This window comes from Plantactinospora sp. KLBMP9567 (assembly GCF_033446045.1).
Taxonomy (GTDB): Bacteria; Actinomycetota; Actinomycetes; order Mycobacteriales; family Micromonosporaceae; genus Plantactinospora.
The window spans coordinates 286,677-342,843 of record NZ_JAWQRR010000009.1 but is presented as its reverse complement, the minus strand read 5'-3'; the positions used below and the strand labels follow the sequence as shown (position 1 = coordinate 342,843).

At 72.3% G+C, this 56,167-nt stretch carries 54 protein-coding genes, 1 pseudogene and 1 riboswitch; of the genes and pseudogenes, 23 read left to right on the top strand and 32 right to left on the bottom strand.

Annotation, left to right across the window (positions count from 1 at the left end; translation table 11 throughout):
• The first annotated feature begins 191 nt into the window (after positions 1-191).
• The 4 genes from R6Y94_RS07420 (at position 192) to R6Y94_RS07405 (ending at position 5,201) form a co-directional block, all read left to right on the top strand.
• Positions 192-1,829 carry a S8 family peptidase gene (locus R6Y94_RS07420; RefSeq protein ID WP_318395016.1) on the top strand — a complete coding sequence of 546 codons (1,638 nt, stop codon included), beginning with the start codon at positions 192-194 and terminating at the stop codon, positions 1,827-1,829.
• Positions 1,830-1,856: 27 nt separating this feature from the next.
• Positions 1,857-3,161, top strand: a complete 1,305-nt coding sequence (locus R6Y94_RS07415; protein WP_318395015.1) for a hypothetical protein — start codon at positions 1,857-1,859, stop codon at positions 3,159-3,161.
• A 196-nt stretch (positions 3,162-3,357) separates the two neighbouring features.
• Complete coding sequence (locus R6Y94_RS07410) at positions 3,358-3,840, top strand: ATP-binding protein (protein WP_318395014.1); 483 nt, start codon at positions 3,358-3,360, stop codon at positions 3,838-3,840.
• Between the two features lie 107 nt (positions 3,841-3,947).
• Entirely contained in the window at positions 3,948-5,201 is a 1,254-nt protein-coding gene (locus R6Y94_RS07405) for a phosphodiester glycosidase family protein (protein ID WP_318395013.1), read from the top strand.
• A 116-nt stretch (positions 5,202-5,317) separates the two neighbouring features.
• Here R6Y94_RS07405 and R6Y94_RS07400 read toward each other — a convergent pair whose 3' ends face one another.
• From R6Y94_RS07400 to R6Y94_RS07360, 9 genes are all read right to left on the bottom strand, one after another.
• Positions 5,318-6,178 (bottom strand): phosphatidylinositol-specific phospholipase C/glycerophosphodiester phosphodiesterase family protein, encoded by an 861-nt coding sequence (locus tag R6Y94_RS07400; RefSeq protein ID WP_318395081.1) that lies wholly within the window; start codon positions 6,176-6,178, stop codon positions 5,318-5,320.
• A 323-nt stretch (positions 6,179-6,501) separates the two neighbouring features.
• Positions 6,502-8,598 carry an elongation factor G gene (gene fusA / locus R6Y94_RS07395; protein ID WP_318395012.1) on the bottom strand — a complete coding sequence of 699 codons (2,097 nt, stop codon included), beginning with the start codon at positions 8,596-8,598 and terminating at the stop codon, positions 6,502-6,504.
• 530 nt (positions 8,599-9,128) lie between these two features.
• Complete coding sequence (locus R6Y94_RS07390) at positions 9,129-9,971, bottom strand: carbohydrate ABC transporter permease (RefSeq protein ID WP_318395011.1); 843 nt, start codon at positions 9,969-9,971, stop codon at positions 9,129-9,131.
• Positions 9,961-10,914, bottom strand: a complete 954-nt coding sequence (locus R6Y94_RS07385; RefSeq protein WP_318395010.1) for a sugar ABC transporter permease — start codon at positions 10,912-10,914, stop codon at positions 9,961-9,963. Before R6Y94_RS07385 ends, R6Y94_RS07390 begins: the two co-directional genes overlap by 11 nt.
• Positions 10,907-12,214, bottom strand: a complete 1,308-nt coding sequence (locus tag R6Y94_RS07380; RefSeq protein ID WP_318395009.1) for a sugar ABC transporter substrate-binding protein — start codon at positions 12,212-12,214, stop codon at positions 10,907-10,909. Before R6Y94_RS07380 ends, R6Y94_RS07385 begins: the two co-directional genes overlap by 8 nt.
• 252 nt (positions 12,215-12,466) lie before the next feature.
• The gene (locus R6Y94_RS07375; protein ID WP_318395008.1) at positions 12,467-13,420 is read right to left on the bottom strand and encodes a superoxide dismutase; all 954 of its coding nucleotides are present in this window, start codon (positions 13,418-13,420) and stop codon (positions 12,467-12,469) included.
• A gap of 89 nt (positions 13,421-13,509) precedes the next feature.
• Complete coding sequence (locus R6Y94_RS07370) at positions 13,510-14,184, bottom strand: hypothetical protein (protein WP_318395007.1); 675 nt, start codon at positions 14,182-14,184, stop codon at positions 13,510-13,512.
• A 41-nt stretch (positions 14,185-14,225) separates the two neighbouring features.
• Positions 14,226-14,987: a response regulator transcription factor gene (locus R6Y94_RS07365; RefSeq protein ID WP_318395006.1), complete on the bottom strand. Its 762-nt coding sequence runs from the start codon at positions 14,985-14,987 to the stop codon at positions 14,226-14,228.
• Positions 14,984-16,333, bottom strand: coding sequence for a sensor histidine kinase (locus R6Y94_RS07360; RefSeq protein WP_318395005.1), 1,350 nt, complete (start codon positions 16,331-16,333; stop codon positions 14,984-14,986). The genes R6Y94_RS07365 and R6Y94_RS07360 overlap by 4 nt, the downstream gene beginning before the upstream one ends.
• A gap of 128 nt (positions 16,334-16,461) precedes the next feature.
• On the opposite strand from R6Y94_RS07360, the gene R6Y94_RS07355 reads away from it, so the two are divergent.
• From R6Y94_RS07355 to R6Y94_RS07345, 3 genes are read left to right on the top strand one after another with little or no spacing between them, the layout of a single operon-like run.
• A complete protein-coding gene (locus R6Y94_RS07355; protein ID WP_318395004.1) occupies positions 16,462-17,136 on the top strand; it encodes a PH domain-containing protein in 675 nt (224 codons plus the stop codon).
• Complete coding sequence (locus R6Y94_RS07350; protein WP_318395003.1) at positions 17,133-18,755, top strand: PH domain-containing protein; 1,623 nt, start codon at positions 17,133-17,135, stop codon at positions 18,753-18,755. The genes R6Y94_RS07355 and R6Y94_RS07350 overlap by 4 nt, the downstream gene beginning before the upstream one ends.
• 5 nt (positions 18,756-18,760) lie before the next feature.
• Complete coding sequence (locus R6Y94_RS07345) at positions 18,761-19,582, top strand: DUF998 domain-containing protein (RefSeq protein ID WP_318395080.1); 822 nt, start codon at positions 18,761-18,763, stop codon at positions 19,580-19,582.
• Between the two features lie 86 nt (positions 19,583-19,668).
• On the opposite strand, the gene R6Y94_RS07340 is transcribed toward R6Y94_RS07345, so the two are convergent.
• Positions 19,669-20,097: a MerR family transcriptional regulator gene (locus R6Y94_RS07340; RefSeq protein WP_318395002.1), complete on the bottom strand. Its 429-nt coding sequence runs from the start codon at positions 20,095-20,097 to the stop codon at positions 19,669-19,671.
• A gap of 18 nt (positions 20,098-20,115) precedes the next feature.
• On the opposite strand from R6Y94_RS07340, the gene R6Y94_RS07335 reads away from it, so the two are divergent.
• Entirely contained in the window at positions 20,116-20,415 is a 300-nt protein-coding gene (locus R6Y94_RS07335; protein ID WP_318395001.1) for a hypothetical protein, read from the top strand.
• Between the two features lie 111 nt (positions 20,416-20,526).
• On the opposite strand, the gene R6Y94_RS07330 is transcribed toward R6Y94_RS07335, so the two are convergent.
• The 4 genes and pseudogenes from R6Y94_RS07330 to R6Y94_RS45050 form a co-directional block, all read right to left on the bottom strand.
• Positions 20,527-21,762: a low temperature requirement protein A gene (locus tag R6Y94_RS07330; RefSeq protein WP_318395000.1), complete on the bottom strand. Its 1,236-nt coding sequence runs from the start codon at positions 21,760-21,762 to the stop codon at positions 20,527-20,529.
• A gap of 70 nt (positions 21,763-21,832) precedes the next feature.
• A complete protein-coding gene (locus R6Y94_RS07325; RefSeq protein ID WP_318394999.1) occupies positions 21,833-22,639 on the bottom strand; it encodes an NAD(P)-dependent oxidoreductase in 807 nt (268 codons plus the stop codon).
• Positions 22,640-23,155: 516 nt separating this feature from the next.
• Positions 23,156-23,407: a UTRA domain-containing protein gene (locus R6Y94_RS07320; RefSeq protein WP_318394998.1), complete on the bottom strand. Its 252-nt coding sequence runs from the start codon at positions 23,405-23,407 to the stop codon at positions 23,156-23,158.
• Positions 23,408-23,447: 40 nt separating this feature from the next.
• Positions 23,448-23,762 (bottom strand): annotated as a pseudogene (locus R6Y94_RS45050) (GntR family transcriptional regulator); the annotation flags it as partial.
• A gap of 280 nt (positions 23,763-24,042) precedes the next feature.
• On the opposite strand from R6Y94_RS45050, the gene R6Y94_RS07310 reads away from it, so the two are divergent.
• Positions 24,043-24,414, top strand: a complete 372-nt coding sequence (locus tag R6Y94_RS07310; protein WP_318394996.1) for a VOC family protein — start codon at positions 24,043-24,045, stop codon at positions 24,412-24,414.
• Between the two features lie 67 nt (positions 24,415-24,481).
• Here R6Y94_RS07310 and R6Y94_RS07305 read toward each other — a convergent pair whose 3' ends face one another.
• A complete protein-coding gene (locus R6Y94_RS07305; RefSeq protein WP_318394995.1) occupies positions 24,482-26,734 on the bottom strand; it encodes a glycoside hydrolase family 127 protein in 2,253 nt (750 codons plus the stop codon).
• A gap of 454 nt (positions 26,735-27,188) precedes the next feature.
• Positions 27,189-27,962, bottom strand: coding sequence for an IclR family transcriptional regulator (locus R6Y94_RS07300; RefSeq protein ID WP_318394994.1), 774 nt, complete (start codon positions 27,960-27,962; stop codon positions 27,189-27,191).
• Positions 27,963-28,062: 100 nt separating this feature from the next.
• Here R6Y94_RS07300 and R6Y94_RS07295 point away from each other — a divergent pair, with 100 nt between their 5' ends.
• Positions 28,063-28,335, top strand: a complete 273-nt coding sequence (locus R6Y94_RS07295; protein ID WP_318394993.1) for a hypothetical protein — start codon at positions 28,063-28,065, stop codon at positions 28,333-28,335.
• A gap of 371 nt (positions 28,336-28,706) precedes the next feature.
• Here the strand turns inward: R6Y94_RS07295 and R6Y94_RS07290 are convergent, their stop codons facing one another.
• Positions 28,707-29,180 carry a GNAT family N-acetyltransferase gene (locus R6Y94_RS07290; protein WP_318394992.1) on the bottom strand — a complete coding sequence of 158 codons (474 nt, stop codon included), beginning with the start codon at positions 29,178-29,180 and terminating at the stop codon, positions 28,707-28,709.
• Between the two features lie 228 nt (positions 29,181-29,408).
• On the opposite strand from R6Y94_RS07290, the gene R6Y94_RS07285 reads away from it, so the two are divergent.
• From R6Y94_RS07285 to R6Y94_RS07275, 3 genes are all read left to right on the top strand, one after another.
• A complete protein-coding gene (locus tag R6Y94_RS07285) occupies positions 29,409-30,476 on the top strand; it encodes a M20/M25/M40 family metallo-hydrolase (protein WP_318394991.1) in 1,068 nt (355 codons plus the stop codon).
• A 307-nt stretch (positions 30,477-30,783) separates the two neighbouring features.
• Positions 30,784-31,491, top strand: coding sequence for a hypothetical protein (locus R6Y94_RS07280; RefSeq protein ID WP_318394990.1), 708 nt, complete (start codon positions 30,784-30,786; stop codon positions 31,489-31,491).
• Positions 31,484-32,536 (top strand): TrmH family RNA methyltransferase, encoded by a 1,053-nt coding sequence (locus R6Y94_RS07275; protein WP_318394989.1) that lies wholly within the window; start codon positions 31,484-31,486, stop codon positions 32,534-32,536. The genes R6Y94_RS07280 and R6Y94_RS07275 overlap by 8 nt, the downstream gene beginning before the upstream one ends.
• A 160-nt stretch (positions 32,537-32,696) precedes the next feature.
• Here the strand turns inward: R6Y94_RS07275 and R6Y94_RS07270 are convergent, their stop codons facing one another.
• From R6Y94_RS07270 to R6Y94_RS07255, 4 genes are all read right to left on the bottom strand, one after another.
• Complete coding sequence (locus R6Y94_RS07270; protein ID WP_318394988.1) at positions 32,697-33,302, bottom strand: hypothetical protein; 606 nt, start codon at positions 33,300-33,302, stop codon at positions 32,697-32,699.
• The gene (locus tag R6Y94_RS07265; protein ID WP_318394987.1) at positions 33,292-33,726 is read right to left on the bottom strand and encodes a MarR family winged helix-turn-helix transcriptional regulator; all 435 of its coding nucleotides are present in this window, start codon (positions 33,724-33,726) and stop codon (positions 33,292-33,294) included. Before R6Y94_RS07265 ends, R6Y94_RS07270 begins: the two co-directional genes overlap by 11 nt.
• Before the next feature lie 227 nt (positions 33,727-33,953).
• The gene (locus R6Y94_RS07260; protein WP_318394986.1) at positions 33,954-34,976 is read right to left on the bottom strand and encodes a hypothetical protein; all 1,023 of its coding nucleotides are present in this window, start codon (positions 34,974-34,976) and stop codon (positions 33,954-33,956) included.
• Between the two features lie 3 nt (positions 34,977-34,979).
• A riboswitch (cyclic di-AMP (ydaO/yuaA leader) is annotated at positions 34,980-35,113 on the bottom strand.
• A 253-nt stretch (positions 35,114-35,366) separates the two neighbouring features.
• Positions 35,367-36,395, bottom strand: coding sequence for an SDR family oxidoreductase (locus R6Y94_RS07255; protein ID WP_318394985.1), 1,029 nt, complete (start codon positions 36,393-36,395; stop codon positions 35,367-35,369).
• Between the two features lie 208 nt (positions 36,396-36,603).
• On the opposite strand from R6Y94_RS07255, the gene R6Y94_RS07250 reads away from it, so the two are divergent.
• Complete coding sequence (locus R6Y94_RS07250) at positions 36,604-37,314, top strand: polysaccharide deacetylase family protein (protein ID WP_318394984.1); 711 nt, start codon at positions 36,604-36,606, stop codon at positions 37,312-37,314.
• Between the two features lie 114 nt (positions 37,315-37,428).
• Here R6Y94_RS07250 and R6Y94_RS07245 read toward each other — a convergent pair whose 3' ends face one another.
• Together R6Y94_RS07245 and R6Y94_RS07240 are read right to left on the bottom strand one after the other, a co-directional pair.
• On the bottom strand, positions 37,429-38,550 hold the full coding sequence (locus R6Y94_RS07245; RefSeq protein WP_318394983.1) for a glycosyltransferase family 2 protein: 1,122 nt from the start codon (positions 38,548-38,550) through the stop codon (positions 37,429-37,431).
• Positions 38,551-38,724: 174 nt separating this feature from the next.
• Positions 38,725-39,270 (bottom strand): hypothetical protein, encoded by a 546-nt coding sequence (locus R6Y94_RS07240; RefSeq protein WP_318394982.1) that lies wholly within the window; start codon positions 39,268-39,270, stop codon positions 38,725-38,727.
• Between the two features lie 286 nt (positions 39,271-39,556).
• On the opposite strand from R6Y94_RS07240, the gene R6Y94_RS07235 reads away from it, so the two are divergent.
• Positions 39,557-39,868: a hypothetical protein gene (locus tag R6Y94_RS07235; RefSeq protein WP_318394981.1), complete on the top strand. Its 312-nt coding sequence runs from the start codon at positions 39,557-39,559 to the stop codon at positions 39,866-39,868.
• Between the two features lie 40 nt (positions 39,869-39,908).
• Here the strand turns inward: R6Y94_RS07235 and R6Y94_RS07230 are convergent, their stop codons facing one another.
• From R6Y94_RS07230 to R6Y94_RS07220, 3 genes are all read right to left on the bottom strand, one after another.
• Complete coding sequence (locus R6Y94_RS07230; RefSeq protein WP_318394980.1) at positions 39,909-40,382, bottom strand: ribose-5-phosphate isomerase; 474 nt, start codon at positions 40,380-40,382, stop codon at positions 39,909-39,911.
• A 164-nt stretch (positions 40,383-40,546) separates the two neighbouring features.
• A complete protein-coding gene (locus R6Y94_RS07225; RefSeq protein WP_318394979.1) occupies positions 40,547-41,821 on the bottom strand; it encodes a DUF1015 family protein in 1,275 nt (424 codons plus the stop codon).
• A 111-nt stretch (positions 41,822-41,932) separates the two neighbouring features.
• Positions 41,933-42,562 (bottom strand): DsbA family protein, encoded by a 630-nt coding sequence (locus R6Y94_RS07220; protein ID WP_318394978.1) that lies wholly within the window; start codon positions 42,560-42,562, stop codon positions 41,933-41,935.
• Positions 42,563-42,782: 220 nt separating this feature from the next.
• On the opposite strand from R6Y94_RS07220, the gene pepN reads away from it, so the two are divergent.
• A complete protein-coding gene (gene pepN / locus R6Y94_RS07215; protein WP_318395079.1) occupies positions 42,783-45,335 on the top strand; it encodes an aminopeptidase N in 2,553 nt (850 codons plus the stop codon).
• A 152-nt stretch (positions 45,336-45,487) separates the two neighbouring features.
• On the top strand, positions 45,488-45,706 hold the full coding sequence (locus R6Y94_RS07210; RefSeq protein WP_318394977.1) for a hypothetical protein: 219 nt from the start codon (positions 45,488-45,490) through the stop codon (positions 45,704-45,706).
• Between the two features lie 51 nt (positions 45,707-45,757).
• On the opposite strand, the gene R6Y94_RS07205 is transcribed toward R6Y94_RS07210, so the two are convergent.
• The 4 genes from R6Y94_RS07205 to R6Y94_RS07190 form a co-directional block, all read right to left on the bottom strand.
• Positions 45,758-46,183: a DUF5130 family protein gene (locus R6Y94_RS07205; protein WP_412102706.1), complete on the bottom strand. Its 426-nt coding sequence runs from the start codon at positions 46,181-46,183 to the stop codon at positions 45,758-45,760.
• Positions 46,184-46,187: 4 nt separating this feature from the next.
• Positions 46,188-46,466 carry a hypothetical protein gene (locus tag R6Y94_RS07200; RefSeq protein WP_318395077.1) on the bottom strand — a complete coding sequence of 93 codons (279 nt, stop codon included), beginning with the start codon at positions 46,464-46,466 and terminating at the stop codon, positions 46,188-46,190.
• A 205-nt stretch (positions 46,467-46,671) separates the two neighbouring features.
• Complete coding sequence (gene kynU / locus R6Y94_RS07195) at positions 46,672-47,952, bottom strand: kynureninase (RefSeq protein WP_318394976.1); 1,281 nt, start codon at positions 47,950-47,952, stop codon at positions 46,672-46,674.
• Positions 47,953-48,046: 94 nt separating this feature from the next.
• Entirely contained in the window at positions 48,047-48,949 is a 903-nt protein-coding gene (locus R6Y94_RS07190; RefSeq protein WP_318395076.1) for a tryptophan 2,3-dioxygenase, read from the bottom strand.
• Between the two features lie 180 nt (positions 48,950-49,129).
• On the opposite strand from R6Y94_RS07190, the gene R6Y94_RS07185 reads away from it, so the two are divergent.
• The 3 genes from R6Y94_RS07185 (at position 49,130) to R6Y94_RS07175 (ending at position 51,098) form a co-directional block, all read left to right on the top strand.
• Complete coding sequence (locus R6Y94_RS07185; protein ID WP_318394975.1) at positions 49,130-49,582, top strand: Lrp/AsnC family transcriptional regulator; 453 nt, start codon at positions 49,130-49,132, stop codon at positions 49,580-49,582.
• A 152-nt stretch (positions 49,583-49,734) separates the two neighbouring features.
• The gene (locus R6Y94_RS07180) at positions 49,735-50,256 is read left to right on the top strand and encodes a hypothetical protein (protein ID WP_318394974.1); all 522 of its coding nucleotides are present in this window, start codon (positions 49,735-49,737) and stop codon (positions 50,254-50,256) included.
• Positions 50,257-50,270: 14 nt separating this feature from the next.
• Positions 50,271-51,098 (top strand): class F sortase, encoded by an 828-nt coding sequence (locus tag R6Y94_RS07175; RefSeq protein ID WP_318394973.1) that lies wholly within the window; start codon positions 50,271-50,273, stop codon positions 51,096-51,098.
• Between the two features lie 90 nt (positions 51,099-51,188).
• Here R6Y94_RS07175 and R6Y94_RS07170 read toward each other — a convergent pair whose 3' ends face one another.
• Positions 51,189-51,722, bottom strand: a complete 534-nt coding sequence (locus tag R6Y94_RS07170; protein WP_318394972.1) for an HNH endonuclease — start codon at positions 51,720-51,722, stop codon at positions 51,189-51,191.
• A 379-nt stretch (positions 51,723-52,101) separates the two neighbouring features.
• Here R6Y94_RS07170 and R6Y94_RS07165 point away from each other — a divergent pair, with 379 nt between their 5' ends.
• The 3 genes from R6Y94_RS07165 to R6Y94_RS07155 all read left to right on the top strand — a co-directional run bounded on the left by R6Y94_RS07165 (position 52,102) and on the right by R6Y94_RS07155 (position 55,398).
• Positions 52,102-53,121, top strand: coding sequence for a mechanosensitive ion channel family protein (locus R6Y94_RS07165; RefSeq protein WP_318395075.1), 1,020 nt, complete (start codon positions 52,102-52,104; stop codon positions 53,119-53,121).
• Between the two features lie 376 nt (positions 53,122-53,497).
• On the top strand, positions 53,498-54,874 hold the full coding sequence (locus R6Y94_RS07160; protein WP_318394971.1) for an MFS transporter: 1,377 nt from the start codon (positions 53,498-53,500) through the stop codon (positions 54,872-54,874).
• A gap of 92 nt (positions 54,875-54,966) precedes the next feature.
• Entirely contained in the window at positions 54,967-55,398 is a 432-nt protein-coding gene (locus tag R6Y94_RS07155) for a globin (RefSeq protein ID WP_318394970.1), read from the top strand.
• A 25-nt stretch (positions 55,399-55,423) separates the two neighbouring features.
• On the opposite strand, the gene R6Y94_RS07150 is transcribed toward R6Y94_RS07155, so the two are convergent.
• Positions 55,424-56,047 carry a YbjN domain-containing protein gene (locus R6Y94_RS07150; protein ID WP_318394969.1) on the bottom strand — a complete coding sequence of 208 codons (624 nt, stop codon included), beginning with the start codon at positions 56,045-56,047 and terminating at the stop codon, positions 55,424-55,426.
• Positions 56,048-56,167: the final 120 nt, after the last annotated feature.

Genomic DNA, 56,167 nt, shown 5'->3' with positions numbered 1-56,167 from the left:
CCGGCGGTGACCGTCCGGGCGCGCCGGAGGGCCCCACCCGACCCATCGGGCCGTATGATTACCCGGCTCCCCGACCGGTCGTCGCCGACCCGTCCCGAGCACGGTCGACGACGACTGTCAGATCCACGTCCGCCCCTTTTCCTCCGGCCGCCCGTGCGGAAACGATGGTCCGGACGTCATGGGAGGAATCAATGGACTCCGACAGCGCCGACCCGGGCCGCCCGGCGGAACCACTGCCCGCCGAGTTCGGCTCGGCCGAGCAGAACGCCGACGGCGGCGACCGGGCCAGCCCGCTGTCGCCGGTGCCCACCTCCCCCAGCCTGGTCACCGACTCGGTCATCGCCCGGCCGTTGCAGGAGCGGATGCGGTCCTCCGGCGACGAGCCGATCGGCGTGGTGATCGAGCTGCGTACCCGCTATCTGGGCGGGGTGCGCCGGGCACAGGCCCGGGTCCGGGAGCTGATCCGGCAGGTCGCCGACGCCGAGACGCCGGTCTGGCCGATCGGCTCGTACGTCAGCAGCGCCCTCACCGCCGCGCAGATCCGCGCCATAGTGGCCGCCGACACCGAGGAGGCCGAGGAGGTCGCCCAGGAGCAGGCGGAACTGGAGGCCGGGCTGGCGGAGCAGGCGGCCCGCTCCGGCCCGGCCACCGAGGAGCCGTCGACGTCGACGGTCGGCGCCGGTCCCGCCCCGCGCTCGGCAATCCACCGGATCTGGCCCAACTTCGAGGTCCAGCCGCTCATCCACCGCTCCGTGGTGACCACCAAGTGCCAGGCGGCGCACCGCGCCTTCAACGCGTACGGCCAGGACATTGTCTGGGCGGTGCTCGACTCCGGCATCGACGAGGGGCATGCGCACTTCCAACGGCACGCCAATCTGGCGCTGACCCCGCCGCTGGCGCACCGCTCCTTCGTCGGCGACAGCGACACCGACGCGACGAAGGACCTGGCCGGACACGGCACGCACGTGGCCGGGATCCTGGCCGGCGAGCAGATCGTCGGAGACGACGAGAACCCGCTGACCGCCGCCACCTTCTACCAGCCGGACGCGGGCGACGTGCGTACCGAGCGGCTGCACCTGCGGTCGATCAGCGGAATGGCGCCGCGCTGCCGGCTGCTCTCCTGCAAGATCCTCCGAGACGACGGCTCCGGTGACATGGCGGCGGTGCTGGCCGCACTGGAATACATCCAGGAACTCAACGACTACGGCCGGGAACTGCTGGTGCACGGGGTCAACCTCTCGGTCGGCTATCCGTTCGACCCGACCTGGTTCGCCACCGGGCTCAGCCCGATCTGCCGGGAGGTCGACCGGCTGGTGCAGTCCGGCGTGGTCGTGGTGGCGGCGGCCGGCAACACCGGGTACGGCTACGTCATCGACGCGGGTGGCCGGCGGATGCGCACGGCGTTCGACCTGACCATCAACGACCCGGGCAACGCCGAACTGGCCATCACGGTCGGTGCCACCTCGTGCCGGCCGCACGCCTCCGGCGTCTCCTACTTCTCCTCCAAGGGCCCCACCGGGGACGGCCGGGCCAAGCCGGACCTGCTGGCGCCGGGCGAGCGGGTGATCAGCGCCGGCACCGGCCGGCTGCTGGAGCAGGCGCTCACCAGCGTGCCCGGCGCGACCTACGTGGAGAACTCCGGCACCTCGATGGCGGCACCGCACGTCTCCGGCGTGGCGGCGGCGTTCATGTCGGTGCACCAGGAGTTCATCGGCCGCCCGCACCGGGTCAAGCGGGCGCTGCTCGACTCTGCCACCGACCTCGGTCGGGACCGTTCGTTCCAGGGTCGTGGGCTCGTCGACGCGATGCGAGCCCTTCAGTCGGTCTGACCCGTCGCCTTCCGGTGAGGTGTGGAGATGCAGTTCCCGTACGCGGAGGTGGAGATCCGGTCCACCGGCGCGATCCACGACGACGCCCAGCGGCGGGCCGCGGTGGAGCTGGTCGCCTCCTCGGGCGCCACCGACGTACTCGTGCTCTGCCACGGCTGGAACAACGACATCCCGCAGGCCCGCCGCCTCTACCAGCGGCTCACCGACAGCCTGGCGGCGGTGCGCCCGGCGGTGCCCGGGGCAGCGTCCCGGACCCTGGCCGTGGTCGGCGCGCTCTGGCCGTCGATCCGCTGGTCGGACGAGGACGAGGTGGCCGGCGGCGGGGTCGCGGTCGGCGACGAGGCCGCCGCACTGATCGGGGCGATCACGACCCGGGTCGAGGATCCGGGCCGGGCGGCGTTGCTGACCCGGCTGGTGCCGAGGCTGACGGATTCGGCCGAGGCCCGGCAGCAGTTCCTCGACGCGCTGCGGGAGCAGATCCCGGCCCAGCCGTCCCCGGGCGTCGCGGAGGTGGACGAGGATCCGCCGCCGGCAGCGCTGCTGCACGGCGACGCGGAGACGGTCTTCCAGGCAGTGGGTGGTCCCGAGATCGACTTCGGGTTGCCCGAGCGGGTCGGCGGAGCCGCCGACAGCACGGCCGGCGGAGCCGCCGACAGCACGGCCGGCAGGGCGGCCGGGTTCGGCTTCGACCTCGACAGCGTGCTGGCCAAGGCGCGCGGGGTGTTGAACGTGACCACCTACTACACGATGAAGGACCGGGCCGGGAAGGTCGGCTCCGGTGGCATCGCCGCGCTGCTGCCCGAGCTGGCCGGGGCGTCGGCATCGGGCGTACGACTGCATCTGGCCGGCCACTCGTTCGGCGCCCGGGCACTGGCCGCCGCCGCCGTACGGCAACCCCGGCTGCACTCCTACACGCTGATGCAGGGTGCGTTCAGCCACCACGCGTTCGCGGTGGACTTCAACGGCCGGGGCGAGAACGGGCTGTTCCGGGCGTTGCTGGCCGATCGGCGGTTGATCGGGCCGATGCTGGTCACGCACACCGTCAACGACCGGGCGGTCGGCCTGGCGTACGCGGCGGCGTCCCGGCTCGCCCGGCAGGCCGGTGCCGGGCTGGGCGACGCCGACGACCCGTACGGCGGAATCGGCCGCAACGGGGCGCTGAAGACGCCCGAGGTGGTCCAGCCCGGCGTCGAGCTGCTGGAGGTGGGCGGCGGCTACCAGTTCCAGCCGGGTCGGGTGTTCAACCTGAAAGCGGACAGGTTCATCAGCTCGCACGGCGACGTCAGCGGCCAACAGGTCGCCTACGCTCTGTACTGTGCCATCAACAGTTAATGGTGACAGGTGCGTGAGCCTCTCGGAGCGACGGTGTCACGCCCGGTCGGGGCCCGAAATCCCGGTCGTCTTTGATTGACTCGGCCACCGGTGGGTACGGTCCGCGCTGTACCCTGACGGGTCCGGTGACCTTGGAGGCGCCATGACGGACGGTCCGTTGCACGATCAACGGACGGAGACACAGCATGGACCCCTGTTGCTCCAAGCCGACTTCGACGCGGAGCAGGTCGCCGACGTGCGGCGGACGCTCACCGAGTGCCTCCTCGCGGCCGGTCTGGCCGGGGAGCGGCTGGACGACTTCGTGACCGCGGTCAACGAGGCGATGACCAACGCGGTCCGGCACGGCGGCGGGCGAGGCGAGCTGCGGATCTGGCACCGGCGGCACCTGGTCTGTGAGATCCGGGACCACGGGAGGGGCTTCGCCGCCCCGCTACCGACCATCCCGACCCGCCGTCCCCGGCCGTCCGCGAACGGCGGGATGGGGCTGTGGCTGGCCCAGGAACTCGCCGACTCGATCGAGGTGCAGAGCGGCACCAACGGCGTCCGGGTACGGCTGAGCATGGCCGTCACCGACCCGGCCGAGGCACCGCCGTCCCCCGGGCTGGACGGCGTGGCCGGCTCCGGCGGCCCGGGCCAGGCCTCCAGCTCGACCGGGCGGGGTAACCGGTCGTCCAGTTGATGTTCGTTTGACCTCGATCACCTCGGCCGGAAGTCTGGCTGGTGTTTCCCCGTCACGATTCGGAGGCACCGGCGTTGCTCTCAGCCGACCGTTCCCACTCACCGGCGTTGCTCCGGCCATACCGTTCCCGCCATCCTCGTAAGCTGCTGGCCGCGTCGGCCCTCGGCCTCGCGCTGGCCCTGGTCAGCGGCGCCACCACGGCCGTCGCCGGTCCGGCCGCCGGCACCCTGCCGGCAATCTCGACGGCGCCCGGCACCCTCGCGCCCGGGGTGACCTACCGGGAGTTCACCCGGCCCACTACCGGAGTCGACGTGCCGCTGCATCTCGTCGAGGTGGACCTGCGCAATCCCCTGGTCACGGTGGATCTGATCACGGCAGGTGCGGTCGCGGCCCGGGCTCCGATCTCCGCGCAGGCAGACAGCCGGCGGGCGATCGCCGCGGTCAACGGCGACTTCTTCAACATCAGCAACACCCAGCCCGGGGTCGAGGTGACCGGATCAGCGGTCGGCCCGGCGATCTCCGGCGGGGACGAGCTGAAGGCGGCCGTACCGAACGGGCAACGGTTCGGCCCGGGGCTGCCGCCGGGTACGGCCACCTCCGACGTCCTCGGGGTCGGGGTGGACCGGGTCGGCCGGCTCGCCCGGGTCAGCCTGAAGGGCACGGTCTCGGCCGGCCGGGAACGGTTCCCGGTCACCGGCTTCAACCAGTACGCCCTGCCGGTGGGTGGGGTCGGGGTGTTCGACAGCGACTGGGGCGGTGTCTCCCGCAAGCGGTCCACCTGCGGCACCGACACCGACCGCGCCGCGCCGTGCAGTACCGACACGTACGAACTGAGCGTCCGGCACGGCCGGGTGGTCCGGACCGGCACCGAGCCGGGTACCGGGGCGATCGCCCGGGACACCGTGGTGCTGGTCGGCCGGGAGCAGGGCGCCCAGGCGCTGCGCCGGTTCGAGGTCGGCGACCGGGTACGCGTCGACTACGACCTGGTGCCGGACACCCGGCTGCCGTTCCGGTTCGCGGTCGGCGGCTTCCCGATCCTCCGGAACGGCGAGCCGCTGGCCGGACTGGACGGGCGGACGGCCGCCATCCGTACCGCCGCCGGGGTCAGCGCCGACGGCCGCCGCCTCTACCTGCTGGCCGTGGACGGCGCCGGACCCGGCCTGACCATCCTCGACCTTGCCCTGACCCTGCGCGAACTGGGCGCGGCCGGCGCGGTCAACCTCGACGGCGGCGGGTCGACCACCCTGGTGACCCGGACCGTCGCCGAGCCCGCCGTCGAGGTCCGCAACCATCCGTCCGGCGGTGCGGAACGGCCGGTGCCCAACGGCATCGGGGTCTTCTCCCGGCTGGACCCGCGGTAGGCGACGGTCGTTCCCGGTCGTCACCCGCCCGCCCGTCCCGTGGCCATCTCCGGGTGACCGGGAGAGGGGCTGCGCCGCTGCTGCCGGTGCAGCCCCTCTCCCGTCGAATGCGGGGACTAGCGGAGGAAGTCGGCCAGGCCCGCGAGATCGTCGGTGTTGATGTGGTCGACGTCGGCGGCCCGGAGTTCCCGCCAGATCGCGTCCCGCTCCGGACCGGGCAGGTCCGGCGTGGCCCAGAACCGTACCCGCTGGCCGTCGCGGTGCGCGGTCCGGACGAACGAACGCAACCTGGTCCGTTCCCCCGCCGGCATCGCCCCGACACCCCGCCAGGTGAAGAGGTTGGTCCAGTTGTCACTGATCAGCGGGACGAACGAGGCCGGCGCCCCGGAGCCGAGGTCGGCGGCCCGGCCGTCGTAGCAGGCGTACCTGACCCGCTGGGCGGCCATCAGGTCGCGCGGCCGGTCCCCGCTGACCACCACGGTCACCGCGCCCTGTCGGACCCGTCCGGCGGAGTACGTGGTCAGCATCCGCTGGTAGCCCCGCAGCACCCGGTGCAGCTCGGTGTAGGTGTCCGCGCCGGTGTTCTTGATGTCGACCAGCAGTTGTAGCTGCTGGTGGCTGTGTGCGAAGACGCCGCCGTGGTTGGCCCGCACCCGCCGGGCCAGCGGTTCGAGGTAGAGGCTGCTCAGGGTACGACCCGGTACCACGTCCTCCGGGTCGTGGCCGACCAGCAGTTCGCCGTCGACCAGGTAGATGTCGGCCTCGACGCTGGTGAAGCCGTGGTCGAGCGCGTCGAACAACGGCCGCTCGTGCTCGTAGTCGTTGTGCGCGTGGGCCTGCGGCAGTGGACGGGCCCTCCCGCCGGGCCGTCCGCTTCGGACGGCGCCCGGGGCGTGGCCGTGGGCCGGGCCGGCCGCCTGGGCGGCCGGCGCGCCGAGGCCCACGACGGCGCCGGCCAGCACCAGGGAGCCCAGCATGCGACGCTTCATCGCGTTCGCCTCCTCTTTAGTCGATCATGGATCGATCCGCACCGTAACCGGGCCGGTCTGCGCCGCCACGGCCCCGTGGTGAACCCCGGATGAAGAGCCTCCGACACCGGACGGGACGGCGGCTGGTGGGACGGCGCCGGCCCCGCCCGTACTCCGGGCGGGGCCGGCGCCGGGCTCCACGGCCCGGCTGGACGAGGCAGCCGGCCCTGCCCGCCACCCCGGCAGCCCTGTCGAACCACCGGTGATCAGTCAGGTCCGGATCGAGCCACCGGCGATCCGATCAGGCCCGGTCGAGCCGCCGGCGGTCGGCGTCACCGGGGTGACGCAGCGCCGTGGATGCCGCTCGGCACCGGGTTGTAGCCGGCGGCCCGGGTGCTGAACGTGCCCCGGCCCTGGCTGCGGCTGCGCAACCGGGTCGCGTAGCCGAACAGTTCGGCGAGCGGCACGGTCGCGGTGACCACCACCGTGCCGGCCCGGGCGGTCGAGCCGACGACCCGGCCGCGCCGGGCGGCCAGGTCGCCCAGCACCGCACCGACCGCGTCGTCCGGCACGGTCACCGTCACCTCGACCACCGGTTCCAGCAGGACCAGCTCGCTGGCCTGAAGCGCCGCCCGCAGCCCGAGCCGGCCGGCCGTCCGGAAGGCCAGCTCGGAAGAGTCCTTCACGTGGGTGGCACCGTCGGTCAGGGTGACCCGCAGCCCGATCACCGGGTGGCCGCCGAGGGGCCCGTCGGCGAGCGCGTCCCGGCAGCCGGCCTCGACCGCCCGGACGTACTCCTTCGGGACCCGGCCGCCGACGACCGTCGAGGCGAACGCGAAGTCCGGTACGCCGCCGCCCGCCATCGGGTCACCGTCCAGCGGCGTCACGTCGAGGACGACGTGCGCCCACTGGCCCGCGCCACCGTCCTGCTTGACGTGCCGGTACACCAGTCCGGTCACGCCATGCACGACCGTCTCCCGGTACGCCACCTGCGGCCGGCCGACGCTGACCTCCAGCCCGACGTCCTGGCGGATCTTCTCCACCGCCACCTCCAGGTGCAGCTCTCCCATCCCGGAGAGCACGGTCTGGCCGGTCTCCGGATCGGTCCGGACGGCCAGCGACGGGTCCTCCTCGACCAGCCGGGCGAACGCCGAGGCCAACCGTCCGGTGTCGGTGCTCCGGCGCGCCTCGACGGCCACCGAGACCACCGGGTCCGCGGCGGTCGGCGGTTCGAGCAGCAGCGGCGCGTCCGGGGCGCAGAGCGTCGCACCGACCCGCGCCGACTTCAGCCCCACCACCGCGACGATGTCGCCGGCCACCGCCCGGTCCACCTCGGTGTGCCGGTCGGCCTGCACCCGCAGGATCCGGCTGATCCGCTCGGTACGCCCGGCGCCGGCGTCCAGCACCACGCCTCCCTTTCCGACGCTGCCCGCGTAGATCCGCAGGTAGCTGAGCCGGCCGGTGCCGGTCGAGTTGACCTTGAACACCAGCGCGGTGAACGGCGCCGCCGGGTCGGCGGGCCGCTCCCGCAGCTCGCCGCCGGAGGTGCTGCCGCGCACCGCCGGGACGTCCAGCGGCGACGGCAGGTAGCCGACGGCCGCGTCGAGCAGCGGCTCGATGCCCCGGTTCCGGTACGCCGAGCCGCAGAGCACCACCAGGCCGTCCCCGGTACGGGTCAGGTCCCGCAGCGCGTCCCGGAGCGTCTCGGCGGCCAGCGTCGACCGTTCGCAGTACTCCTCCAGCGCGGCCGGATGCCGCTCGGCGACCGTCTCCGCGAGTACCCGACGACGCTGCTCCGCCTCCTCCCGCAGGTCGTCCGGGACCGGGCCCTCGACGGGCGCCTCCCCGTCGGTCCAGACCAGCGAGCGCATCGTCACCAGGTCCACCACGCCGGTGAAGTTCTCCTCCCGACCGATCGGTAGCTGCACCACCAGCGGGGTGACCCGGAGCCGGTCGCGGATCGACCGGACCGCCGTGTCCAGGTCGGCGCCGGCCCGGTCCAGCTTGTTGACGAAGGCGATCCGGGGTACGCCGTGCCGGTCGGCCTGCCGCCACACCGACTCGCTCTGCGGCTCCACTCCGGCGACACCGTCGAAGACCGCGATCGCGCCGTCGAGCACCCGCAGGGCCCGCTCGACCTCGTCGGCGAAGTCGACGTGTCCGGGGGTGTCGATCAGGTTGATCCGGTGACCGGCCCAGTCGCAACTCACCGCGGCGGCGAAGATGGTGATGCCCCGGCTGCGCTCCTGGGCGTCGAAGTCGGTGACGGTCGTCCCGTCGTGCACCTCGCCGCGCTTGTAGGTGGCTCCGGTGGCGTAGAGGATCCGCTCGGTGGTGGTGGTCTTACCGGCGTCGACGTGGGCGAGGATGCCCAGGTTACGCAGCCGGGTCAGGGGGTGGGAAACGGGACGGTGCAGCTCGGTACGCACGGCCGACGGCCTCTCTGGGTGGTCTGTTCGTCTCGGACGGCGCGATTGCTCCGGACGCGCCCGGCAGGATGTGGCCAGGCGGGTACTCCCCGAGCCGGCAGCCTGGACCGACCGGTCGACGCGACCGCGCGGGACGGCGTCGCAGAACCGGATCGGGACGCGACGGGATGCCGGAAGCCGGTATCGACGTGCGCCAGGATCTGCCGGCCGACTCCGGCGACGGCCAGGGTCGCCGAACCGGCTCAGGGGTGCGTCACGGATCTCCGGTGCGGCCGCGCGGGCCGGCACCGGACGTCAGGAAGACGCCAGGATCACCCGGTGCAGCGACTGGGGAATGACGACAGCGGTGCGGTAGCGCACGGCCGGCTCCCCTCACTCGTCGTCGCACGCGTCCGGGCCGGGATAGGCCAAGATCGCGCTGGGCTGGTCACGAGTGTACTGAACGGACTCTCGGCGCACAGCCCGGTTTTCCGGGGTTTCTGATCACGATGGCGGGCGGACCGACCGGACGGAGCGGCCGGACGGCCGGGTCACTTCACCGCGCCGGCGGTCAGGCCCTGGACCAGGAAGCGTTGCAGCATCAGGAATCCGGCCGCGACCGGGACGCTGACCACCAGCGAGGCGGCCATCACCTGGTTCCAGTAGACGCCGGCCTGGGTGGAGTAGAGCTGTAGCCCGACCGGCAGGGTACGGCTCTGCTCGCTGGTCATGATCGAGGCGAAGAGCACCTCGCTCCACGCCGTCACGAAGGCGTAGATCGCGACCGCCACGATCCCCGGGGTGGCGACCGGCACCACCACCCGGAGCAGCGCGCCGACCGGCCCGGCACCGTCGACCAGGGCGGCCTCGTCGAGTTCTCGGGGGATCGAATTGAAATAGCCGACCAGCATCCAGATCGAGAACGGCAGCGAGAAGGTCAGGTAGGTGATGACCAGGCCGAGCCGGGAGCCGTACAGGGTGATGCCGGTGAACTGGTCGATGTTGACGTAGATCAGGAAGAGCGGCAGCAGGAAGAGGATGCCCGGGAACATCTGGGTGGAGAGCACGGTCACCGAGAAGAGGGCCCGGCCGGGAAACCGGAACCGGCTGATCGCGTACGCGGCGAAGACCGCGACCAGCACCGAGCAGACCGCGGCGGCGGTGGAGACCAGCACGCTGTTCACGAAGTACCGGCCGAGCGGGATGGTCCGCCAGATGTCGGCGAACGGGCGCAGCGTCAGCTCGGTCGGCCACCAGTGGAACTCGCCCTGTACGTCCCGCAGCGGCTTCGCCGCCGAGGTCGCCATCACATACAGCGGCAGCAGCACGATGGCGGCGAAGAAGGCCAGGCCCACCCAGCGGACCCAGCGGAACCAGCGGGGCTCAAACAGCACGGCGGCGCCTCCGGGCGGTCAGCAGCAGATATCCGGTGGTGAGCAGGAGCAGGAAGAGCAGCAGCAGCACGGACATCGCCGAGCCGAGCCCGAAGTTCCAGGTCACGAAGGAACTCTGGTAGATGTGCACCGAGATCAGGTCGGCCTGGTCCGGCGTCGCCGCGCCGAACAGCACGAACGGGGTGGTGAAGTCGTTGAAGGTCCAGAGGAACAGCACCAGGACCAGCACCAGGTTGACCGGTCGGAGCATCGGCAGGGTCACCCGGCGGATCTGCTGGCCCGGCCCGGCACCGTCGATCGCCGCCGCCTCGTAGAGGTCGGTCGGGATGTTCTGCATCCCGGCCATGATGATCAGGAAGGCGAACGGCCAGTGCCGCCACACCGAGACCAACACGACGGCGACGAAGCTGCGGTCGCCGAGCAGCCAGAACGCCCGGTCGTCGGTAAGGTGCAGGTTCTCCACCAGCAGATGGTTGAGCATCCCGTTGTCCCGCTGGAGCAGGAAGTTCCAGGCGATCACCGCCGCGTACGCGGGCAGCGCGTACGGGACGAGGAAGAGGGTGCGCAGCAGTCCCCGGCTGCGCATCGGGCGCTGGAGCAGCAGGGCGGCCACGAAGCCGAGTAGCCACGAGCCGGCGACCACCAGCAGGGCGTACGCCAGGGTGATCCAGAGCGAGCGCAGCAGCGAGGCGCCGATCGCGGAGTCGACGTCCAGCGCCACCCGGAAGTTGCGCAGCCCCGCCCAGGGTGCCGCCGCCCAGTTCCGGATGTAGAACTGGGTCAGCTCCCGGAAGCTCATCCAGACGCCGACGGCCATCGGCACCAGGTGGACCAGCAACTCCAGGGCGAGTGCGGGCAGCAGCAGCAGGTACGCCAGGCCGGGCCGGTGCCAACCGGCACCGGCCCGTCGCGCTGCCCCGGTCGCCCCGGGGCGGTCAGCCACCGGTACCCATCTCCTGCTGGGCCTTTTCCAGCGCCGCCGCGACCTCCGGCTCGCCGACCGGTTGCCCACTGGCGACCTTGGCGAACAGGTCCCGCATCCCACTGCCCACCGTGGTCTCGAACTTGCTCTCCTCGGGGACCTGTGGCAGCGGCCCGGCGGTGTTGGCGAGCACGTCCTGGAAGACCTTGATCAGCGGGGTCTGGAAAGCCGGGTCGGAGTAGGCGTCCTTGACCACGGGCAGCGACCCGAACGCCTTGTTCAGAATCTGCTGCTCCGCGCTGCTGGTCAGGAACTTCACCAGTTCCAGCGCGCCGGCCTTGTTGTCGGTGTTCTTGAAGATCGAGACGTTGATCCCGGCCACGTGACTGTTGACCCGCTTGCCGCCCGGCGGCAGTGGGTCGGCGATCGGGATCGGCGCGACGCCGTACTCGTCGGGCTTCATTCCGGCGGCGGCGAGCACGCTGACCGCGTTGCTCTGCCAGAGCAGCATCGCGGCCTTGCCCTTGGCGAAGTCGCCGATCGGCTGGGTCGGGGTGCTGTACTCGGCGTTGCCGGGGTTGACGATCTTGTCGGTTGCCATGAAGTCGATGTACTGCTTCACCGCCATCACGTGGTGATGCCCGGTGAACTGCGGCTTGCCGGCGCTGTCGAAGAATTCCGCGCCGTGCTGCTGGCCGAAGATGAAGGCGTGGTGCGCGTTCTCGGTGTAGCTCGCCCCCTCGACCGCCAGCCCCCACTGGTCGCCCTTGGTCAGCTTCTTGCCGGCGTCGACGAACTCGGTCCAGTTCTTCGGCGGGCTGGTGATGTCGGCCTCGGCGAAGAGCCGCTTGTGGTAGAAGAGCCCGTACGCCAGGCCGTAGAGCGGCACCGAGGTCGGCGGCTGACCGGCCGCGCCGGTCGCCGCGAAACTCGGCCCGAGGAACCGGGTCGGGCCGCCGAGCGGTTCCAACTCGGCCGACTCGAACGGCAGGAAGGCGCCGGTGGCCTGCAACGAGGCGGACCAGGTGTTGCCGATGTTGAGCACGTCGGGGCCCTGCCCGGAGGTGGTGGCGGCCAGGATCCGGTTGAGCAGGTCCGGCCAGCCGATCACCTCGAGTTCGACCTCGATGCCGGTCTGCTGGGTGAACTTGTCGAGTTCGGGTTGCAGGATCTTCCGATCTTCGTCCAGGCTGGGCCCCTGGTTACTGGCCCAGTAGGTGAGGGTCTTCCCGTCACCACCGCCGCCGTCGTCTCCGCAGGCCGCCAGCGGCAGCAGTAACAACACCGCCGCCGCGGTCGCGCCGACCTTCCGAAACCGCATGTCTACCCCCAGGACACCATCGACGAAGCGACCGGCGGGCGGGCCCGATCACCATCGATCAATAGAAATCCATCTAATGATGTCTGTCAAACCCCTCCGGATCGGGCCCCGGAACCGGCCGCGCCGCGGCGGCACATCGGCGGCGCCGCACGGGATGGCGGCGCCACCGGCGGGCACCGCACGAACGGCGGTGCCGCCGGCGAGCGGGTGCTCACCGGCGGCGCCGGCGATGAATCCGGGTAGGGCCGACCGCTACGGCTTCGGGATGGCCACCGCCGTGTAGGTGGTCTCCGGCGTCGGCGGGGTGCTGAACCGCGCGTTCGGCAGGTAGAGCCGGTTGCCGTACGAGGCGACCGTGGTCGGGATGTCGAACCGGGGATCGGTCAACCGCGCGACGACCCGCCCCGAGCGACCGTCGGAGGCCAGCCGCAGTACGGCCACCGTGTTGAGCCGGTTGAGCACGGCGTACAGGGTCCGGCCCTCCAGCAGCAGCCCGTCGCCGTTGGTGAGGAGTTCGCCGCCCAGGTCCACCTGCCGGGCCACCCCGGAGGACGGGTCCACCCGGAACAGCAGGCCGGTGTTGGACTGCACCACCAGCAGTGCCCGGCCGTCCGGCGTCCGGCAGATGCCGTTCGCGTTGTTGCCGGTGGTGTAGACGATGTCCCCGGTCAGCGGCAGCCCGCGTACGCCGCCGCGCCGGCCGGTCGGCACGACGTACAGCACCGGGTTCTGCGAGTCGGTGAAGTACGCCGACCGCGGGGTCAGCACCACGTCGTTGACGAAGCTGGTGCCGGTGGTGAAGGTGAGGTCGGCGAGCAGCCGGCCGCTCCAGGCGTCCACGATGCGCCCGGTGCCGGCCGTGCCGCCGGCGACGAAGAGCCGGCCCCGACCGTCCAGCTTCAGCCCGATCGACGGGAAGCCCGCCCCCGGCCCCCGGCTGAGCACCCGGCCCTCGCCGGTCGCCAGGTCGACCCGGTAGATCGAACCGTCGGCCCGGGAGCCGAAGTACGCGTACGGCAGCGCGCCGATCGCGATCCCCTCCGGCATCCAACCGTCGGGCAGGTCGAAGGTGTCGGGGAACCGCTTCCGGGGATGTCCGCCCGGTGACTGTGCGCTCGGGGAGTGTGCGCTCGCCTTCTCCGGAGTGCCGACCGCGGCGGCTATCCCCAGCGCGGCGAAGCCGGTCAGGACATTACGTCGGATCATGCGGGTGTCTCCATCCGTACTCCTGAGTCTGTCGCAGTGCCGGAGGGCACTGGTCGCGCGAGAAGACACGCACGGGCGGATCGACGGGTTCAGCTGTCGCCGAGATCGACCGACTGTCGGGACAAGGCTACGGCGGCGGAGAGCCGCCGGGCGGCCTCGGCGCGCTGCGCCGTCACCTCGGCGTCGGGCTTCGTGTCGTCGTCGCCCGAGCTGATCAGCGCGAAGAGAGCCGGGTGGTCGGAGACGTCGCGGCGGCGGCCGGCGTACCGGAGCAGGGTGTTCGCGGCGTGGTAGCGGACCAGGTAGTAGCGGTCCCGTACCGCCCGGGCCAGCGCCTCGACCAGTCGCGGGGTCGGGGCGAACCCGGCGAGCGCGATGGCCGCGTCGATCCGGTCCCCCCAGTGCGCCCCCGCTGCCAGCACCGACGCGACCGGCTCGGCCCACGCCTCGTCGCCGGTCAGCACCTGCAGGGCCTGGGCCAGCCGGACCTGGAACGTGCCGGAGGCGGCCGGCAGCGCGGCCCGGAGCAGCCCCTCGGCGCCGGACGGGGCCAGTCCGTCGCCGGCCAGCGCGGCGATCGACTCGGCCGCCAGCGGATCACGGGCGGCCATACCTGCGCCGAGCATCCGAGCCACGACCTCCGGCTCGTCCCGGGCGACGCTCAGCAGCCGGGCGAAGTCCGGACCGTCGTGCCAGACCAGGTACGGATCGCCGAAAACGTCACGCCGCCAGTCCGGCCACTTCTCGCCCCTGCCCACCGTCACCTGCCTGTCTCTCCGCGCGTCAGCACTCGGACGCGGGCCGCCTACTCGTCGCTTGCGTCGTGGGCAAGCAGCGCGAGCTGGATCCGGTTGTCCAGGTCGAGCTTGGCCAGCGCGCTGGAGACGTACGCCTTGACCGTGCCGACGGAGAGGAACAGCCGGTCGGCGATCTCGCCGTTCGACAGCCCCTCCGCCACCGCGACGGCGATCGCCCGTTCCCGTTCGGAGAGCAGCCCGAACCGTTCCCGGGCTTGCCGGCGGCGCTGGTCGGGGCGGCGGTGCGGGGCGACGCCCGCCACGTGGTCGATCAGGGTACGGGCGACGGTCGGGGAGAGCACCGGCTCACCGGCGGCGGCCCGGCGTACCGCGTCGACGATCTGCTCCGGCGGGGTGTGCTTGACCAGGAACCCGGCCGCGCCGTTGCGGAGCGCGTCGAGGATCGTCGCGTCGGCGTCGAAGGTGGTCAGCACGATCACCTCCGGACGCTGCCCGGACCGGGCGGTGATCGCCCGGGTGGCCGCGATGCCGTCCAGCAGCGGCATCCGGACGTCCATCAGCACCACGTCCGGGCGCAGTCGGGTCACCGCGTCGGCGACGTCGGCACCGTCCGCCGCCTCGCCGACGACCTCGACGTCGGGCGCCCCGCCGAGCATCAGCCGCAGCCCGGTCCGGACCAGCGCGTCGTCGTCGACGAGCAGGACCCGGATGGCCGGGTCGGCACCCGTCGCGGGCGGATCGACACCCTGCGCCGGAGGATCGGCACCCGTCGCGGCCGGCTGACGGCCCGGTGCGTCGCCCGGAGTCATGCCGGCCAGGGTAGCCGGGTGGAGAGCCGGAACGTCCCGCCGACCACGCCGTGCTCGATCGTCCCGCCGTCCAGGGCCAGCCGCTCGGCAAGCCCGGTGAGCCCGGCACCCGCCCCGGGCAGGTCGGCAGCCGATCGCGGGGAGGAATCGGCCAGCCGTCGCCGAGCATCCGCAGGCGGCACCGGATTGGTGATCGTGGCGACGACACCGGTGCCGGGGTCGACCTCCACCCGTACCGTCACCTCGGCCTGGCCGGCGTGTTTCCGGGCGTTGGTCAGGCCCTCCTGGACGGTGCGGTAGACCGTACGCTGCACCGCTGGGCGGAGTGACTCGGCCGCACCGGGGGCGCACACCATCTCGAACGCCACCCGCTGACCGGCCGCCTGTGCCTCCTGGACCAGTCGGAAGATGTCGGCCAGCCTCGGCTGCGGCGCCGACCGGTGCGGTGCCGACTGTTCGGCCGTACCGGTCTCCGGGTCCGGCCCGCCGTTGCGGTCGCCCCGCTCCGGTCGCAGTACGGCGAGTACGTCGCCCAGCTCGACGAGGGCCTGCCGGGCGTTGTCCCGGATCACCTCGATCGCCCCGCCGACCTCTCCGGGCTTGAGTGGGACACCCGCCCCTGCGTCGGCCTGGGTTGTCCGGTACGCCAGCGCGCCCGCGTGCACCGAGATCAGCGAGATCCGGTGCGCCAGTACGTCGTGCATCTCCCGGGCGATCCGCTCCCGCTCCGCCCGGCGGGCTCCGGCCAGCCGTTGCCGGTGTTCGTCGCGCGCCCGGTCGACCTCGCGACGCAGGTTGGCGATGAGTTCCCGCCGGGCCCGGACCGCGATCCCCCAGCCGAGCGGCGCCAGGTACATCAGCAGGATCAGCGTGAGGTATGCCCATCGGGTGACGCCGGGCGGCGGATTCTCGTATCCGAACAGCAGCGACGGCACCAGGTGCAGCACGGTGACCAGGGTCGCCGGCAGCCAGTTGCGGTGCACCGCGACGGTGAGCACCATGACCAGGGCCGCGCCGAGCCCGGTCGCCGCCAGCGCCAGCACCAGCACCATCGCGATGCCGAGCAGGATCGGGAAGCGCCGCCGCCACCACAGGGCGAGGCAGCCGAGGGCGCCGACCCAGGGGTCGATGGTGACCATCCAGCCGGGGATCGTGTCGACGTAGTGCAGCGGTGCGCTGCGCCAGGTCCACGCCCAGGCAAGCACCGCCAGGCCGAACAGCAGGACGTCCACCACCCAGTCCCGGACGGTGCGCCGCGTCTTGTCACCGGGGACGGCGTCGACGGTCCCGGATGGCGCGGCGGTCCGGCCTCGACCGGGCCACCGAAGGCGTCGGGCCAGCTCCATGCGCCGAGACTACAAACGGTCGGCCCGTCGCCGGTCTGGTCGACCGGCCAACAGCCCTGGCCAGCCGACCAGAACCGATGGCCGACCGGCAGCGGCGCCCGGCCGGGTCCGTACCGCAACGTCTAAGGATGGGACAGCAACAACCGCGTACCGACCGACCGCCGGCCGCCCCGGACCCGGACCCGGCAGACGACCCGGACGGCCCGACCACCGCCGGCCCGGCCGGTCCGACCGCACCGACCAGCCCGACCGCCTCGACCGCCGCACCGCCGTGTCCGGCGGAGCCCGCCGCACCGGCCCCGGGGGTGGTGGCCGGGTCGCTGGGGTTGCGCCCGCTGCGGCACCGGGTCGACCGCCGGGCGATCGGCTGGTGGAGCACCCGGGTGATCCTCGGCGTCGCGCCGCTGGTCGCGGTCCTCTCGATCGGGTACGCCGTACTGCCCGCCGTCCGGGGCTGGCTCGGCCCGATCCTGCTGGTTCTGGTACCGGCCTGGCTGGCGCACCTGGTCGTGGTGCCGTCCTGGCGGTACGCCGTACACGGTTGGGAGGTCACCCCGGACGCCGTGTACGCGGTGTCGGGGTGGTTCGTCCGGGAGTGGCGGGCCGCCCCGATCTCCCGGATCCAGACCGTCGACACTGTCCGGGGGCCACTGGAACAGCTCTTCGGACTGGCCACGGTGACCGTGACGACAGCCTCGGCGAGCGGCCCGGTCGTACTGGTCGGACTCGACGCGGACCTCGCCGCGCGGACCGCCGGACGGCTCACCGAGATCGTCCGACAGACGGCAGGAGACGCGACGTGACCCCGCCGCCCGAGAAGGCGCGTGACGCGATTCCGGCGACGGAGGTCCCGTGGCGGCGGCTCGACGCCCGGATCATCTGGATCGACGGGCTGTACGCGCTGCTGTCGCTCGTACCCGCCGGGTTGGCCCTGCTCGTCACCGACGAGCCGCACGCCTCGACGCTGATCCCGGTGCTCGCGGTGGCCGTGGGTGGGGTTGTCGGCGCGGCCCGGGACACGCTGCGCTGGGTGAAGACCCGGTACCGGATCACCGAGGAGCTGGTGGAGATCCGCACCGGCCTGCTGGTCCGGCGGGATCGGGCGCTGCGCCGCGAGCGGATCCGCACCGTCAGTACGACCGCGCGGCTGCGGCACCGGCTCGCCGGGCTGCGGGTGCTCACCGTCGGCGTCGGCCAGCCGGGTGCGGCCGGCTACGAGGCGTTGCAGCTCGACGCGGTCACCCGGACGGCCGCCGAGGAACTCCGCCGCGAGCTGCTGGCCGGTTCGCCGCAGGTGGCGGCTTTCGTTGGTACTGGTGCTGATGTCGCTGGTGGTGTCGGTGTCGAGGCGCCCGGTGAGCGGGTCTTTGCCCGGATCCGCTGGTCGTGGCTCTGCTACAACGTGTTCAGTGTGTGGGCGCTGGTCACGGCGGGCGGGCTGCTCTGGGGCGGCTACTGGCTGGCACAGTCGTTCGGGCTCGACGGGGCAGGATTCGTCACCGGGCTGCTCGACTGGCGGGCCCTCGGTCCGTGGCGTACCGGCGCGATCGCGTTCGTCGGCGTCGGCGCGCTCGGGGTGCTGGGCATGGCGGTCGCGTTCGTGGCCGAGAACTGGGCCTTCCGGCTGGTACGCGTCGACACCCCGACCGGCGCCGTGCTGCGTACGTCGCAGGGTTTGTTCCGGACCCGGGAGGTGAACCGGGACGTCGGTCGGCTGCGCGGGGTGGAAATCTCGGAGCCACTGCTCTGGCGCTGGATGGGGATGGCGGACACCAACGTCATCTCGACCGGGCTGACGATCTGGAGCATGACGCCGGCCACCACGATCCTGCCGCGCGGCCCGATCGGCGTGGCGCGGAGGGTGGCCGCCCGGGTGCTCGACCTCGACGCCGGGACCAGCCCGTTCGCCGTACCGCCGCGTCGGCATCCGCTGGCCGCGCTGCGCCGCCGGATCGGCTGGGCGACGCTGGTCACGCTCGCTGTCACCGGGCTGCTGGCGTGGCTGGGCGGGATGGTTGAGGCGCTGCCGTCCTGGAGCTGGCTGGTCGGGGTGGCGGTGTTGCCGCTGGCGCTGGGCGGGGCGGTGGTGGCGTGGCGAGCGCTCGGGCACGGAATCGTCGGTGGGTACCTGGTGGTCCGGTCCGGGCTGGTCAGCCGGAGCACGGCGGCGCTGGCCCGGCCGGCGGTGATCGGCTGGCGGCTGCGCCAGTCGGGGTGGCAACGACGTCTCGGCCTGGCCACCCTGACCGCGACCACCGCAGCCGGCCACGGCCAGTACGCGGCGGTGGACATGCCGGCGCGGACCGTGGCCGCCTTCGCCGAGCAGGTGGTACCCGGTCTGCTCGGCACGCTCGTCGCCGATCCTTCCGTCCACCCGTCGACCGCATCCATCCTGGGGGAAGAATGTCGCCGAGTCGGTTGACCCGAGTGTTGCTCGGCTGTGGAGCGGTCGGCCCGCCGCTGTTCATCCTGGTGTTCCTGGTCGACGGTGCCACCCGGACCGGCTACGACCCGATGTACCACCCGGTGAGCGCGCTGAGTCTCGGCCCGCGCGGCTGGATCCAGATCACCAATTTCGTGCTTACCGGGCTGCTGCTGCTCGGCTTCGCCGTCGGGCTGCGCCGGGTGCTGCGTCCGGGCCGCGCCGACCTATGGGGACCGCTGGCGGTCGGCGTGTTCGGGCTCGGGCTGCTGCTCTCCGGTGTGTTCGTGATGGATCCGGCCCACGGCTATCCGCCCGGTGCGCCGTTGGACGGTGTCATGACCAGTTGGCCGGGGGTACTGCACGACAACCTCGGCATCGTGGTGTTCGTGTCGGTACCGGTCGCCTGCTTCGTACTGGCCCGGCGGTCCGCCGGCCGCCCGACCGGTCGCGCCTGGGTCGGGTACGACCTCCTGACCGGACTGGCCGGCCTGGCCCTGTTCGTCACCTTCGGTACGGCGTGGGAGACCGACCATCCGCTGACCGGCCTGATTCAACGCCTGATGATCGCCGTCGACTGGGCCTGGATCACCGTCCTCGCCCTCCGGCTACTCGCCGAGACCCGTCGTCGGGCCGGCGAACCACCACAGGCCGGACCGACTCCGCGATCTATCAGGAGTTCCGGGTCGGGTAGACGTTCGTCGGCGCGGTGCCGTCCTCCCCGCACACCGCCACGATCAACCGGCCGCCCCTCCGGGTCCAACGCGACACCCCGTACCGCCGAGGACGCCGGAGTCCAACGCGCTCCCCGTACCCCCAGAAGTTGAACCAATGTCGCGGACCGGGCAGCCGTCGACGAGGTCGGCGCGGAGCCGGGCGGCCCACTCCCCGATGCTGATGCTGCGCGGTGCGGCTACCGGATCACCGCGCCGGATGCCGAGCGGTCTCGGACCCGGTCCCCTGCCCGCCTGTCGTCAGGGTCGATCAGGGCACAGCCGCTCGCCGGGTCCTCGCTGGACGCGATGACCGCGTCGAGCCGGTCCCGGGCGGCAACGAGTTCGGCGACGCGTCGCTCGATGCGGTCCCGTTCGGCCCGCAGTACGGCGCGGGACTCCGGCGTGTTGACCTTCGCGTCGACGCAGGGCAGCAGGTCGAGAATCGTCTTGCTGGACAGGCCGGCGGCGTAGAGCGTCTGGATCAGGTGTACCCGGTCGACCGCCTGCTCGGGATAGTGCCGCTGCCCACCGCCGGTACGGGTCGCGGGCAGCAGGTGCTGCTCCTCGTAGTAGCACAGGGCGCGTACCGAAACACCCGTTTTCGCAGCAAGTTCACCGATCCGCACGCATATCTCCCTTGCGCCGTGAGCTCCAACGCCTACGGTGCGGCGAAGGCCGCGGCCTGGAGCCTCACCAACGGTGTCCGGCTCGAACTCGCCGGCCAGGGCACCCTGGTCACCGGGCTGCACCTGGGCGTCGCCGACACCGACATGTCGGCCGACTACGTCGGCGACAAGGTCGACCCCACCGAGATCGCCCGGGTTGGACTCGACGGCATCGAGGCCGGCAGGCTGGAGGTTCTCGCCGACGAGTGGAGCCGCCACGTGAAGGCGTCCCTGGCCGCCGACCCGAGCGCCTTTTACACCTCCCTGGCCGGCCACTGACGGCTGGGCGCCGGGCGGTCGACGACGCCCGTCGGATACCTGAGCCCGCCCACAAGACACGGAAGTTGGTACAGCTTCGGGGGCGCCGGAGCGCTTCAGTAGCCCGCGCGATCACGCCTCGGGCCCGTGATCGCCAGACTTCTCCCGCCCGATCGGTGAGGCGGATTCCTCCAGCGGCCGCTGCCGACTTCGCAACGCGTCGAGCAGCGCGACAAGGGCCAGCGCTCCGGCCGCCACGCTCAGCCCGACCATCGGCGGCCAGTGCGCCAACGCCGCCGTGACCAGCAGCAGGACTACCAAGCCGATCATATGCGTCCGAGGGATCCGGCCGAAGATCTCGTACTCCAGCCGCACCCGAGCGACGAGGAAGAGCGCCGGACCACCCACCACGAACAGAAGCCACGTCGGCCGTACCTGCCCGTACGGGTGGGCGATCACCAGCTCGTAGGAGACCGCGGTGACGAGCACGCTGAGCACGAGCAACGCATGCGTCCGTTGCGACGCCGCACCCAACCGGCCGGGCGAACGTGACCGGTCCAACGCCTGCGTCAGCAACAGGCCGGCGCGGTAAAAGTAGATCCGCCACAGCAGCGCGCTGGTGGCGAAGGCGATCGCAAAGGCGGCGGCCCGCCCTGCGGAATAGCCCTCGCCACTGAAAATGATGCCGATGACCCAGATCGATTCACCGAGCGCGATGAGGAACATCTGCTGGTGACGTTCGGCCAGATGTTCCCCGGTGATCCGCCAACGACTCACCGTCGCAGCCCCTAACCACGGCAGCGGCCAGCCCAGAGCCCAGGCGAGGTAGTCCACGGCGAGCGCGGCAGCCCAGAGCGGCAGGCGGAGTTCGTCCGGGCCCAGCGCGCCGACCAGCCAGAGCGGCGCGGTCGCCGCCGCCCACGGGGCGAGCCGGAGCGACACCCGCCGGCGCGGATGGCCCCGCAGCGCGGCGGCGATCACCAGGGGCCGGACCACCATCACCACCAGGTACGCGACCGCGAACGGCAACGCCCGCTCCTCCATCGCGCGCGGCAGCGTCACCGCCATCACCAGGCTGGCGAACATGGTACCGACCACGACCGCCTGAATGATCGACCGCTCCGGCTCGTAGCGACTGGTGATCCAGGTGGTGTACGACCAGATCAACCAGAGCGCCAGGAACAGCAGCAGGGTACGAGCGAGCCCGGCGACGAGCGCCCAGCCGGCGTCGCCGCCAAGCTCGACGAACCGTTGCGAGACCCGGGTGAGGGCAAAAACGAACGCCAGGTCGAAGAAGAGTTCCAAGAACGAGGCACGCCCCGAACTCGTCGCAGAGCGCAGCAGCTCGGCACCGCGTCCCGCCACCATCGTCCGCCCTGTCCGCCCTGTCCGCCCCTGTGGCACCAACGAATCGGCCGCCGACAGGGTTGCGTGGGCGCTAGCCGGTGGTGCTCCAGGTCAGCGCCCCGGCCGGCGCGTCGACCATGATCTGGCGTACGACCTCCGGGCCGAGGCGCGTACGCAGTCGGGGCAGGAACCGGTCGGGCAGGTACGCCAGTCCCGGCATCCCGCCGTACCCGACGTACCGGCTGCGGCGGGCGACATCGCCGCCGAGTAGCAGGTGCCCGGCCATCCCCTCCGCGCACAACGCCGCGATCAACTCGATCAGCGCACTGTCCGGCCGCTCCCGGTGCCGGGCCATCCCGTCGTAGCCGAGGTACGCACCCCGCTGGGCCAGTTCCACCTGCAGCCCCGGGTCCGGGTTCCGATCCGCGTGCGCCAACACCACCCGCCTCGCATCGACACCGTCCGGCCCGCCGGCCGTCCGGACGGGATGCTTCGGAGTGTCGCCGCCGAGCACCGCCAGCAGGTCGACCACGGCGAGCGAGCCCATCCGGTCGATCGCCTCCACGGTCCGTGCCCCGATGTGCGGAGTCAGTACCACCCGGTCGGCCAAATCCTCGGCGAGCAGCGGCGAACCGGCACCGGTCGACTCCGTGTCGAGGGTGTCGGCGGCGTACCCGGCGATTCGGCCGGTGCGCAGCGCCTCGGCGAGGGCCGGCTCGTCGACCAGGTCGGCGCGGGCGGTGTTGACCGGAAGCAGCCCGTCCCCGGCCCCGGCCAGCCACTCGGCGTCGACCAGCGGCCGGCCGACACCGGGGGCGTGCAGCGAGATCGGAGATCGGAGATCGGCGGAGCATGCATGTCCTCGCGCGGGCCGCCGACCACGCCATAGCTCTGACACACACTGTCGAGCTGGGTGCACAAACGGGGCGGGACATTCCGGACAGCTACCGAGCGGAGAGCCCGATCGCCGGACGCCGGACCGGGACCGGGATCGGGACCGGGACCGGGACCGGTGGAGGTTGGCCGCCCCGGAACCGCGACCGCTGGATGGCGACCACCCCGGGACCGAGACCGGGCTGATGAGTGGTGACCACCCCGGGACCGGGTCGGGCGGGACCGGGAGTGGTTCGTGGGCGCACGGACGGGGCAGCTCGACAGGCGCGCGGACGGACACCCTCCGCTCGCCGCCACCCGTCCCTGCCCGCCCACAGCCCAGGTGTGCGACTGCCCGGAGTGGGCCGCGGCGGCGTGCGACACACTGGCAACCAAGATTCTTGGCAAGAAAGGGCGCGGAGCGAACCAGAATTCGCCAAGAATCTTGCGGTCCGCGCGTCCCGGGGGCCACGCGTTCCGAGGCCGGGGCGGGGGGGAGGTTGCGAGGGAGAGTCCCGGTCGTGGTGCGGGCGGGGATGTGTCAGGCTTTGACGAGTACGAGTGGGGTGCCGACCCTGCCACTCGCCGTGGCCCGGGTCAGCTCGACCTGGAACCGGCTGCGGTCCCTCCGGTGCAGCGCGAGGAAACTCTCCACCGGACGGCCGGACTCCCCGATGCTGATGCTGTGCAGCGCGAGCACGGGATCGCCGCGCCGGATGCCGAGCAGTCTCGCCTGGGCGGCGCTGGCCACCGCCGCCTCGACCGAGCACCCCCCGGACCAGTCGCACGCCATAGGACGATTCGAGCACCTGGTAGCGCGACCGGTCGGTGAGGTCCTCGTCGACGAGTCCCGGGGCGGGATTGGCCGGCAGGTGGGTTACGGTCCAGACCCACGGCTCGTCGTCGACGAAGCGCAGCCGTTCCAGGTGGATCACCGGCTCGCCCGGGGCGATCTCCAGGTCGGCGGCGACGGCGGCGTCCGCCGGCAGCACCTCGGCCGGGCGTACCTCGCTGCGCAGGTGGCCGCCCCGGGCGGCGACGTCCTCGAAGAGCCCGGTGAGGGACTGCACCAGCCCTCCAGCGGTCTTCGGATGCGCGACGAAGGTGCCCCGGCCCTTCACCCGCTCGATGACGCCCTCGTTCTCCAGGTCGGTCAGGGCCTGCCGGACGACCGTACGGGAGACGTCCTACTTGGCGCACAGCTCGTGGTCGCCGAGCAGGCGGTCGCCCGGTTGGCGGCGGCTCCGCTCGATGTCCCGAACAATCAGTTGCTTGAGTTGGTAATACATCGGCAGCGGCGAGCCGCGGTCGATCCGGTCACCTGCCTCCTGTCATGAGAGGACAACAGGCAACGGATTACGGCAATACCGCCCGGCCCCGACCACGAACGCGGACGGAGATGTCGCACCCGCGTCCTACGCTGGCCCGATGGACTGGAAGATCGAACTTATCCCCGTTCCGGTGACCGACGTCGACCGGGCCAAGGCCTTCTACGAGAAGGTGGGGTTCAACGCCGATCACGACCACAGGGTGCACGAGGGTCTGCGGTTCGTGCAGTTGACCCCGCCCGGCTCGGCCTGCTCGATCGTGATCGGTGACGGCATCACCGACAGGACGCCCGGCACGCAGGAGATCCAGGTCGTGGTGGCCAACGCCGAGGCGGCGCGTGGGCAGTTGCGTGAAGCGGGCGTCGAGGCGAGCGATGTCGACCCACAACCGTGGGGGACCTTCGTCTACTTCCGCGATCCGGACGGCAACCGCTGGTCGCTGCAGGCGATCGAGTCGCGCCCGAACGGTTAGGCCCTGACGCCACGCGGTTGGACCTGACGCCACACCGGGGGCGTGGCGCCAGGTCATCGGTACCGTCTCAGGACTTCAGTTCGTCCTCCGCGTTGCCGGCGGCGGTGATGATGTCCCAGCGCTCGTCCCGGGTGATCAAGCCGGCCTGCACCCACTCGGTCGAGGTCCGGGAGACCCTGGTCATGAACTGGCTGTGGTTCTTGAACGGTGCCACCGCCCAGACCTCGTCGAGGAAGGACGTACCGTCCGGCCGCTCCCGGTTGGGCACTCCGGAGTCATGCGAGCCGAAGACGATTGCCGGTTCGCTGCGCCGGAAATAGACGTGGTGCGCCTGCGTGTCGCCGATGTAGAGCGGCCGCAGCGTGTGCTCGTTGGTGGTGAAGGTGCCGTCGCCGGCCGGTACGACCGCCCGGGACAGGTCACCGGCCAGGGTGAAGTGCCGGTAGAGCGAGAACTCCTTGAAGCTGTTGCCGGTGCCCAGCGCCGGCAGCAGCACCGGACCGTTGAAGACCGCCTGGACGTCCGGGTCGTCCAACGCCTTCTCCAGCCGGAGTACGAACGGGATGGTCACCTCGATAGTGTCGCCGGGCTTCCAGTTCCGCTGGATGCTCAGGTAGCTGGCCGGGGTGACCTTGCCCTTCCGGGCCACCCCATTGATCTTGACCGAGAAGCCCTTCGCCCAGCCCGGCACCCGGAGCCGGATGTCCAGCCGGCCCCGGCCCTGCACCGTCAGCTTGGCCTGCTCGCTGCGCGGATAGTCGGTCTCCTGCCGGATGATGAACCCGTTCGCCTCCCAGGTCAGCACCGACGCGACGTAGAGGTTGACGTAGAGCGTCGAGTTGTCGGCGGACCGGAAGTAGACGGACTCCTGATATTTGGTGTGGTTCTCCAGGCCCGACCCGCCGCAGCAGGTGCCGGTGTTGCCGTAGCCCCGGGTGCTGCCCGGGGTCAGCGGCAGGAAGTAGGTGACGTTCGGGGTGGTGGCGCTCTCGGTGTCCCGCTTCGAGCCGAGGATGTGGTTGAGCAGGGTGCGCTCGTAGTACTCCATGTAGGTCGGGTCCGGGTCGTGGAAGAACAGGTTCCGGGCCACCTTGAGCAGGTTGTACGACGTACACGTCTCGGCGCCGTTCCCGGCGATCGAGTTGGCGATGTTTCCCCTCGGCTGGAACAGTTCGGCGTTGGTGTTCGCCGGCAGGTCCGGGGTCGCCGGCCAGGTGCCGCTGGTGCCGCCGTGCGCGTACATCCGGTGCGGCACCACCATGTGCCAGAAGTTTTCCGTCGCCGCGTGGTACGTCTCCTCGGCCCCCTGGTCGAAGACCCGCAGGTAGCCGACGAACTGCGGCACGTGGGTGTTCGCGTGCAGCCGGGTGATGATGTCCCGGTCCTCCACGCTGGCGTCGAAGAGCGACTGCCGGTTGTCGAAGCACTTCGCCGTGGCCAGGTACTTCGGGTCACCGGTGAGGGCGTGCAGGTCCGCCATCACCTCGTTCATCCCGCCGTACTCCCCGGCGATGTAGATGGCCCACATCCGGTTCAGGGTCTCCCGGGGCAGCACCGAGAGCCGGCCGTGCACCCAGTCGCCCATCGCGGTGACCACGGCGAGCGCCTGGGCGTTGCCGGCCAGCAGGTACGAGTCGAGCAAGCCCCGCATGATCTTGTGACAGGTGTAGTACGGCGCCCAGATCGTCGGGTACGTGGCGAAGGACTCCAGCCGGACGAACTGGTCCTCCGGATAGGCGGCCAGGAAGCCGGGGTGGCTGTACTTCCCGCTCGCCGCCATCGCTGCCTGGCAGGCAGCCAGTTCGGCGACGATGTAGTCCACCTTGTCTCCGAAGAGCGAGTCGCCGGTGGAGGCGTACGCCTGGGCGAAGGCGGTGATCAGGTGCCCGCTGTAGTGACCGCGCAGGTTGCCGGTGGCGTCGTCCCAACCGCCCGGCGGGCTCGACCCCTCCGGCAGCGGCAACCCGGCGGTGACCCGGAAGTTGTGCAGCACCCGGTCGGCCGGGTACGCCCGGAGCAGGTTCAGCACCCGGTCCCGCTTCTCGGCGAAGAGCGTACCGTCGAGCAACTCGACCTGGTCCAGCCCGAACGGCTTCACCGCCCAGCGCGGGTTGCGGTCGTAGAAGTCTCCCTGGGACAGCGTCGCGGCGGTCACCGCGGCCCCGTCCGGTACGGCGGCGACGCGGGCCGGCGCTGCTTCGGCGGGCGCGGCCGAAGCCGCTCCGACCGGCAGCTGGGTCGCGGCGACGGTGCCGGCGGTCACCGCGCCGACGGTCCGCAGGAAACGGCGACGGTCAAGTGCGTGCTGGTCTGCGACCACTGTCAACCTCCTCGGTGGTGGCTCTGGTGTCTCCGGCGCCCGTCCCGCCGATCGCGGCGCGGCAGGCACCGACGTGCTGGCTGACTTCCGATCCGTTGCGGCACCTGACGTCCCGGGGCGTTCGGTGACGCCTCGTCACCTCTCGGCAGGTCGGTGTCGATGTGATCGCTAACATTCAACCAGAGACATGGTCTGCCATGATTGCGACAGTTGTCGAATTTCTGGGCCCCGATCGACCACCGACAGTTCGGCGGCGATCAGTTCGACGGCACGCCGGGCCAGGGCGCCGGCCCGATCTCGGACAGGGCGTGGCGAACCAGGGCGGGGCCGGTGCGGTGCCGCTTCGGCTCGAAGAAGTTGTCGTACCGGGCGAGCCAGCACAGGTGTCGCCAGATCTTGACCGCGTCCTCGTCGTCCGGCAGTTGACCGGGTACCGGTCCGAAGATGCTCCCACTCAGCGGTAGAGGCTCTCGCCCAGCTCCTTCGCCGCCTCCCGGAGCGCCTCGACGGCCCGGTTCACCCCTTCCGGCCCCATCCGGGCGGTCGGGCCGGCGATGGTCAGCGAGGCGACCGGGATGCCGCTGCGATCCGGCAACGGTACGCCCACCGCCACCAGCCCCGGCTCGCTCTCCCCGTGGTTGACCGAGTAGCCCTGCGCCCTGGCCTCGGCCAACTCCTCGAACAGGGTGGCCCGGTCGGTGTTGGTCGCCTCGGTCACCTGCTCCAGCTTCTCGTGCGGATAGAGCCGCTGGACCGCCTCCAGCGACATGCCGGCGAGCAGCACCTTGCCGCCGGACGAGGCGTGTGCGGGCAAACTGACCCCGGCTCGGGAGGCGACCCGGACGGCGTTCGCCGACTCGACCGAATCCACGAACCGGACGTGGTTGCCCTCCAGGATCTGCAGGCTGGCGGTCTCGCCGGTCGTCGCCACCAGGCGCTCCAGGTACGGCCGGGCCTTGCGCCGGACGTCGAGCTTGGACAGCGCGCCCATCCCGACCTCGATCAGCACCGGCCCCGGGTGGTACGCCCGGGTAGTCGGGTTCTGCGCCGCGAAACCGCGGTAGACGAGCATGGCCAGCAGCCGGTGCGCGGTGGAGCGGGCGACGTTCAGCTCGTCGGCCGCCTCGGCGACCCGGATGCTCGGCTTGGACTTGAGCAGCAGCAGGAGCCGCAGGGCATGGTCGACCGAGGCGATGTGATACGGCGGAACGGCCGACTCATTCTTCATGGCGGAATAGTAGCCAGGGTCTTGCTACTGTGCAGACTCGCGACGTAGGTTTCTGCCGGAGAGCACCGGCCACCCGCGCTACCCACGACCCGGCGTCGCGATGCGTTCGAGCGCCAGCACCGGGCTGCTCCGCAACTCCGGCGCAGATTCCGTGCACATCGCGCCGTTGGTCAATGGGAGATTGTTCCATGTCACTGACCGGCTCGCGTTGCAAGACTCGGTGGTCGGCGGCACCGAGATCCCGGCCGCCGGGATCGCCCTGCTCACCCCTCCGGACGAGGTGCCGTACCTGGCCAGCTTCATCAACCACGGCCCGACCTCGCCGCCGGCCCGGCTGGTGGGCGCAGTCGGCGTCGGCTCGCAACCGGGGTGACCGCCGATCAGCCGACACCGCGCTGCCAGGACCGGCACCCGGTACCGCCGGGCGGGCGGCCCGGCTGACCAGGATGAGCGACCTGGGAACGGAGTAGTCGGTGCGCGGAGTGTCGAGCTGGGTGCATAGGCGGGGCACGGAAAGTCGGGGGTTGCCGAGACCGCGCATGCGATGCGGTTCGGGCCGACCGGCGGCGGGGCCCGGGCTCGGACAGCCCGGGAGGGTGGGCGTACAAGCGGGGCAGCTCGACAGTCTCCCCGGCAGATACGCCAGCCCCGTCCCACCTCGCACCCGACCCGACGTCAGGAGATCGCCAGCCCGAGAGGTACCGGACACAACGGGTTACCCGATCAACCGTCAAAGACGGCGCACTACTCCAGGCGCAGCAGGGTCTCCTCGATCTCGGCCTGCCGGGCGTTGGCGAAGGAGGTCTCGACTCCGACGATCTCGAACCCGGCCTTGCGGAGTACCCGAAGCGAGCCGGCGTTGTCGGTGGCGACCCGGGCGTGCAGCGGCCGGACGGTGACCAGGTCGAGCAGGAACGCCAGTGCCGCGCTCGCGATGCCGCGCCCCCAGGCCGTACGGTCGATCCAGTAGGTGATCTCGGTGTCGCCGTCGACGACGAAGCTGCCGATGCTGCCGACCAGCGCACCGTTCCAGGTGACCGCCCGCAGCACCACGTCGGCCGAGCCGCGCAGCCGGGCCAACCGCGCGTCGAAGGCCGGCCGGTCGTCCGGATCCTCGACCGTGAAGGCCGCCATCCGGACCGACGCCGGGTCACGCGACTGCGCGAAGAGCGCGTCGAGGTCCGCGTCCCGCACCGGCCGCAGCGCGACGATCCCCATGCCGGCCCCTCCGTCTCCCCGGTCGCCGTGGCGCGGCCCGCCGCGCCTCGCCGACGAGGCGACGAAGCGACGAAGCGACGCCGGCAACCTAACAGGGGCCACCGACACCGACCGGCGACCCGTTCCGCGCCGCCGAGCTGCGGTGCCGTGCCGGCACCGATCGCGGGTTGCGGCGGGCAGCCATGATCGCAGGGGACGGTACCGGCGACGTTGCCTACGGAGGCATTGATGGTCCTCACCGCCCAGCCACGACTGCGCTCCCTGCCACCCGTGATGGCCGAGCGGTTGGCCACGGTACGGGCCGGTGTCGATGAGGCGCGGCTGCGCCGGCACGTGGAGCGGCTGGACGCGCCACGCGGTCGGTACCATGCGGCACCGGCGATGACCAGGGCCGAGTCGTACGTGGCCGGGGAGCTGGAGCGGGCCGGCTGGCGAGTCGACCGGCGGGAGTTCACCGTGCCGGGCGACTCGGTCGCCGGGGTCAACCTGCTCGCCGAGCCACCGGGCGAGGAGGGCGCCGACTCGCGCCGGCCGACGGTGCTGATCGGCGCGCACCTGGACACCGTGCCGGGCAGTCCCGGCGCCGACGACAACGCCTCCGGGGTGGCCTGCCTGCTGGAACTCGCCCGGATACTGCCGGAACTCGGGCTGGCGCGGCACGTCCGGCTGGCCGTCTTCGACGAGGAGGAGACCGGGCTGCACGGATCGCGGGCGCTTGCCGGCGAGTTGGGTACGCTCGGCCGCCCCGCCGCGGTCGTGGTCTTCGAGTGCATCGGGTTCTACTCGGCCCTGCCCGGCAGCCAGGTACTGCCGTCCGGTGCCGGACTGGTCTATCCGGGACAGCGCCGCCGGATCCGGCAACGCGGCTGGCGCGGCGACTGGACGCTGGTGGCGTACCGGCAGTCGGCGGGGCGGCTGGCCCGGCTCTTCGCCGAGTGCCTGACCCAGCTTGCCGGCCCCGGTACGGCGCTACTGGCCCGGGACGCGCTCGACCTGCGCCTCGCCGGCCCGCTGCTGCGCCGGTACGTGCCGAGCACCGAACACTTCGCCCGCAGCGACCACCAGCCGTTCTGGGACATCGGCGTACCGGCGATCCAGATCACCGACACCGCCGACTTCCGCAACCCGTACTACCACCAGCCCGGCGACACCCCGGATACCCTCGACTACCGCCGGATCGCCGATATCGCCGCCGCCACCGCCGTGAGCCTGGCCGGCCTCGGCATCAACTGTCCGACCGGCGGTTCGTCGGTACGCGGTGGTCGGTCCGACCACGGATGCCAGCCCCGGCGGTAGAGCGTGGTGCGGGGGCTGACCGGCGCCGGTCGCGGCGGCCCGCCAGGCGCCAGGTTCGGTCGGTCACCGGTTCCAGCCACCACGTCACCGCGAATCGCCCCAGGAAGGCAACGATGCCGAGCGCCATCGCACACCGCCTCCGATCGGAGACCCGCATCCTATCGACCGCTGCCACCCCGGCGGCGCTGTCGGCCGGCCGTCGGGCGGTGCCTTGGACCGGCCCTCGGGCGGCGGCGAAATCGGGTGGAGCCGCCCGCCCGGCTCCTGGTACCAAAGAGCCGATGCCGACATCGAGATCCCGTACCGCGTGAGTCGTAGCCTGCACACCGACCCGTATCCGATCCGTGCCGCCCGCCGACTCGACGCGCCCCGGGGCCGGCGCGCGGCCGAGCCGAGGGTGCGGCGCCGCCGCGCCCGCCGGCCGGGGCCCGAGCCGGAGCCCGGGCTCCCGATCCCGTACTCCCCACCCCGGCTCCCGATCCGGGAGTCTCCGGCCCGGCCGGGCTTCCTGCATCCGGCGACCGTCGGCGACATCACCCGCCTGCTGGACTTCTTCGGCCCCGAGCTGCGATACGGGCTGCGCGCCGTCGAACTGCGGCACGCCGTCGGCGCCGACCGGCCCGGGCCGGTCCTCGCGACGCTGCTGGTGCCGGGCGTCGTGATCCTGCACGAGCAGCCGCGACCGCCGTGGACCGTCCCCGGCCGGCTGCTGCCGCGGTCCCGGGCCCGGCTGGTCCGGGCCGGTGCCCGGGTCGAGTCCGCCGCGACGCTGACCCGGATCGACTGGCCCGGTACGACACTGCGCGACCTCGTGCTCTTCGACGGCCTGCTGCACGAGATCGGCCACCACCTGGTGCAGCACGCCACCGGCAAGCGGACCGTCCGGGTACGCCGGACCGCCGACCACGAGCGGTACGCGGACGAGTTCGCGGCCCGCTGCCGGCGGCGCTGGGCGGCCGCCACCGCTTCCGGGGCGGCTAGGAATCCGACCGGTACGGCGGCGGCTCGTGGCTAGCCGCGCCCGACTGGTCGGCGACGGCCTGGAGAACCCGGCGAACGCGTACGCGCTGCGGGACGCCGCCGCCATGTTCGGGGTGCCGTGCCTGTTCCGGGACGGCCGGGGGCTGGCCGGGCGCTGGTCCGCCGAACGGGCCGGCGGGCCGCTGGACATGATCGGCAGCACGGAGCTGCTGGACCCGTCGACCCCGATCGTCGCGGTCGAGAACGCACCCGGCGCGACATCCGTGTTCGGTACCGCGCCACCCGCCGGACGGCCGTCGATCGTGGTCGGCAACGAACGTCTCGGCGTACGGCCGGACGTGCTGCGGTCGGCCGCGCGGTGCGTACAGATCCCGATGGCGGGACGCGGGGTGAACACCCTGAACGTCGCTTCGGCCGCCGCGGTGGCCCTGCACTACCTGGTGGCGGCGTCCGGCCGGCGTACCGTCCGGGGCGCCCGTCCCGAGTCGCGACGACCGGCCGTACTGCTGCTCGGGCCCGGTGACCACGTCGAGGCGGGCAGCACGCTGCGCTCGGCCGCCGCCTTCGGTTGGCAGACGGTGGGGCTGGACGATCGGGCGAAGGTGTGGTGGGGCACGCCCCGGCCGGTACGTACCGAGGCCCGGGCCGCCGCACGCAGCTCCCGCAATCCGCTCCGGGTGGTACCCGTGCCGGCGGAGCGACCGGTGCCGGCCCGGCGGGTGGTGGTCGCCGGCCTGCGGGTCGCCGGTCCGCCGCTGCACCGGGTGGACCTGACCGGCGGCCCGGAGACCCTGCTGGTGATCCCGGACGAGGAGGCGACCGGGCCGGCCGAGGACTGGCGCCGGCTCGGTCCACGAGTGGAGTTCGCCCGGCTGGAGGTGCCGGCCGCGGGCGTGCCGTACCGCTACCGGCTGGTGGCGGCGATCGTGCTGGCCGAGGTCGCCCGGCAGCTCGGTACCCGCGCCTCCGGGCGTACCGGCCCGGCACCCCGGCACCGCCCCCGCTATGACAGCAGCCTCACCCTGGTCGACTCCCCGGACGCCGAGCTGGTCATCCCGGCGGAACTGGAGGCGTACTGAGTCAGGAGGTGCCGAGGTCGCCCGCACCGCGGCGGCGAGCTAGTCCAGATAGAGCCGGGAGCTGACGTACGTCCCGTCCTCCATCGGCACGACGCCGTGCATGTTCCGCTGTTGCCTGACAGCACGTCGACTCCGGCCGGCCCCGCTCCAACCGGCCGCGTTACGCCGGCACCCGTCCCCCGTCCGGACCGGACGGTTGCCCGTGCTCGGCGTGCGGTCCGTGGTCGGAGACCTGGACGTCGAACCAGGCGTGCAGGGCACGCAACAGCCCCGGCTCGGTCGTCCGGTAGTCCAGTCGTGCCCCGGCGGGCAGCTCGGAATAGTCGATCCGGATCCGGCCGGCACCGGCCCGCAACTCCGCCAGCCCCGGCATCTCCGCCCCGTGGATCCGGGCCGGGTCGGTGAAGTCGCCCCGGCGGAACCGCTCGGCCTCCGCCCGCAGGTGTTCGCGGACGAGGTCCACCTGCCGCTGCTCCACCGGCCCGTCCGCAGTGACCGTCTGAAGGCCGCCGTCGGCGGTCGGGGTGAACCGGTGGGTGGTGCGTTCGAGGTCGAACGGCATGACCTCGCGACCGCGTTCGGCGACCTCGGCCTGCCGCCGGGCGTCGGCCCGAGCGCCCTCGTCCCGCCCCCGGTCGACGACGAAGAGTACGGCGGCGGCCACGGCGAGGGCGGCCAACCCGGCGGCGCAGCCCAGCAGGAGCCGGCGGCGGCCCGGCCGGTACGACGTGGGGTCGCTGCTGGTCATCGGCTTGTCACTGGTCATCGGCAGCCTCCGCGAGCCGTCGCACGGCGGCCAGGATCGCCGGCCGTTCGTCGGGTGGAATCCGGTCGAGTAGCGCGGCGAACCGGGCCTCCCGGGCCGCGGCGAGCCGATCGGCGGCCCGGCAGCCCTGCGCGGTGAGGGTGAGCCAGACTCCCCGGCCGTCGCCGGCCGCACCCGTCCGCTCCAGCCAGCCTCGGCCGACGAGCTGGCCGACCAGCCGGCTCACCGTGCTCTTCTCCAGGCGCAACCGGCGGGCCAGCTCGACCTGGCGCAGCCCGCCCTCCCGGTGGATCTCGGCGAGGGCGTGTGCCTCGGAGACGGACATCGCCTGCCCGCACGGGGTCTGCTCCGGCCTGTGCAGCCCGAACATCCGGACGAAGTGGCTGACCGCGTCCCGCATGGCACGCGCCTCGTCGGAACTCATGGTTGCACAGTACAACCAACTTGGTGCAGCATACAACCAGTTGATCACGATCCCTTTCGACCGCTATCCGCGCCGCCCGGTCGGCCAGAAAGCCATGGACCCCCGTGGCGATGGCCGGAGATGACGGCCATCCGCCGATGATGCCAGCCGGTACGCCACCTGTCCGCACAACGCGACCGCCCCGTCGCCTGGCGGGCAGGTGACGGGGCGGTCGGAGTTGGCTCGGGCTACAGCATGGAGACGTGCACGTGGTCGGTGTGGTCGCTCGGACCGCTGTAGGAACTCCAGCCCTCGTCCGGGAACCAGATCTCCTTGTACCAGATCACGTAGAGGATGCCGAGCCGGTCCGAGTTGCGGATCAGGAACGCGGCCAGGTCGTTGCCGTACTTCATCTGGTCGTCGTTGGCGGCCCGGCTGAACCCGGAGTTGCGCAGCGACCAGTCACAGGCGCGGCCCTTCGGATGCTCGAACGGCCCACCCGGCCGGAAGCAGCCGACGAACCTCTTGAAGCCCGCCCGGCGCACCTCGTTGTACATGTGGAGTGTCCGGGCGGTGATGCAGCCGCCGGTGGTCGGGTCGTCCCGGTTGCAGGGCAGCCCCGGGAAGCCGTCCGCCATCCCCGGCCCGGGACGGGCGACCGGCGAGGTGGCCGCCACCAGGCCCTTGTCGGGACGCGAGTTGCCGCCCACCAGGGCGAGCGCCTTCTTCGCGTCCGACTGCTGCTTCTTGATGATTTTCTCTTGCGCGGCCTGCTTGGCGACCTCGTCGTCGATCGCCTTCTTGGCCGCGCCGACCTCGTCCCGCGCCTCGTTGAGCGCCCGGAGCTTGCTGTTGTTGAACAGGTTCAGCTCGTTGAGCGCCGAAGCCCGCTCCATGAACGCGCTGGACGAGGAGTCGGCAGAGTTGTTGCTCAGCAGCATCGCGATGGCGCTGAGCTTGCCGCTGCGGTAGGACTCGGCCGCGATCTCGCTCGCCTCCGGAGTGAGTGCCGCCAGCCGGGCCTCCGCCTGCTTCAACTGGTTGCCGAGCTGCTGCTGCCGCCGCTGGGACTTGGTTCGTTCGGCCTTCGCCTCGGCGAGCCGCTTGCCGGCGCTGGCGAGCACGTCTCCGAGCACCGGCGAGTCGGCCTCTTCCTGAGGGGCCGGTTTCGGCGCGGGCGCCGCCGACGCCTCCGACGGGACCACGACCAGAGCTGCGGCGGTGAGCAGTGCCAGGGCAGTCGCCAGCCTTCGGCGTAGGGGTGCCCTCACATGTATCCCTTCCGTCGGCCGCCGACCGGGTTAGCTGACGGGTTCGGGATGGAAGTGGTCCCTACCGCTCTCGCGGATTCACCCCAGGGGTGCGTGGGTCCCCGGCTCGCCGTGTGGCGATTAGGCGGCGATCAGCGCCGGACCACGCGGTATCCGGCGGCTATGAACGGCAGACAGCATACCCGGTTTCACTTCCGGAATGGCAAGACCCGTTCACGGGCAAAGGCGTTGCCGGGCAACGACTATCAGTAATCACGGCTTGTCGAACGCATCGAAGGACGTGCTTTGCCCGCCATTATCGACTAGCTGCTGTCGGCTATTTACCATGCGCGTTCCCACCCGTCCGACGTGCGGAAACGTGTCCAGGATGGTCGGTCGGTGATTCTCCGGTCACCGCCTGCGCCAGGGCGCTGTGCCGAACAGCACACCGGCCACCGTACCGGCCGAGAGGAGACCCGCCGTCACCGCGCCCCGGTGCTGGGACAGCCAGAGTTGCGGACTCCGTGTCCGGTACGGCGTGTCGAACGCGCCGTGCGCGCCCGGATCCGCCCCGGTGCCGTCGTCGACCGGGTGCCAGAGGTTGGCCGGTCGGTTCCGGTCGGCCGGCTGCTCCGTCTGCTGGCCGGAGTACCCGGTCCGGGCCAGGTACCGGTCGAGCAGCCCGGGCAGGCACCGGTTGCCCAGGATGGTGCCGACCGTCGAGGCGCCGACCCAGTACTCCCGCCGGCCCGGCCGGTCGGCCGCGTACACGATGGCCCGGGCCGCCACTTCGGGCTGGTAGATCGGTGGCACCGGTCGGGCCCGGTTGCACAGCCGGGACAGCACCCAGTCGAACTGCGGGGTGTTCAGCGCCGGCAGGTGCACCATGGTGAGCCGGACCGGGCTCCGGTCGTGCAGCAGTTCACAGCGCAGCGACTCGGTGAACCCGACGATGGCGTGCTTCGCGCCGCAGTACGCGGACTGCAGCGGAATCGACCGGTAGGCCAGTGCCGAACCGACCTGCACGATCGTGCCGGTCCCGCGCGGGCGCATCCGGTCGAGCGCGGCCCGGGTGCCGTGGACGTACCCGAGGTAGCAGACCTCGGTCACCCGCCGGAACTCCTCCGGCCCGATCTCCGTGAACGGCGCGAACACCGAGGCCATCGCGTTGTTGACCCACAGGTCGATCGACCCGAGTTCGCTGGTCGCCCGGTCCGCGGCCGCCTCGACCTGGCGGTGGTCGGCCACGTCGGTCTCGATCGGCAGCGCCACACCCCCGGCCGCACGGACGTCCTCGGCCGCGCCCCGCAGACCGCTCCCACCCCGGGCCAGCAGCGCCAGCCGCATCCCCCGGCTGGCCAGCAGCCTGGCCGTTGCCCGGCCCACCCCGGCACTCGCTCCGGTGATCACCGCTACCCGCGCCGCAGGTCGCCCGCGCATCCCGCTCCCCCGTCCCGAACCTCCCGGACCGCCGGGCGCCGGCTACCCGACCGAAGCTCCGACAAACTCCACCGATCGGGCAGGACGGCACGGAGTGTGGGAGACGCGGAAGACCGGAGCAACCGGGGCAAGCCACCCGTCCGGGTGAGGATGAAGACCGGCCGCGCGGGTAACCGCGTCCGCGATGGTGCGGCGGGTGGAGGAACGAGTGCGCGGACGCGCGGTACCGGCGACGACCGTCGGTGCCGCGCTGGCCGCCCAGGTGGTGCCGGCCCTGACGGTGCTGCCCGGGGTACGGCTGCGGTTCTTCCCCCGGCTGAGCGGACGCGGCTCCCCGGGGCACGTCGCGCTCACCTTCGACGACGGCCCCGACCCGGCCTCCACCCCGCTCTTCGTCGAGACCCTGGCCGCGCACCGGACCCGCGCGACGTTCTTCCTGCTCGGGTCGATGCTGGCCCGGGCACCGGAGCTCGGCCTGGACCTCGCCGCCGCCGGGCACGAGGTGGCGGTGCACGGCTGGGCGCACCAGAACCTGCTGCTCCGCGGCCCGCACGCGACCTACCGCGACCTCGCCCGGACCCGCGAGCTGATCGGTGCGGTGACCGGCCGGGTACCCCGGTTCTTCCGCCCGCCGTACGGGGTGTTCAGCGCCGCCGCCCTGATGGCCGCGCGCCGGCTGGAGCTGACCCCGGTGCTCTGGACCTGCTGGGGACGGGACTGGACCCGGTCGGCGACCCGCTCCTCGGTACTCGACACGCTGCGCGGCGGGCTGGCCGGCGGCGGAACGGTGCTGCTGCACGACTCCGACTGCACCTCCGCACCGGGTGCGTGGCGGGCCAGCCTCGCCGCGCTGCCGTACCTGCTGGAGGAGTGCCTCCGCCGGGGCTGGCAGGTCGGCCCGCTCGGCGAACACGGCTGACCCGGCGGCCCACGATCACCTCCGGGGGTGCGATCAGCCGCTGCCCGTTGATCGAGACCCCCTGCGGCAGCCCTGACCGGCGCGCCGAGTTCGACGCCGCTACCGGGAGCGTGCTCAGCCCACCCGGTCGGTCACCTCACCGGGTACCGCCTCGGCGCGGCTGCCCGGTACGGCCGGCGCGGCCGATCCGGTGGTGCCGGCCGCCTGCCGCGCGGCGGAGAGCGGGTGCCGGGCCCGGGTCACCACGCCGGCGTGCGCCCGCCGTGCCGCCTGGAGCGCGGTGAAGAGCCCGTACGCGCCGCGACCGACCAGCCGGTGCTTGAGCCCGGCGGCGCCGCCCGGCGGCTGGTAGCCGGCCGGTGGCAGGTGGGCCCGGTACCGGGTGACGATCTCGGCGAAGAACTCGCGACGGCGGCTCGGCGGCACCCGCCGGGGATGGCCGAGCACCTGCAACAGGTGCCAGATCATCCGCTGGAAGATCAGGTGCCGCAGTTCGGCCGGCACTGCCGGGTCGGCGTCCAGGCCGGCCAGGACCCGGTCCCAGTGCGCGAAGACCTCGAAGTGCCGCTCACTGACCGTTGCGGTGATCGCCCCCTCCGGGCGCTGCCGGTACGCGTAACAGCACCGGTCCAGCAGGGTGATCCGCCGCGCGGCGAGCATCAGCGGGAAGCTGAACGAGACGTCCTCGTACCAGCCGGGGCCGAAGGTCAGGCCCAGATCGAGGAGGAACCGGCGCCGGATCACCTTGTTGCAGGTGATGTGCAGCACCGACAGCAGGGCCGGTCGCTCCCCCAGCGTGAACGTCTCCGGCACCGGACTCCCGGCGCCGACCGGGGAGAGCGACAGGTGCCGGGTCCCGCCGTTGGGGTAGTACCGGGTGTACGCGGTGACCAGCAGGTCCGGCCGGGTCCGGGCCAGCCGCCCGGCGACGGCGGTGAGGCTTCCCTCGGGCAGCCAGTCGTCGCCGTCGACGAACCACACGTACTCGCCGGTGGCCCGGGACAGGCCGGCGTTGCGGGCCGCCCCGAGCCCCTGGTTGCGGTCGAGGGTGACCACCACCAGCCGGGAGTCGCGTTCGGCGTGCCGGGCCAGGATCGCCGCGCTGCCGTCGCTGGAACCGTCGTCCACCGCCACCAGCTCAAGGTCGCGAAAGGACGTGTCGAGTATGGAGTCCAGGCAGTCGGCCAGGTACTCCCGCACCTGGTAGACCGGGACTATCACGCTGAGCAGGGTCACCGTGGCAACCTCCGGTGGAGGACGGAGACCGAATAGTAGCGCCGAGTAATCGACCGCCACGCGCTCAGTAACTATCGAGTGACCAAATTGTGATTTGTCGTTTCGATCGACACCTGTCCGAATCGACCGTTGATCCCGCCCGACGGTCCCGGCCGGACACCGGCACGGCCCCGCTCAGAGCCCCGCCACCCAGTTCCACAGGTCGACGACCCACTCGGTCTGGCGCAGGTACGCCACCCCGACCCCGGCCAGGAAGAGCCCGGTGACCAGGTGAGCACCCCGGGCACTGCGGCGTACCCGGCCGAGCTGGCGCTCCCAGACCACCCGGCCGACCAGCCGGGCCAGCGCGAAGAGGCCGACCGCGACGAAGAGGGTGAGCACGAAGGTCACCACCGGACTGGTCAGGTCGCCCCGGGCCGAGATCGCCCAGATCCCCCAGCAGACGAAGGCGAAGAGACCGCCCAGCATGCTCCAGTGCCGCCCGATGCGGAGTTGCCGCCAGTGGTAACCCGGCGGGAGCTGCTGCCGCTGCTGCTCCGCCACCGGCCACCCGGTACCGGTCGGCTCGTGCGGCGCCTCGGGCTCGGTACGCGGCCGAGGCACCCCGACCTGCGCCACACCCCGCCGGAAGCCCTCGGGACCCGGCGCCATCCCCGGTCCCTCCGCACCGGGCGGCATCTCGACGGTCCGCTCGGCCCACGGCTGCGTCTGCTCTGCCATCTGTCCTGTCCTCCCCATCGGCTCGGGCCCGGAACCCGTCCCAGTTCCGAGGGTAGCCAGCCGCTACACACCGCGCCGAGCCAGCATCGACCGGTGCCGCGGCCTTCGGCCGGCACCCCGTGCCACCCGCCGGCGAGCTTTCGATCCCGGTACCGGGATGGCGCCGGCCGGTAGGGTCGGCACGTGACCGATCCGCGCCAGGGTCCCGGCCGGCTCGAACCTGCCGCTGACGGCGCCGACAAGCGACGCGAGGAGGGGGCATGACCGAGCAGAGCGAGGAGGGGGCATGACCGATCCGGAGCGGCGGCGGCGGAGGCTGCGGCACGACCCGTCGAGTGGTGCCGGCGGCCAGCCCGGGGAGGGCCGTCGCGGCGGTGACCCGGGCACCGGACCGGGAGCCGGGGACGACCGGGACGCGGAACGCGGCCTGCGCGGGCTGATCGGCTCGGGCGCCTCCCAGGTGAGTGTCGGGGCGGCGATGCGGGCCCGGGACGCGGCCCGACCGACCGAGGCCGACCTCGCCGAGGCGGCCGAACGGCTGGTGCTGGTCCGGCGCAACTGGGTGCCCCGGGACGAGCTGCCGCGCGGCGGCCGCTGAGCGCCCGCCACTGGCCAGCGGGGCGGGCGGCTCGGACCCGCTACGACGCCGGCAGCGCCGGCAGCGCGCCGGAGCGCTCGTACTCGGCGACCTGTCCGATCCGTCGCGCGTGCCGCTCGTTGCCGGAGAACGGCGTGGTGAGAAACGCTTCCACGATCGCCGTCGCCTCGTCCAGGGTGTGCTGGCGAGCACCGATCGCGACCACGTTCGCGTCGTTGTGCTCCCGGGAGAGTTGGGCGGTCTCGACGTTCCAGGCGAGAGCCGCGCGTACCCCGGCCACCTTGTTGGCGGCGATCTGCTCGCCGTTGCCCGAACCGCCGATCACCACGCCCAGGCTGCCCGGATCGGCCACCACCCGGGCGCCACTGTGCAGGCAGAACACCGGGTAGTCGTCGTCCGGGTCGAAGAGGAACGGCCCGACGTCCACCAGTTCGTAGCCCTGCTTGGCCAGGTGGTTGGCCAGGTGCACCTTCAGTTCGTAGCCGGCATGGTCGGATCCCAAGTAGACGCGCATACCGCGCAGTCTGTCAGCCCGCCACGGCCACCCGCCGGCAGGCACGGCGACAGCCGGACAGATCACAGCGTGATCCGGCCGGAGAAGGCCACCCGGGCGCCCGGAACAGCTTCCAGGCGCCCGGCCGCACGGCGCGGAGCCCTACGCCGTCAGCCCGTCCGCCATCAGCCGACTGGCGCCTCCGCCGCCTCCCGGCCCAGCTCGGCCAGGACCAGGCCGGCCCGGGCCTTCGGGGTGAACCAGGTGCTCTTCCGGGGCATCTTCTGCCGGGCCAGGTTGACCGCGACGAAGTCAGGCACGGTCACCGGGGCGATCAGGACCGCCAGCTCCGCCCGGCCCGCGTCGACCTCGCCGACCAGCCAGCGCGCCGGATAGTCCCCACCGACGTACGTGATCCGCTTGTCGCCGGGGTCGAGCCCGAGCGCCTCCCGCAGCAGCACCCGCTCGACGAGCGCATGGTCCAGATTCTCCACTCCGCCGCCGGAACCGGCAGGGAGCGTGACCGCGTAGGTCGTGCCGGCCGCGTAGAGCTGGATCGTGCCGCCGGAGTCCGGCACCGCCGCCGGACCGGGCACCGGCTCGACCCGGGCGCCGGCCGCGCGCAGCCGGTCGAGCAGCTCGTCCGGGGTGCTGGTCAGCTCGCTGACCAGCCGGTTGTACGGCTGGATCGCCACCGAGGCGGGTGTGGTGATCACCGCGAGGAACCGGGCCAGCTCGCCGATCTGCGCGGCCAGGCTGCGGTGGTTGCCGTCCGCGACGACCAGCTCACCGCCGCCGGCCAGCGCCAGCAACTCGTCCTGGCCGGGCCCCGGCCCGAGCAGCCAGATGGCGTGGGTACGCCCCGCCTGGTCGGTGTCGGTCGCGGCCGGCGCACCGGCCGCGTCGGTGGCCTCGGCCAGTGCCCGGTGCAGCGCCTCGCCTGCGTTCCGCCCCGGACCGTCGTCGCCGCCGGCCTCGCCGCCGCCCGCCCGGTGGCCGGTCTGGAGCAGCAGTACCGGCGAGAGGAGATGGCCGGTCGCCTCGGCCAACGCCACCCGCTCCCGCACCTTGGCGATGAAGACGTCCTCGTTGCGGATCACCAGCCCGGGCTCGTCCGCGCTGGTGGAGATCTGGTCGGTGTCGACCATGGCGAACATTCCGTAACCGGGCTCCTCGCCGGGCGCGGTGATCCGGTAGAGCACCACGACCTGCTCGGCCGGGGTGTAGCTGCCGTCGGCCCGGGCCTGGGCCAACCGGGTCACCGCGTCGGGCAGCGCGTCGGTGAACGACCGCCCGAGGCTCTCCGGCGCCCGGTGCGGCATCTCGATCGCGAGTGCGCTGGCTGGGTTGTCCCGGATGATCGCCGTGATCTCGGCGTCGTCGGCGAACTCGTCGTAGTTCTGGGCGCCGGTGCCGCCAGTGGTGACCCAGGCGCGGGTGATCGGATGCACGACCGTCATGTGCGGGAACGCTACCGGCGGTACCGGACCCGGCGGACGGACCCCCCGCCGGTTCCCCCCGGGGGGGGGCCCGGGCGGGGGGGGGCCCGGGCGGGCCCGCCGGGGGTGCGCTCAGTCGAAGCTCGGTGCCTCGGTACGGGTCCGCTTCAGCTCGTAGAAGCCGGGGGTGCCGGCGACCAGGAGTACGCCGTCCCAGAGCCGGCCGGCCGCCTCGCCCTTCGGGGCCGGGGTGATCACCGGGCCGAAGAACGCGACGGTCTCCCCCGGCACCGGGCCGGGAGCGTGGATCACCGGCGTGCCGACGTCCTGACCGACCGGCTTCATCCCGGCGTTGTGGCTGGCCCGCAGCGCCTCGTCGTACTCGGTCGAGTCGGCGGCCTCGGCGAGCGCCGGGTCCAGCCCGACGTCGGCCAGCGCCGCCCGGTACAGCTCCGGCCCGCGGTCCTCCTTGGCGAGGTGGATCCGGTTGCCGAGCGCGGTGTAGAGCTTGGCGACCGCCTCGGAACCGTGCCGCTGCTCGACCGCGATGCAGATCCGCACCGGGCCCCAGGCGGTCTTCAGCCCCTCCCGGTACTGCTCGGGAAGGTCCTCCCGGCCCTCGTTGAGCACCGAGAGGCTCATCACCCGGAACCGGATGTCGACCGGACGGACCTTCTCCACCTCCAGCAGCCACCGGGAGGTGATCCAGGCCCACGGGCAGATCGGGTCGAAGAACATGTCAACGGACGCGCGCTCGGACACGGCGCGACTCCCTTCGTCGTAGGGGAGGCCGGAATCGGCGACACCGTTACAGATCTTCACCCCTTGGGACCCGCCACCGACAGCGGGATGAGACCGTGACCTGGAGCACCAGTGGCATCCCCGCCGGCATGAAACACTCGACGTCGAGCCGTGGGGATGGCTCGACGCTGTCAACGGGGACAGCCAGCGGGAAGACCGGATGGAGATTCACGTGCCAGGAGTGCGTAACCTGACCCAGGTCGAGGCGACGGAGCGGGGTCGTCTGCTCGACGTCACCGGCTATGACATCCGCCTGGACCTGTCGTCCGCCGGGCAGGGCGCGGACGGCCGCACCTTCCGCTCGACGACCGAGGTCCGGTTCCGGTGCGCCGAGCCGGGCGCCGCCACCTTCATCGAAGTGGCCGCCGATTCGGTACGCGCCGCGACGCTGAACGGCGCCCCGGTCGACCTCTCCGGCTGGTCGGCCGAGGACGGTCTCACCCTGACCGGTCTGGCCGCCGAGAACACCCTGGTCGTCGATGCCGACTTCCTCTACTCCTCCAGCGGTCAGGGGCTGCACCGCAGCGTCGACCCGGTGGACGGCGAGACCTATCTCTACAGCCAGTTCGAGACCGCCGACGCGCAGCGGGTCTTCGCCTGTTTCGACCAGCCGGACCTGAAGAGCGTCTTCACCTGGCACGCCACCGTGCCGGCACACTGGCGGGTCATCTCCAACATGCCGCTGCGGGTCGAGGAGCCGGCCGGCGCCGAGACCAAGACGGTCCACTTCGCCGAGTCGGTCCGGATGAGCACCTACATCACCGCGCTCTGCGCCGGCCCCTACCACGAGGTGCGGTACACCCACGACGGTGTCGACCTCGGCTACTTCTGCCGGACCAGCATGGCGCCGTACCTCGACTCGGCCGACCTGAACCTGATCACCACCCAGGGCTTCGACTTCTTCCACCAGCAGTTCGGCGTCCGCTACCCGCTGCCGAAATACGACCAGGTGTGGGTGCCGGACTTCAACGCCGGCGCGATGGAGAACTTCGGCTGCGTCACGCACGCCGAGGCGCACTACCTGTTCCGGTCCCAGGAGACCGACTTCGAGTACGAGCAGCGGGCCAACACGATCCTGCACGAGCTGGCCCACATGTGGTTCGGCGACCTGGTCACCATGCGCTGGTGGAACGACCTGTGGCTGAACGAGTCGTTCGCCGAGTGGGCCAGCCACTGGGCCAACACCAACGCCACCCGGTTCGCCGACGCCTGGACGACCTTCCTCTCCATCCGCAAGAACTGGGGCTACCGGCAGGACCAGCTCTCCTCCACCCACCCGGTCTACTGCGAGATGCCGGACCTGGAGGCCGTCGAGGTCAACTTCGACGGCATCACGTACGCCAAGGGCGCCAGCGTGCTCAAGCAGCTCGTGGCGTACGTCGGGGAGGCGCCGTTCCTGGAGGGCCTGCGCAGCTACTTCGGCAAGTACGCCTGGAGCAACGCCACCTTCGACGACCTGCTCAGCGAGTTGGAGGCGGCCTCCGGCCGGGAACTGCGCAAGTTCGCCGCCGAGTGGCTGGAGACCTCCCAGGTCAACACGCTCCGCCCGGAGGTGTCGATCGGCCCGGACGGGACGTACGAGTCGGTGGTGATCCGGCAGGAGGCGCCGAGCGAACACCCGACGCTGCGTACGCACCGGATCGGGGTGGGCCTCTACGACCTGCGGGGCGACCGGTTGGTCCGGCGGGACCGGATCGAGGTCGACGTGGCCGGCGAGCGTACCGAGCTGTCCCAGCTCACCGGCGTGGCGGCGCCGGACGTGCTGCTGCTCAACGACGACGACCTGACCTATGCCAAGCTGCGGCTGGACGAGCCGTCGATGGCGACGGTGGTGCGGCACATCGCCGCGTTCGAGTCGTCGCTGGCCCGGGGCCTGTGCTGGGCCGCCGCCTGGGACATGGTCCGGGACGCCGAACTCTCCGCGCGGGACTACGTGGCGCTGGCGCTGGCCGGGCTGCCCGCCGAGACCGACATCAACCTGGTCACCGCGACGCTGCGGCAGGTCGCCGCCACGCTCACCTCGTACGCCGCGCCGGAGTGGGCGCCGAGCGGTTGGGCGGATTTCGCCCGTACCGCGGTGACCGCGTTGCGCGCGGCCGGGCCGGGTAGCGGCCTGCAACTGGCCTGGGCCCGGACGTACGCCTCGGCGGCCCGCAGCGACGCCGAGCTGGCCGTGCTCCGGGGCTGGCTGGACGGTGCCGAGGTGCCGGACGGGTTGACCATCGACACCGAGCTGCGCTGGACGGTGCTGCGGGCCCTGGTCGCGGGTGGCGCGGCGGGGCGAGCCGAGATCGACTCCGAGCTGGCCGCGGACCGCACGTCGAGCGGCGAGCGGGAGGCCGCGCTCGCGCACGCGCTGGTGCCCACCGCCGAGAACAAGGCGACGGTGTGGCGCACCCTGACCGGGGACGAGGCGCTGCCGAACTGGCGACACCGGGCGCTGCTCCAGGGTTTCCAGCATCCGGCGCAGGTCGAGCTGACCGCCCCGTACGCCGAGCGGTTCTTCCAGGTCGTCGGCCAGATCTGGAAGAAGCGGGACAGCGAGCCGGCGCAGGAGTTCGTCATGCTGGCCTACCCGGCGTACCAGATCACCGAAGAGACCATCCGGCTGACCGACGCCTGGCTGGCCGAGCCGGGGCATCCGGCGCCGCTGCGCCGGCTGGTCGCCGAGGGCCGGGACGGAGTGGTGCGGGCGCTGAAGGCCCGGGCCAAGGACGCCGCGTCACCGTCCTGACCTGACCGTCGAACTGACCGCCGCCGGGTGCCGGATCCGATCCGGCACCCGGCGCCGTCGTCACGCTCGGAAACGATTCGGGTACCGGCCGGCGGTGCGGGGCGACCGCCGGCCGGCCCGGGCCGTTAGGCTTCCCGATGGAGGTGGATTCGATGGCCCAACCACGGTACGAGTGGCATCCGCGCGAGCAGGGGTGGACCGAGGACGATCTGCGCACCCTGCCGGCGGACGGGCACCGCTACGAGGTCATCGACGGGAGCCTCCACGTGACCCCTCCGGCCGACTTCCAGCATCACGAGCTGGCAGCTGCCCTTCCTGGTCCAGGTCGCCCCCGGTACCTGGCTGCCCTGACACCAGTCTCACTGCCCTGACCGGCCGCCGGAGGCCCACTCGGGGCAGGGCACCGGCCGGGCGATGCGACGTTAGGCGGAGCGGCCGGCCCGGGTGGCGAGCTGGTCCAGGCCGCTGACGATGCCGCCGGTGAGGTCGCCGCCGCCGAAAGCGGCCACCATGGAGAGCGCGGCCAGCTTGGCGTCCCGGTCCGGGATCCGCTTGCGCGCCTCGGCACCGGTGACGACCTCCAGCACCCGCTGGTTCGGCGAGAGCGCGACCAGGACGGCGCGGGCCGGGTCGGCCAGCTCCAGGTGCAGCCGCTGCGCGTGCTCGCGTACCGGTTCGGTCAGCGGCCCGACGTAGACGGTGAAGACCAGACCGGTGGACTCGTCGGCGATCCGCAGTGCCTCGTCGATCCGGAGAAGCTGGCGGGTGGTGAACGGCCCGTCGAGCACGTTCGGCCGGGGGGTGGCGCTCGGCCCGACCTCGGCCTCGGGCCGTTCGGCCGTCGCCACGCTCTTACCAGCGGTCACTTGCGCCCCCTGTCACGCCAGCGCGCTTCGGCGCGCTGATGGTCTCGATCTCGCCGCTGGTCAGCGCCCGGGCCTCCGCGCCGGCCGGCAGCGCCGTCCGGGCGGACTCGGTCAGGTGCTCGGGCGAGGAGAGGAACCAGACCGGCGTGAACTCGAAGGGCCGCCCCGGGCGGTACCGCCGGGCGTTACGGCCGCTCTTGCCGGCCCGGGCCAGCACGGTGATCACGAGCACCGCAGCAGCCGGGATGGCAACGAAGACCAGCAACGTGTCGGAAACAGACAACCTCAACGCCCCCAGGCGAAAACGGGATCATCGTGCCCGGTCGGCGCAGGTGACGACCTTGTCCACCCGACCGACCCGGTCGCCGTTCACGGTATCGGAAACCGACGCCCACCAGATCTCGGGGTGCCGATCCGGCCCGCTCGCGGTCGCCCGGAGGACGGTCGGGCGGGCCGGAGGACGGTCGGAATCACGTCTCGTCGACGAGCCGGGCCAGCGCCTCGGCCGCCCGCCAGCAGTCGTGGTACGTCGAGTAGAGCGGGACCGGGGCCAGCCGGATCACGTCCGGCTCCCGGTCGTCGACGAGTACCCCGTACTCCTGGGACAACCGCTTGGTCAGCGCGGCGGCCCCGCCCCGGCCGATCCGGACGGAGAGCTGGCAGCCGCGCCGGCCCGGCTCCCGCGGGGTGAGCAGGGTGAGCGGCCGGCTCGGGGTGAGCTGGTCGAGCAGTCCTTCCAGGTAACCGGTCAACCGCTCGCTGCGGGCCCGCAGCGCGGGCATTCCGACCTGCGCGAAGATGGCCAGAGCGCTGCGCATCGGCGCCATCGCCAGCACCGGCGGATTGGAGATCAGCCAGGCCTCCACGGTGGCCGGTGGCCGGGAGACCGGGGCCATCTCGAACCGGGTCGCCTCGTCAGTGCCCCACCAGCCCTCGAACCGGTCGACGGCCGGGTCGCCGAGGTGTCGCTCGTGCACGAACGCCCCGGCCAACGCCCCCGGACCGGAGTTCAGGTATTTGTAGGTGCACCAGGCGGCGAAGTCCACGTCCCAGTCGTGCAGCGCCAGCGGCACGTTGCCGACCGCGTGCGCGAGGTCCCAGCCGACCAGGGCGCCCGCTCGGTGGCCCGCCCGGGTGATCTCCGGGATGTCCATCAGCTCGCCGGTGAGGTAGTTGACCCCGCCGAGCAGGACCAGTGCCACCCGCTGCCCCTCCCGGTCGAGGTAGTCGACCACGTCCTCGGTACGCAGGGTCTCCTCGCCGGGGCGGGGGCGCAGCCGGACGACGGTCTCGTCCGGGTCGAACCCGTGGTGCCGGGCCTGGCTGCGCACCGCGTAGCTGTCGGACGGGAAGGCGGCATCCTCGATCAGGATCCGGTCCCGGCCGGCCGTCGGCCGGTAGAACGACACCATCAGCAGGTGCAGGTTGACCGTCAGCGAGTTCATCACCACGGTTTCGGCCGGCAGCGCGCCGACCAGCGAGGCGTTCGGCCCGGTGAGCGAGCGGTAGGACGGCACCCAGGGCCGGTCTCCGGCGAAGTGGCCGGAGACCCCGAGCCGGGCCCAGGTCTCCAACTCGGCGTCGAGATCGGCCCGGGCGGCCCGGGGTTGCAGCCCGAGGGAGTTGCCGACCAGGTAGGCGGCCTCGGCGTACCGGCCGCCCTCGGCCGGGGGCACGTGGAACAGGTGCCGGTGACCGGGATCGGCCTCGTCGCGGCGCCGGGCCGCCTCCTCCTGCTCCGGGGTGGTCATCCGCTCTTGCTCCTCTGTCGCTCGCCCCCGGTATCCCGGGGCGGTACTCCTCTGTCGCCGGCCCCCGCGCACTCCGGGGCGGTAACGGCCCGCACTACATGTCCGTCCGGGCGGCCCACAGCTCGGGGAAGACCTCCCGGGCCATGCTCCGGCGCAGCCAGGCCGCGCCGGCCGACCCCCCGGTGCCGACCTTCGCGCCCATGGTCCGGCGTACCGCCTTGAGGTGCTGGTGGCGCCAGTCGTCGAACTGCTCGGCGATCTCCACCAGCGTCTCACCCAGTTGTCGCAGGTGGTTGTCCGGCCCGGTGTCGGCGTAGATCTCCACCCAGGCGGCGGTCAGCTCGGCGCTCGACTCGGCGTCGGCGGAGAAGTCCCGGTGCAGCAGCGCCTGCGGCAGCGCGAAGCCCCGGCGGGCCAGCAGGGCGGTCACCTCGTCCCAGAGGCTCGGCGCCCGGAGCGTCTCGACCAGTTCGGCGTAGACCCTCGGCTGCCGGTGGAACGGCCGGACCAGGGTGGCGGACTTCAGCCCGAGCAGGAACTCCAACTGCCGGTACATCGCGGACTGGAACCCGGAGCCCTCACCGAGCAGGTTGCGGAACCGGTTGAAGTCCGCCGGGGTCATCCAGCGCAGCCCCCGCCAGGCCGCGTTCAGCCCCTCCAGGTGCAGGGCGGCCCGGTGCAGCGGGGCGAGCGCGGCCCAGAGGTCGTCGGCGCGCAGCCGCTGCCGCGCCTCGCGCAGCTCGAAGCAGGTCAGCCCGAAGTACAGCTCCATGATCTGGCTGACCATCAGGAACGACATCTCACCGGGATCCCGGCTCAGCGGCTGCTGGAGGCGGTGCAGCGTACTCGCGTGCACGTACGCGTCGTACGGCGTCCGCTCGGCCGGTTCCAGGGTCGGCTCGCCACCGTTGGCCGCCGCCCGGGCGGCCCGCTGCGCGGCGTTCGCCGGGCGTACCCGGGGTCGGCCGGGTCGCCGCTGCCGCTGAGTCCTCTCCACCGTCGCCTCCGCTCCGTTACGCGCTACCGTCATGATCTCTCCGCCTCACCGCCGAACGGAATGCCGGACCAACGGCGGTACGAGGCCAGATCCGGTGGTTGTGTGGTTCGGCGCCGGAGTGGCTTAACGTTTGAAAGGTCGATCCGGGATTCGCGATCATGTCACCGGGAGTGAGCGGTTATGGACGAGATGGACTGGGCACTGCTGCGGGAGCTCCAGGCCGACGCCCGGCTCTCGTTCAGCGAACTTTCCCGCCGGGTCCACCTCTCCCCGCCGGCCGTCGCCGAACGGGTCCGCCGGCTGGAGGAATCCGGCGTGGTGACCGGGTACCACGCGCACGTCGACCTGGCCCGGGCCGGCCGGAACGTGGTCGCGATGATCCGGATGTCCTGTTACGGGGCGCGGTGCATCCTCCGGGACCCGGAGGTGCCGGACTGGCCGGAGATCCTGGAGATACACCGGATCACCGGGGACGCCTGCAGCATGCTCAAGGTCGCGGCCGAGTCGATCGAGGCGTTCGAGCAGGTCATCGACCGTCTCGCCCCGTACGGGCAGCCGTCTAGCACGATGGTGCTCTCCAGTCCGCTGGACTGGCACCCGGTACTCCCGATTCCACCCGCGTCAAGTAGCTGACCAGGGCGTTCGTCCGACTGTCGGCCCAGCCGGGTGCGTGTGCGCGGCGGGTCGGTGGGAACACGTTCCCCGACGAGACGGGTCGCGCACCCGACCCCGCGGCGGACGCGAGGGGTGCCCGGCCGAGGGATGCACCGCCGGGGAGGGAAGTCATGCTCACTGCCAAGGTCGTCGGCCGTACGATCGCCGCCGGCGTCACCGTCGCCGCCCTGGTCCCCGGGCCGCTGTTCGGGAACGTGAGCGCGGTACAGGCCGGACCGAACACCTTCGTGGAGGTCACCCCGAACACGGCCCCGGCGGGTAGCCGGGTCAACATCCGGGCGAGCTGCGACGGCGCGAACAACCAGCAGGCCACGGTGCACTCGGACGCGTTCGGCCGGGTGATCGTGCGCCCCGACAACGGCTTCCTCACCGCGTCGGTGACGATTCCGGGCAGCAAGGCGCCGGGGGCGTACGCGGTCAACCTGAGCTGCCAGCAGAACGGCAACAACGCCACCACCACGCTGACCGTGGTGAACATGAGTCAGGGCAGCCAGGGGCCGGCCGCGGGTGGCGGCGGTACGGCCGGCGGCCCGGGCGGGACCCTGATGATCGCCGGTGGTCTCGGCATCGTCGTGCTCGCCATCGGGTTCGGGGTGGCCGGCCGGCGGCGGCGTACCGAACCGAGTAGCTGACCCGCGGACCCGGCATGTTCCGCTTCCCCACGGGCGATGGCACGTGGCGGGGTCGGACCGGCCGGTGGTGGGCGCGTACCGGCCGGTGGCGGCGCCGCACGGCCCGGCTCGCCCGGCAGGCCACCGCAGCGAGCATCACCAGCCCGGATCCGGCCGACGGCACCCCGCCCGGCACCCTGGACGCCGCACCGTACCGGCCGAACCGGCGGGCGAGCCGGCGCCGATGGGCCCGCCGCCCCGGACCGGTACCCGTGATCACCCTGCTGCTGGGCCTGCTCGTCACCCTGTTCGGGGTGCAGAGCGTCACCGGGATCACCCTGCTGCCCAGCGGAATGCCGTTCGGCGCTCCGGCGCCGCCCCGGAGGTTCCCGGTGCTGGCGTCGAGCCCGCCGGTCGAGATCGGCATCCGGTCGCTCGACCTGACCGCACCCGTGCATCCGGTCGGCGTCGCCCGGGACGGCACCATCGAGGTGCCGGCGTCGGACCGCCGCGACGAGGCGGGCTGGTACAGCCAGAGCCCGACTCCGGGACAGTACGGGCCGTCGGTGATCGTCGGTCACGTCGACACCCGGACCGGGCCGGCCGTCTTCCACGACCTGGCCGGGCTGCGCCCCGGCGCCAAGATCGAGGTCGACCGGGAGGATGAGTCGGTGGCGGTCTTCGAGGTCAACTCCGTCAAGCGGTTCAACAAGTCGGAACTGCCGGTCGACCGGGTCTACGGCGATTTCAGCCGGCCGTCGCTCCGGCTGATCACCTGCGGCGGCCGCTGGGTCGGCGGATCCACCGGGTACGCCGACAACGTCATCGTCTTCGCGTCCCTGGTCTCGGCCCGGCACACCTGAGCCCGCGCCGGGCACCGGCCGCACCGTCGACCAGCCCTGCCGGGCGGTCGGCCAGCGTCGTCGCGGCGGCCGTCCGCGACGTTCGCCGGCTCAGGCCGCCTCGGCCTCGCGCAGGTCCAGCCAGTCCGCCCAGCGCGGGTCCGGCGCCCGGTGGCCGAGCACCCGCCACGCGATGCCCTTCGGCGCGGCCGGCAGCGAGTGCAGCCGCCAGCCCAGCTCCGCCGGGGTCTTGTCGCCCTTGGTGTGGTTGCACCTGGCGCAGGCCGCGACCACGTTCTCCCAGGCGTGCCGGCCACCCCGACTGCGCGGGAAGACGTGGTCGATGGTCTCGGCCGGGCCTCGGCAGTAGACGCAGCGCCAGTTGTCCCGGGCGAAGATGGCCCGGCGGGAGAGCCCGACGTGTGTCCGGTACGGCACCCGGACGAACCGGGTCAGCCGGACCACCGACGGCACCGGCAGGGAGTTGCGGGCGCTGTGCAGGATCCCCTCCCCGTCGGCCACGCAGACGGCCTTGGCGGAGAGAACCAGGATGGCGGCTCGACGCACTGAAACGACACACAGCGGCTCATAGGTGGCATTGAGCACCAACGCTCCGGAGCCCACCGTGGGTCGTATGTCAGGCATCGCGCTCACCCTCTCGGTTGTTCTCGTCCGCTCCCTCGCCCGCCTGGTGCCGGCCCCGCCCCGGCGCCGGTCGGCAGCAGGCACCGACCGGCCGCCAAGACCACGGCCGACGCCGGCAGATCACCGGCGTCCGTGCGCCAATAGTCCCCGATAGCTGCCGCGATTGCACGTACTAATCCGGGGTCCCGCAGAAAGCTTTCACGTCCCGTGGCAAGATGACCGGTTCCGTCCTGTCACCCCGTACCACGGCGGCGGGGACGCCGGCCGCGGAAGGGGGTGTCCGCCACGTGCCGGCGGGTCGGCCGAGACCGCCGGACACCGGTACGGTACGAAGGCATTCGTGAACCCCGCGACGCTGATCACTGCCGCCGTGCTCGGAATGCCGCAGCCGGAGACGCCGGACCCCAAGCCGAGCTGCCTGGACAACCCCGTCTGCGACCAGGTCTGGCGGGTGACCAGGTCGGCGTGGTTCGCCGAGGGGAGCAACCTCTTCCTGATCAAGCCGGCCACGATCGTGCTGATCCTGCTGGTGGCGGTCCTGCTCCGTTTCCTGCTGCACCGGACGATCAACCGGCTGGTGCGGAGCACCTCGGAGAGCCGCATCCCCGCGGTGCTCCGGCCGCTGCGCGAGCGGATCCCCAGCGCCGCACCCGACCCGCAGGCGGTCGTACCGGAACGGCGCCGGCAGCGGGCCGAGGCGATCGGCTCGGTGCTGCGCAGCATGACCACGGCGGTGGTCTTCGCGATCGCCGCCCTACAGATCCTCAGCGAACTCAGCTTCGACCTGGCCCCGCTGCTGGCCAGTGCCGGCATCGCCGGCCTGGCCCTCGGGTTCGGCGCCCAGACGCTGGTCAAGGACCTGCTCGCCGGGCTCTTCATGCTGCTGGAGGACCAGTACGGGGTCGGTGACATGGTGGACCTCGGCGAGGCGACCGGGGTGGTCGAGGCGGTCGGCCTGCGGATCACCACGGTCCGGGACGCCCGGGGAGTCGTCTGGTACATCCGCAACGGCGAGATCATCCGGGTCGGCAACAAGAGCCAGGGCTGGGCGATGGTGGTGGTGGACATGCCGATCGGCTTCGCCCGTACCGAGGAGGCCACCGCGGTGCTGCGGACCGCCGCCGCCTCGGTCGCGGTCGACCCGGAGCTGGCGCCGGAGCTGGTGGAGCCGCCCGAGGTGGTCGGGGTCGAGCAGATCACCGTGGACGGGTCGGTGATCCGGACGATCGCCAAGACCACCGCGGAGGGGCAGTTCGCGGTCGCCCGCGAGCTGCGCCGCCGGCTGGCCGAGGCGCTGGACAACTCCGGCATCACCGCCGGCATCGCGGCCACCAGGATGTTCCCCCGGCCCTCGACCCCGCCGGCCGACGGGGAGACCGGCCAGGGTGGAGCGACCTGAGCCGCCCGACGTCGCGCCACTCACCGTGATCGGCCCGCCGGCGTAGCGCGCCCGGCGTCCCGCCGAGTGGTGGAGCCACCGCCGGTACGGGTCAGCGCCGGGTACCCCGGACGGTGCCGTGGACGTACCGGACGGCCCTGGTGGAGGGCCGGCTGTCAGGGGTCGCGTACCGAGCGGGCGGTCGGGTATCGTCCGTTCGACCAGTCGGAGATGCGACGATCTATCCGTTCGCCCTAGCCAGTCGTCATACGATCGGGCAGAATCCAGAACTAGCTCCCTCCCGGAGCGTGACGAAGACCTTGCTGATCCGAACGTCTGACGTTCCCGGCAGCCCCATCACATTTGGTCAGCGGTCGAGAACGATGGAGGCCCACCGGTGTCCGAAGAGACACGCACTCCCGAGCGGCCGGCAACCTTTCGGGAAGTGTTCGCCCAGCGTGAATACCGGGCGGTCTTCGCGGCCACCGTACTGACCTGGACCGGCGACTATCTCGCCAAGGCCGCCGTCACGCTGCTGGTCTACCAGCAGAGCGAGTCCGTCGCCCTCTCGGCGGCCGCCTTCGCCACCAGCTACCTGCCGTGGCTGATCGGCGGTCCGCTGCTCACCACCCTCGCCGACCGGTACCCGTACCGGACGGTCATGGTGATCTGCGACCTCGTCCGGCTGCCGCTGTACGCGGCCATCGCGATCGACGGGCTGGACACGCCGGTCATCCTGGCGCTGCTCTTCGCGGCGACCCTGGCGAATCCGCCCAGCCAGGCGGCCCGGTCCGCGATGCTTCCCGTGCTGCTCAGCGGAGACCGGCTGGTCGTCGCGCTCTCCCTGCACGGCAGCACGGCACAGGCGGCACAGGTCTTCGGCTACGCGGTCGGTGCCGGGATCGCGCTCTACAGCCCGGCCCTGGCCCTGCTGCTCAACGCCGCCGCCTTCGGCCTCTCCGCGTCGATCATCTGGTTCGGCGTCCGGCACCGGCCCGCCGCGCCGCCCGAGCAGGGCCGGCGGCACCTGCTCCGGGAGACCGGCGCCGGCTTCGCCCTGGTCTTCGGCACCCCGGTCCTGCGGGCCATCGCGATCATGGTGTTCTGCGCGATGCTGTTCGCGATCGTGCCCGAGGGCCTGGCGGCGGCCTGGGCCACCAAGTTCGCGGGTGCGGGCGCCGACCGGAGCGCCACCCAGGCGCTGATCATGGTCGCCGCACCGGCCGGTTTCATCCTCGGTGGCCTGCTGGTCGGCCGGGGCCTCCGGCCGGACCTCCGCCGGTCCCTGGTGCGGCCGTTCGCGGTACTCGCCCCGCTGGCCCTGGTGCCCGCCCTGTTCGACCCGCCGCCGGGGGTGGTCGCACTGCTGGCGGCGGTCGCCGGCTTCGCGGTCGCCGGGCTGATGCCGGTGACGAACGGACTGTTCGTGCTCGCCCTGCCGCATGGCTACCGGGCCCGGGCGAACGGCGTGATGAACACCGGCGTACAGGTGATGCAGGGCGTGGCAGTACTCGCCACCGGCCTGCTGGCCGAGCGGTTCACCATCCCCCGGGTGGTGGGGCTGTGGAGCGCCGCCGGAGTGCTGCTGATGCTGCTGCTGGCCCTGCGGTGGCCGCAGGCCGAGCGGTTCGACGCGGCGATCGCGGAGGCCCGGCGCCGCTCCGCCGACCGGGAGGCGGCGGTCGGGCCGACCGGGCCGGGGCAGCCGCCGGCGCGTACCTCCCCGCCCAACCCCCGGCCGCCCTCCTCCGAGGCCGGCATCGGCGCTGTCTGAGCCGCCGCGCCGTCTGGCAGTGTGAGCCAGCCCGCACCACGGCCACGGCTCCGGCTGCGGTCGATCGCCGCGCCGGATGGCAGGATGGAGCGGTGAATCCCGCAGGTGAGCGAGAGCAGACCCGCCCGTCGCCGACCTTCTACTCCGAGATCGGCGGCGAACCGACCTTCCGGAGGCTGGTCGACGAGTTCTACGCGGGCGTCGCCACCGATCCGGTGCTCCGGCCGATGTACCCGGAGGCGGACCTCGGCCCGGCGGCGGAACGGCTCACGCTCTTCCTGATCCAGTACTGGGGCGGCCCGAACACCTACTCGGCGCAGCGCGGGCATCCCCGGCTCCGGATGCGGCACGCGCCGTTCCGGGTCGGGCCGGTCGAGCGGGACGCCTGGCTGCGGCACATGCGGCGGGCCGTGGACCGGCTGGAGCTGGCGCCGGAGCAGGACGAGACCCTGTGGCAGTACCTCGAACGGGCCGCGTACTTCATGGTCAACACCATGGACGAGACACCCGGGCCGGCGCACTGAGCGGTGGCCCTGGCGGGGACGCTACCTAGAGCAGAGCGCCCTCGTCGTGCAGCCAGTCGACGAAGGTGGTCGCCACCGCGGCTCCACAGTCCAGCATCTCGACGAGCAGGGCGTCGTGCGCACCGGCGCTCAACGGCACCTGCAACTCGGCGTAGATGGGCAGTTGGCCGCGCTCGGTCGGGTCACCGACGTACGCCTTGCAGAACCGGCGGGTGTGGTTCCACTCGTTGACCACCCGGTAGGCCCGGTCGGCCCAGTCCGGTGGGACCGTGGAGTGTGGACGCGCCCGCATGACGAGGATCTCGTCGTCCGGCCCCTCCAGGGCGAACAGGACGGCGTGCCGCTCCCACATGGCCAGCAGGCTGCCGTCGCCGTCGGCGAGATAACGCACGTCGAGCAGGTCCAGCGCGTCGCCGACCCGGCGTAGCGTCACCGGCGCGATCACCGGGGGGATCTCCCTGATCGAAGCCCGGTCTCCGGGCCGGGAGTCCCGGTCGCCGGCCCTGGCATCGGGTTCCGGTCGGGAGTCGTGTTCCGGCTCCCGGGGCGCCGGCGGCCCGACCCGGACGGCACCGTCCGACGGGATCCTGCTTCGAGTTTCCGGCTCGCCGCCACCGGCGTGGCCGGGGCGCCATGACCACCACGGCATCGCTTGAGCACCTCACTCCCCAGCGGATCCACATGCCTACGTTGCGTTGGATCCGAGGCCCGACGGTACCCGTACAGCCGGCTCGAAGCACCCCCCCAACTGCAGCCCCAAGACGGATGG

What these genes read in the sequence shown, in the direction of transcription:
- R6Y94_RS07420 (WP_318395016.1), top strand. Translation starts at nt 192, where the DNA reads ATGGACTCCGACAGCGCCGACCCGGGCCGCCCGGCGGAACCACTGCCC.
- R6Y94_RS07415 (WP_318395015.1), top strand. Translation starts at nt 1,857, where the DNA reads ATGCAGTTCCCGTACGCGGAGGTGGAGATCCGGTCCACCGGCGCGATC.
- R6Y94_RS07400 (WP_318395081.1), bottom strand. Translation starts at nt 6,178, where the DNA reads ATGCTGGGCTCCCTGGTGCTGGCCGGCGCCGTCGTGGGCCTCGGCGCG.
- R6Y94_RS07380 (WP_318395009.1), bottom strand. Translation starts at nt 12,214, where the DNA reads ATGCGGTTTCGGAAGGTCGGCGCGACCGCGGCGGCGGTGTTGTTACTG.
- R6Y94_RS07375 (WP_318395008.1), bottom strand. Translation starts at nt 13,420, where the DNA reads ATGATCCGACGTAATGTCCTGACCGGCTTCGCCGCGCTGGGGATAGCC.
- R6Y94_RS07365 (WP_318395006.1), bottom strand. Translation starts at nt 14,987, where the DNA reads ATGACTCCGGGCGACGCACCGGGCCGTCAGCCGGCCGCGACGGGTGCC.
- R6Y94_RS07360 (WP_318395005.1), bottom strand. Translation starts at nt 16,333, where the DNA reads ATGGAGCTGGCCCGACGCCTTCGGTGGCCCGGTCGAGGCCGGACCGCC.
- R6Y94_RS07355 (WP_318395004.1), top strand. Translation starts at nt 16,462, where the DNA reads ATGGGACAGCAACAACCGCGTACCGACCGACCGCCGGCCGCCCCGGAC.
- R6Y94_RS07330 (WP_318395000.1), bottom strand. Translation starts at nt 21,762, where the DNA reads ATGGTGGCGGGACGCGGTGCCGAGCTGCTGCGCTCTGCGACGAGTTCG.
- R6Y94_RS07320 (WP_318394998.1), bottom strand. Translation starts at nt 23,407, where the DNA reads ATGGCGTGCGACTGGTCCGGGGGGTGCTCGGTCGAGGCGGCGGTGGCC.
- R6Y94_RS07310 (WP_318394996.1), top strand. Translation starts at nt 24,043, where the DNA reads ATGGACTGGAAGATCGAACTTATCCCCGTTCCGGTGACCGACGTCGAC.
- R6Y94_RS07300 (WP_318394994.1), bottom strand. Translation starts at nt 27,962, where the DNA reads ATGAAGAATGAGTCGGCCGTTCCGCCGTATCACATCGCCTCGGTCGAC.
- R6Y94_RS07295 (WP_318394993.1), top strand. Translation starts at nt 28,063, where the DNA reads ATGCGTTCGAGCGCCAGCACCGGGCTGCTCCGCAACTCCGGCGCAGAT.
- R6Y94_RS07290 (WP_318394992.1), bottom strand. Translation starts at nt 29,180, where the DNA reads ATGGGGATCGTCGCGCTGCGGCCGGTGCGGGACGCGGACCTCGACGCG.
- R6Y94_RS07285 (WP_318394991.1), top strand. Translation starts at nt 29,409, where the DNA reads ATGGTCCTCACCGCCCAGCCACGACTGCGCTCCCTGCCACCCGTGATG.
- R6Y94_RS07270 (WP_318394988.1), bottom strand. Translation starts at nt 33,302, where the DNA reads ATGACCAGTGACAAGCCGATGACCAGCAGCGACCCCACGTCGTACCGG.
- R6Y94_RS07265 (WP_318394987.1), bottom strand. Translation starts at nt 33,726, where the DNA reads ATGAGTTCCGACGAGGCGCGTGCCATGCGGGACGCGGTCAGCCACTTC.
- R6Y94_RS07255 (WP_318394985.1), bottom strand. Translation starts at nt 36,395, where the DNA reads ATGCGCGGGCGACCTGCGGCGCGGGTAGCGGTGATCACCGGAGCGAGT.
- R6Y94_RS07240 (WP_318394982.1), bottom strand. Translation starts at nt 39,270, where the DNA reads ATGGCAGAGCAGACGCAGCCGTGGGCCGAGCGGACCGTCGAGATGCCG.
- R6Y94_RS07235 (WP_318394981.1), top strand. Translation starts at nt 39,557, where the DNA reads ATGACCGATCCGGAGCGGCGGCGGCGGAGGCTGCGGCACGACCCGTCG.
- R6Y94_RS07230 (WP_318394980.1), bottom strand. Translation starts at nt 40,382, where the DNA reads ATGCGCGTCTACTTGGGATCCGACCATGCCGGCTACGAACTGAAGGTG.
- R6Y94_RS07225 (WP_318394979.1), bottom strand. Translation starts at nt 41,821, where the DNA reads ATGACGGTCGTGCATCCGATCACCCGCGCCTGGGTCACCACTGGCGGC.
- R6Y94_RS07210 (WP_318394977.1), top strand. Translation starts at nt 45,488, where the DNA reads ATGGCCCAACCACGGTACGAGTGGCATCCGCGCGAGCAGGGGTGGACC.
- kynU (WP_318394976.1), bottom strand. Translation starts at nt 47,952, where the DNA reads ATGACCACCCCGGAGCAGGAGGAGGCGGCCCGGCGCCGCGACGAGGCC.
- R6Y94_RS07185 (WP_318394975.1), top strand. Translation starts at nt 49,130, where the DNA reads ATGGACGAGATGGACTGGGCACTGCTGCGGGAGCTCCAGGCCGACGCC.
- R6Y94_RS07180 (WP_318394974.1), top strand. Translation starts at nt 49,735, where the DNA reads ATGCTCACTGCCAAGGTCGTCGGCCGTACGATCGCCGCCGGCGTCACC.
- R6Y94_RS07175 (WP_318394973.1), top strand. Translation starts at nt 50,271, where the DNA reads ATGTTCCGCTTCCCCACGGGCGATGGCACGTGGCGGGGTCGGACCGGC.
- R6Y94_RS07170 (WP_318394972.1), bottom strand. Translation starts at nt 51,722, where the DNA reads ATGCCTGACATACGACCCACGGTGGGCTCCGGAGCGTTGGTGCTCAAT.
- R6Y94_RS07165 (WP_318395075.1), top strand. Translation starts at nt 52,102, where the DNA reads ATGCCGCAGCCGGAGACGCCGGACCCCAAGCCGAGCTGCCTGGACAAC.
- R6Y94_RS07150 (WP_318394969.1), bottom strand. Translation starts at nt 56,047, where the DNA reads ATGCCGTGGTGGTCATGGCGCCCCGGCCACGCCGGTGGCGGCGAGCCG.